Source organism: Psychromonas ossibalaenae ATCC BAA-1528, assembly GCF_000381745.1.
Taxonomy (GTDB): domain Bacteria; phylum Pseudomonadota; class Gammaproteobacteria; order Enterobacterales; family Psychromonadaceae; genus Psychromonas; species Psychromonas ossibalaenae.
Map to the genome: position 1 here is coordinate 1 of NZ_KB906969.1, position 57,671 is coordinate 57,671.

At 41.5% G+C, this 57,671-nt stretch carries 43 protein-coding genes (1 of these 43 running past the window's edge); 9 read left to right on the plus strand and 34 right to left on the minus strand.

What is annotated here, in order from left to right; all coding sequences use genetic code 11:
• Positions 1-635 precede the first annotated feature (635 nt).
• Positions 636-2,450 (minus strand): bifunctional UDP-sugar hydrolase/5'-nucleotidase UshA, encoded by a 1,815-nt coding sequence (ushA, locus tag G327_RS0102185; RefSeq protein WP_019613125.1) that lies wholly within the window; start codon positions 2,448-2,450, stop codon positions 636-638.
• An 812-nt stretch (positions 2,451-3,262) separates the two neighbouring features.
• Between ushA and G327_RS0102190 the strand changes: the two genes are divergently transcribed.
• The 3 genes from G327_RS0102190 (at position 3,263) to G327_RS0102200 (ending at position 8,485) form a co-directional block, all read left to right on the plus strand.
• Positions 3,263-6,355 (plus strand): ExeM/NucH family extracellular endonuclease, encoded by a 3,093-nt coding sequence (locus tag G327_RS0102190; RefSeq protein WP_019613126.1) that lies wholly within the window; start codon positions 3,263-3,265, stop codon positions 6,353-6,355.
• Positions 6,356-6,415: 60 nt separating this feature from the next.
• Positions 6,416-7,291, plus strand: coding sequence for an endonuclease I family protein (locus G327_RS0102195; RefSeq protein WP_019613127.1), 876 nt, complete (start codon positions 6,416-6,418; stop codon positions 7,289-7,291).
• A gap of 213 nt (positions 7,292-7,504) precedes the next feature.
• Positions 7,505-8,485, plus strand: a complete 981-nt coding sequence (locus tag G327_RS0102200) for a sugar-binding transcriptional regulator (RefSeq protein WP_019613128.1) — start codon at positions 7,505-7,507, stop codon at positions 8,483-8,485.
• A 131-nt stretch (positions 8,486-8,616) separates the two neighbouring features.
• Here the strand turns inward: G327_RS0102200 and G327_RS0102205 are convergent, their stop codons facing one another.
• Together G327_RS0102205 and G327_RS0102210 are read right to left on the minus strand one after the other, a co-directional pair.
• Positions 8,617-8,811 (minus strand): hypothetical protein, encoded by a 195-nt coding sequence (locus G327_RS0102205; RefSeq protein ID WP_019613129.1) that lies wholly within the window; start codon positions 8,809-8,811, stop codon positions 8,617-8,619.
• 96 nt (positions 8,812-8,907) lie between these two features.
• Positions 8,908-9,090, minus strand: a complete 183-nt coding sequence (locus G327_RS0102210; RefSeq protein ID WP_019613130.1) for a hypothetical protein — start codon at positions 9,088-9,090, stop codon at positions 8,908-8,910.
• Between the two features lie 202 nt (positions 9,091-9,292).
• Between G327_RS0102210 and tcdA the strand changes: the two genes are divergently transcribed.
• Positions 9,293-10,072, plus strand: coding sequence for a tRNA cyclic N6-threonylcarbamoyladenosine(37) synthase TcdA (tcdA, locus tag G327_RS0102215; RefSeq protein ID WP_019613131.1), 780 nt, complete (start codon positions 9,293-9,295; stop codon positions 10,070-10,072).
• A 196-nt stretch (positions 10,073-10,268) separates the two neighbouring features.
• Here tcdA and G327_RS0102220 read toward each other — a convergent pair whose 3' ends face one another.
• The gene (locus tag G327_RS0102220; protein ID WP_019613132.1) at positions 10,269-15,056 is read right to left on the minus strand and encodes an NAD-glutamate dehydrogenase; all 4,788 of its coding nucleotides are present in this window, start codon (positions 15,054-15,056) and stop codon (positions 10,269-10,271) included.
• A 185-nt stretch (positions 15,057-15,241) separates the two neighbouring features.
• A complete protein-coding gene (locus G327_RS23865; RefSeq protein ID WP_019613133.1) occupies positions 15,242-18,073 on the minus strand; it encodes a glycosyl hydrolase family 18 protein in 2,832 nt (943 codons plus the stop codon).
• Between the two features lie 810 nt (positions 18,074-18,883).
• Here G327_RS23865 and G327_RS0102230 point away from each other — a divergent pair.
• Positions 18,884-20,059 carry an efflux RND transporter periplasmic adaptor subunit gene (locus G327_RS0102230; RefSeq protein ID WP_019613134.1) on the plus strand — a complete coding sequence of 392 codons (1,176 nt, stop codon included), beginning with the start codon at positions 18,884-18,886 and terminating at the stop codon, positions 20,057-20,059.
• On the plus strand, positions 20,059-23,145 hold the full coding sequence (locus G327_RS0102235; protein ID WP_019613135.1) for an efflux RND transporter permease subunit: 3,087 nt from the start codon (positions 20,059-20,061) through the stop codon (positions 23,143-23,145). Before G327_RS0102230 ends, G327_RS0102235 begins: the two co-directional genes overlap by 1 nt.
• A gap of 224 nt (positions 23,146-23,369) precedes the next feature.
• Here the strand turns inward: G327_RS0102235 and G327_RS27630 are convergent, their stop codons facing one another.
• A complete protein-coding gene (locus tag G327_RS27630; protein WP_169337217.1) occupies positions 23,370-23,504 on the minus strand; it encodes a hypothetical protein in 135 nt (44 codons plus the stop codon).
• Positions 23,505-24,204: 700 nt separating this feature from the next.
• Between G327_RS27630 and G327_RS0102240 the strand changes: the two genes are divergently transcribed.
• Positions 24,205-24,705, plus strand: coding sequence for a helix-turn-helix transcriptional regulator (locus G327_RS0102240; protein ID WP_019613136.1), 501 nt, complete (start codon positions 24,205-24,207; stop codon positions 24,703-24,705).
• Between the two features lie 79 nt (positions 24,706-24,784).
• Here the strand turns inward: G327_RS0102240 and G327_RS0102245 are convergent, their stop codons facing one another.
• The 12 genes from G327_RS0102245 to G327_RS0102300 form a co-directional block, all read right to left on the minus strand.
• Entirely contained in the window at positions 24,785-26,050 is a 1,266-nt protein-coding gene (locus tag G327_RS0102245; protein WP_019613137.1) for an FAD-dependent oxidoreductase, read from the minus strand.
• Positions 26,051-26,053: 3 nt separating this feature from the next.
• Positions 26,054-27,082 carry a c-type cytochrome gene (locus tag G327_RS25890; protein ID WP_019613138.1) on the minus strand — a complete coding sequence of 343 codons (1,029 nt, stop codon included), beginning with the start codon at positions 27,080-27,082 and terminating at the stop codon, positions 26,054-26,056.
• 293 nt (positions 27,083-27,375) lie between these two features.
• On the minus strand, positions 27,376-27,669 hold the full coding sequence (locus G327_RS0102255) for a hypothetical protein (RefSeq protein ID WP_211217202.1): 294 nt from the start codon (positions 27,667-27,669) through the stop codon (positions 27,376-27,378).
• A gap of 164 nt (positions 27,670-27,833) precedes the next feature.
• On the minus strand, positions 27,834-29,474 hold the full coding sequence (gene groL / locus G327_RS0102260) for a chaperonin GroEL (RefSeq protein WP_019613140.1): 1,641 nt from the start codon (positions 29,472-29,474) through the stop codon (positions 27,834-27,836).
• Positions 29,475-29,543: 69 nt separating this feature from the next.
• Complete coding sequence (locus tag G327_RS0102265) at positions 29,544-29,834, minus strand: co-chaperone GroES (protein WP_019613141.1); 291 nt, start codon at positions 29,832-29,834, stop codon at positions 29,544-29,546.
• Between the two features lie 158 nt (positions 29,835-29,992).
• On the minus strand, positions 29,993-30,238 hold the full coding sequence (locus G327_RS0102270) for a DUF1107 domain-containing protein (RefSeq protein WP_019613142.1): 246 nt from the start codon (positions 30,236-30,238) through the stop codon (positions 29,993-29,995).
• Positions 30,239-30,457: 219 nt separating this feature from the next.
• Positions 30,458-30,934: an FxsA family protein gene (locus G327_RS0102275; protein ID WP_019613143.1), complete on the minus strand. Its 477-nt coding sequence runs from the start codon at positions 30,932-30,934 to the stop codon at positions 30,458-30,460.
• A 367-nt stretch (positions 30,935-31,301) separates the two neighbouring features.
• The gene (locus tag G327_RS0102280) at positions 31,302-32,444 is read right to left on the minus strand and encodes a 3-phenylpropionate MFS transporter (RefSeq protein ID WP_019613144.1); all 1,143 of its coding nucleotides are present in this window, start codon (positions 32,442-32,444) and stop codon (positions 31,302-31,304) included.
• 72 nt (positions 32,445-32,516) lie between these two features.
• Positions 32,517-34,949, minus strand: coding sequence for a beta-mannosidase (locus tag G327_RS0102285; protein ID WP_019613145.1), 2,433 nt, complete (start codon positions 34,947-34,949; stop codon positions 32,517-32,519).
• Positions 34,950-35,112: 163 nt separating this feature from the next.
• Entirely contained in the window at positions 35,113-35,721 is a 609-nt protein-coding gene (locus G327_RS0102290) for a prepilin-type N-terminal cleavage/methylation domain-containing protein (RefSeq protein ID WP_019613146.1), read from the minus strand.
• Positions 35,715-36,251, minus strand: coding sequence for a GspH/FimT family pseudopilin (locus tag G327_RS0102295; RefSeq protein ID WP_019613147.1), 537 nt, complete (start codon positions 36,249-36,251; stop codon positions 35,715-35,717). Before G327_RS0102295 ends, G327_RS0102290 begins: the two co-directional genes overlap by 7 nt.
• 33 nt (positions 36,252-36,284) lie before the next feature.
• Positions 36,285-37,904 carry a response regulator gene (locus G327_RS0102300; protein ID WP_019613148.1) on the minus strand — a complete coding sequence of 540 codons (1,620 nt, stop codon included), beginning with the start codon at positions 37,902-37,904 and terminating at the stop codon, positions 36,285-36,287.
• Between the two features lie 352 nt (positions 37,905-38,256).
• Between G327_RS0102300 and G327_RS23875 the strand changes: the two genes are divergently transcribed.
• Positions 38,257-38,448 carry a DUF3545 family protein gene (locus tag G327_RS23875; protein ID WP_019613149.1) on the plus strand — a complete coding sequence of 64 codons (192 nt, stop codon included), beginning with the start codon at positions 38,257-38,259 and terminating at the stop codon, positions 38,446-38,448.
• Between the two features lie 114 nt (positions 38,449-38,562).
• Here the strand turns inward: G327_RS23875 and rpoS are convergent, their stop codons facing one another.
• From rpoS to guaB, 9 genes are all read right to left on the minus strand, one after another.
• Entirely contained in the window at positions 38,563-39,576 is a 1,014-nt protein-coding gene (gene rpoS / locus G327_RS0102310) for an RNA polymerase sigma factor RpoS (protein WP_019613150.1), read from the minus strand.
• Positions 39,577-39,707: 131 nt separating this feature from the next.
• The gene (locus G327_RS0102315; RefSeq protein WP_245542666.1) at positions 39,708-40,499 is read right to left on the minus strand and encodes a peptidoglycan DD-metalloendopeptidase family protein; all 792 of its coding nucleotides are present in this window, start codon (positions 40,497-40,499) and stop codon (positions 39,708-39,710) included.
• 81 nt (positions 40,500-40,580) lie between these two features.
• Complete coding sequence (locus G327_RS0102320; protein WP_026339144.1) at positions 40,581-41,162, minus strand: YqaA family protein; 582 nt, start codon at positions 41,160-41,162, stop codon at positions 40,581-40,583.
• 142 nt (positions 41,163-41,304) lie between these two features.
• Complete coding sequence (gene truD / locus G327_RS0102325) at positions 41,305-42,372, minus strand: tRNA pseudouridine(13) synthase TruD (RefSeq protein WP_019613153.1); 1,068 nt, start codon at positions 42,370-42,372, stop codon at positions 41,305-41,307.
• Entirely contained in the window at positions 42,369-42,851 is a 483-nt protein-coding gene (gene ispF / locus G327_RS0102330) for a 2-C-methyl-D-erythritol 2,4-cyclodiphosphate synthase (protein WP_019613154.1), read from the minus strand. The genes truD and ispF overlap by 4 nt, the downstream gene beginning before the upstream one ends.
• Before the next feature lie 32 nt (positions 42,852-42,883).
• Positions 42,884-43,561 (minus strand): 2-C-methyl-D-erythritol 4-phosphate cytidylyltransferase, encoded by a 678-nt coding sequence (gene ispD, locus G327_RS0102335; RefSeq protein ID WP_019613155.1) that lies wholly within the window; start codon positions 43,559-43,561, stop codon positions 42,884-42,886.
• 4 nt (positions 43,562-43,565) lie between these two features.
• Entirely contained in the window at positions 43,566-43,844 is a 279-nt protein-coding gene (gene ftsB / locus G327_RS0102340) for a cell division protein FtsB (protein ID WP_019613156.1), read from the minus strand.
• Positions 43,845-44,120: 276 nt separating this feature from the next.
• Positions 44,121-45,701 (minus strand): glutamine-hydrolyzing GMP synthase, encoded by a 1,581-nt coding sequence (guaA, locus tag G327_RS0102345; protein ID WP_019613157.1) that lies wholly within the window; start codon positions 45,699-45,701, stop codon positions 44,121-44,123.
• A gap of 186 nt (positions 45,702-45,887) precedes the next feature.
• Positions 45,888-47,354 (minus strand): IMP dehydrogenase, encoded by a 1,467-nt coding sequence (gene guaB, locus G327_RS0102350; RefSeq protein WP_019613158.1) that lies wholly within the window; start codon positions 47,352-47,354, stop codon positions 45,888-45,890.
• Positions 47,355-47,813: 459 nt separating this feature from the next.
• On the opposite strand from guaB, the gene xseA reads away from it, so the two are divergent.
• A complete protein-coding gene (gene xseA / locus G327_RS0102355; RefSeq protein WP_019613159.1) occupies positions 47,814-49,142 on the plus strand; it encodes an exodeoxyribonuclease VII large subunit in 1,329 nt (442 codons plus the stop codon).
• A gap of 326 nt (positions 49,143-49,468) precedes the next feature.
• On the opposite strand, the gene G327_RS0102360 is transcribed toward xseA, so the two are convergent.
• The 7 genes from G327_RS0102360 to G327_RS0102390 all read right to left on the minus strand — a co-directional run.
• Positions 49,469-53,200, minus strand: a complete 3,732-nt coding sequence (locus tag G327_RS0102360) for a DUF6701 domain-containing protein (protein WP_019613160.1) — start codon at positions 53,198-53,200, stop codon at positions 49,469-49,471.
• Complete coding sequence (locus G327_RS0102365) at positions 53,197-53,676, minus strand: MSHA biogenesis protein MshP (RefSeq protein ID WP_157600965.1); 480 nt, start codon at positions 53,674-53,676, stop codon at positions 53,197-53,199. The genes G327_RS0102360 and G327_RS0102365 overlap by 4 nt, the downstream gene beginning before the upstream one ends.
• Complete coding sequence (locus G327_RS23880) at positions 53,642-54,397, minus strand: prepilin-type N-terminal cleavage/methylation domain-containing protein (RefSeq protein WP_019613162.1); 756 nt, start codon at positions 54,395-54,397, stop codon at positions 53,642-53,644. Before G327_RS23880 ends, G327_RS0102365 begins: the two co-directional genes overlap by 35 nt.
• Positions 54,397-55,020, minus strand: coding sequence for a type IV pilus modification PilV family protein (locus G327_RS0102375; RefSeq protein WP_019613163.1), 624 nt, complete (start codon positions 55,018-55,020; stop codon positions 54,397-54,399). The genes G327_RS23880 and G327_RS0102375 overlap by 1 nt, the downstream gene beginning before the upstream one ends.
• Positions 55,013-55,540: a prepilin-type N-terminal cleavage/methylation domain-containing protein gene (locus tag G327_RS27505; protein WP_019613164.1), complete on the minus strand. Its 528-nt coding sequence runs from the start codon at positions 55,538-55,540 to the stop codon at positions 55,013-55,015. The genes G327_RS0102375 and G327_RS27505 overlap by 8 nt, the downstream gene beginning before the upstream one ends.
• Before the next feature lie 288 nt (positions 55,541-55,828).
• Entirely contained in the window at positions 55,829-56,296 is a 468-nt protein-coding gene (locus tag G327_RS0102385; protein ID WP_019613165.1) for a prepilin-type N-terminal cleavage/methylation domain-containing protein, read from the minus strand.
• Positions 56,297-56,555: 259 nt separating this feature from the next.
• On the minus strand, positions 56,556-57,671 hold the 3' portion of the coding sequence (locus tag G327_RS0102390; protein ID WP_019613166.1) for a glutamate-5-semialdehyde dehydrogenase. It continues 132 nt past the right edge of the window; 1,116 of the gene's 1,248 nt are visible here — the last part of the coding sequence; its start codon lies off the right edge, out of view; it ends in the stop codon at positions 56,556-56,558.

Below are 57,671 nucleotides of genomic sequence, written 5' to 3' on the forward strand. Positions count from 1 at the left end.
TAACGTTAAAAAACTACGTCTATGTTTACAATCCGTACCGACATAAAAACGATTGTAGAAGCTTCTTAAAACCAGCTAACTCAATTTTAAGTCAAGCTACTTAGCTTGGCTTTTTTGTATCCATAATTGCCAAATAAAACTACGTTTGTCGGATCACCGCTATAAAAGACCTATGTAAATATTTTTATATAAAAACAAGGCTAACGACAGCCTGCTTTGCCCTGCCTGAAACATTGCAATAACGACTCGTTACTTAATGTTTCTGCATTACTGAATTGTGTACTTTCAACAGCATAAGCCGAAGCACTAAAAAGTGACGCAGCCAATAGAGCACTGGCAAATAAACTTATTTATTTACTTATATTCATCTCTCCTTTACGGGTTTGTTAATAAGAAAATCTGCATCTGAGAATTAACTCTTTTTATTCCCCGGGCTTACCTAATAAGCGTGATTTCTACACAACTCGATTTTCCTAATACACTGTATAAGACAGATTTAGATCACAAAAAAATTCACTGTATGAGGATGTTTTTAAAAACACCTTAATAAACAAATATATTTTTCTTCAGCCATAAAAAAAGGTAACCCGAAGGTTACCTTTTAAGTCTAAAGCTTATTTAAGTATCAATAGTGCTTATTCAGCAGCTGCTGGACAAGCTTTAAGAGACAGACCGCCAGATATATAATCAATATCGCCATCTACTGGGTTAAAATCAGCAACTAAAATTGACTCTTGTTTTTCGATGAAATCACGCAGTACCAAAGCATCTGCAATTTCTATAGAAGTTGATTCAATAGCCGGGTAACCGTCACCGCCAGCGGCAAGGTATGTTGATAAAGAGAACTTATACTCTTTTGCTGCATCAAAAGCTTCACCACCAATTTCATTAATGGTAACTTCTTGAGCGTCACAATCTACAGATAGCTTAATACCATCTAATTGAGCATACGAGCCAGCACCACCAGTTTTAGTTGCAACCTGGTTAAGGTACGCAATAAGATCTGTACCAGTCATAGTGGCATAAGCAACCATATTGCCGAATGGCTGTACGGTTAACACGTCACGATAAGTAATATTCCCTTCAGTGATAGAAGCACGTACACCACCCGAATTCATAATACCAAAATCAGCATTAACTAGTTCATATTTGCTTTGTGCTCTAGCAAGCAGATGACCTAAATTAGTCTGCTCAGAACGAACGGTAGCTTTAACACCAATCAGCTCACCATCAGTAGAACCGATAACAACATCTAACAGTTCCTGTCCTTTTTCTTTGTATGAGCGTAATGCTTCCAGCACACCAGTGTTTTCTTCAATTGCAGTAGTACCTGGAATAAGTGTTGTATTACCGTCCGCATCTTTATCAGGAGAACCATACTTATTAAGTACCATCAGATTAACCGGTACTAAGTCATAGCTTGCAAGATGCAGTTCACCATTAAAGTACTCGAAATCAGCACGGCCGACATATTTACCCCATTCATGGGCCTGCATTATGTAAGTGCCGTTCTGCTGATCTGGTGTACAGTCATCGCCACGATTAAAGTCCGCGTAGTTGTTAGTACCAGGTTCCATACAAACAGGGTCTTGAGAGTGGCCGCCGATAACAGCCTGCAGATCACCTTTCGTTACAGCACGTGCCAGTGCAACATCACCAGGCGCGTTACTTCCGCTAGTCTCATCGGCATAATGGCCCATATGAGTTGTTGCAAAGATCAGATCCGCTGTTTTAGCAGCTTTAATTTCTGCAATAACTTTTTTGATCTCTACTTTTGGATCCGTGAAATCAAGGCCGCTGATATATTCAGCATTACCAATTTTAACTGTATCTTCAGTTGTTAAACCAATAACAGCTACACGCAGACCGTTTACGTCAAATATTTTATAAGGGTCAAAGTAGCGTTCGCCAGTTGCTTTATCGTAGATATTAGCTGCCAGCATCGGGAAATCAGCCAATTTACGCTGCATTTCCACTACATCTAAGGAATTATCAAACTCATGGTTACCAACAGCCATAGCATCATAACCAATTAAGTTCATACCGATAAAGTCCGGCACGGCATCCTGCATATCAGATTCAGGCACACCTGTGTTGATATCACCACCAGAAAGCAGCAGTACTTCACCACCTTCAGATTCAACTTCGGCACGAATCTGATCAATCAGTGTCTTACGAGCGGCCATACCATATTCGCCGTCATCACTCTGCCAGAAACGACCATGGTTATCATTAGTGTGCAACACTGTGAATGTAGTACATGCATCACCGGCTAAGGCACATGTCGATACTTCTGTCGTTGTAGTTGTAGTTTCCGTTGTTGTTGCAGTTGTCGTTACCGTATCTACCGTTGTTACTGCCGAGGTAGTTACTGTCTCATCATCATTACAGCCTGCTAAAGCAGCTAGAACAGCAGTTGCGACTAAACCTTTCATTAGCTTGTTTTTCATTTCAATCAATCCTTAGATTATCTTCACTAGTTATTTTCATATGTTCCACTCAAGAACAAAAGAACGCCATTTACAGACATCCTAACAAAGAATAATCGCAAGATATGTCAGTTTTATGAATAAACGTGAGCTGCGCATCTATTTTTTTTTACAGCAGTCGCTAAGCCTATATAAAATATAAAAATGTTTTTATTCGTATGTGTTACTGATAAAAATTTGTGAACAAAGCGTTCGTAAAACATGTAATATCATTGCAGCAAACAATAACTAGATTGTCATTTTGACAGTGCCAGCACTACCCCAGAAAGTCATCAATAAAAACAAATCAAATTAACAACAAAAACACAAGTGACTGATAAAGAACGGTTTAAATTAAATTTCGGGTCTAGTTCACATTCCTTGAAAGAGAATTTAAAAGCCCTACCTGGATCACAATAATTTATTGTAACAAAGTGTAATGTTCCATCCCTCGAAAATATACAGCAGTCTATTTTTGAAGAAAGATCGATGAAACATTGATAAATAGATGCCTTATAAAATTCTATTTTAGAATGTTTTTTCAATACAGCTGTTCAATAAATAGTGTGAAAAATACAATCACTACTAAGTTTCGGCAAATAAAAACTGTGTGAGCATATGTTTATCCGTAACACATATGATAAAACTAACTACGTTAATAAAAATGTATTGAATAGATAGAAACAGGTTCATCAATCACCTAAAAATTTTTTATTAATCATGCACTATTACTAATCAGTAACTGCAGTGAAGCCCTGTTACTAATGGGCTGGTTTTATATATAAGGACATAAAATGAAAAAGAACTTTCTAGCTCTATCAATTGGTGCAGCACTATCATTCGGTGCTCAGGCTGACATTCTCATCTCTGAATACGTTGAAGGCGGCGGTTACAATAAAGCCATTGAAATTGCTAACACAGGATCCGAAGCTGTCACATTAACAGGTTACGAGCTGGCTAAATCAACCAATGGTAACGGCGAGTGGGGCACTAAAATGGCACTTGACGGCATTACTATTGAAGCTAATAGTGTCTATGTGATCATGACTTCCGACTCAAGAGTAAGTGATGATATTAAGGCTGTTGCAGATACGAGTAATGATGTTGTCGGGCATAACGGTGATGATCCGATGGCTCTGCTGAAAGACGGTGCTGTGCATGATCTGTTTGGTGAAATGGGTGATGTTGATTTCGCTAAAGACAAAACTTTTGTCCGTCGCGTTTATACACCGTCTGCAGTTTACAATAAAGCAATGTGGGAAGAATTTGCAAAAGACAATATTGATAACCTAGGTAAATTAGATGCAGGTCAGGAACTGCCTGAACCGGTTGTTGGAGAACCAGCAACGATTATGGCGCTGCAGGGTGACTCATGGGAGTCGCCTAAAACAGACGTAGCTAACGGCAAATATGTATCAGATGAGACCTTCATCGTTGAAGGTATTGTTACTACGCTTGATTATGCCGGCGGTTTCTTTATTCAAGATGAAGCAGGTGACGATAACCCTCTAACATCCGACGGTATCTTTGTTATCGGTTCAACTACCGGCCTGAGCGTTGGTGATAAAGTTGCAGTAACGGGTAAAATCAAAGAAGACTACGGCTGGACTAAATTAGATTCAACACTGGTAGAAGGGATCAGCACAGGCAACAGCATAGCGGCAACCCCTCTGCGTACCCTTGAAACAGACGAAGATTTTGATTTCACGTTAGAGCGCCATGAAGGCATGTTAGTTGCGTTTGATAAAGCTGCTGATATGCGTATTACTCGTTCATTTAGTTACGATTATGCAGGAAGCCGTAATAACATGGTGGTTGCTAATGAACGTATTAACATGCACCCTAACCAGTTAAATGCACCGGCGGCTCATGAAGGTGAACTAGACAGTGCCGCTGAAATACAAACAGACTGCAACCAGGACAAACGTGTTGTTGTTGAATCATTTGCTAAAGCTGCTAATGGTGTCGTGCCGTGGTATCCTGATTTTGGTAAAGAAAGTGCTGAGCAGAATGGCAGTACCGATGATTACCTGCGCATCGGTGACATCATTGACGGCCTAGAAGGGGTACTAACCTATTCTTATAATGACTACCGTTTCTATGTAACTAACGAAGCAACTAAAGAAACCTTTGTCCGTGAAGGTACTGACCGTACAGCGGCTCCTGTTCTTAAAGAAGGTGACCTACGTGTTGCGACCTTTAACGTACTGAACTACTTCAACTCTCCATTCGGCGGTGATGCAAATCCAACAGGTCAAAACCGCGGCGCAACAACTGCAGAAGACTTTGAAAAACAGGCAACTAAAATTGTAAGTGCGATGCTGGCAATTGATGCTGATATCCTGGGCTTAATGGAAATTGAAAATAACGGTTTTGGTGACAACTCAGCTGTTGTAGATCTGGTTAAACGTCTTAACGCAGAACTTGATGCTGCAAACCAGTATTCAATTACTGAGCCACAAGCTGAAGAACTGACAGAAGGCTTTATCGGTACAGATGCGATTACTACCCAAGTGATTTTTAAAGCATCAAAAGTAGGCCTTGATACAGTACGTATTATTGAGATGCCGGAGCAGCATGCACCTGAAATCACCATCGAAATCGGCGGCAAAGATAAAACAGAAAGCGGTGATAACTACATGCGTAATGCAATTACGCCGACCTTCTCTATTGCCGGTTCAGATGAAAAGCTAACTATTTCAGTTAACCACTTTAAATCAAAAGGTTCAGCTTGTTGGGAAGATTACGCTCTGCAGGCCGGCGGTGATCCGGATAAACAGGGACAGTGTGAAAACTTCCGTGTTTCAGCAGCTTACCAGTTAGGCAAAGTAATGGCTGAGATTGAAGGTCATAAACTGATTGTGGGGGATTTAAACGCTTACGCTAATGAAGATCCTATTATGGTGTTAACTAACCGTGATAACGCACCGGAAGATTACGTATTGAAAGCTGCTCGTAATACGTCTGTTGGTGGTGTGGAGCTTCATGGAGATGACGGTGCAGTCATTACTGAATCTTACGGTTATGCCAATGTAATCCGAGATATGCACCCTGAATCTCATAGTTACTCTTACAATGATGAAGTGGGTACGCTGGATTACATCTTAGCTTCTGCATCACTTAAGGATAAGATTGTTGACAGCATGGACTGGAATATCAATTCATCGGAAACAACTTTATTTGAGTATCCGTCAAAATACACAGGTGACCTGCCTAAATATGATGATGCCTACAGCTCATCGGACCACGATCCGGCAATTGTTATCCTGAACTTTGATGACTCAGTTGACCCAGTTGACCCAGTTGACCCAGTTGACCCGGTTGATCCGGTTGTAACACCTGAATTACCTGAAGAAATTGAACTGCCGGCTGAAGTAAAAGAAATACCGACTGCAGTCGTACAGGATGATGAATTCAAGGTAGCATTCAACCTGATTGAAGCCAATAAGGCGGCGCAAGCGGCTGGTAATGAAGCACTTGTTGTTGGTGATGTCGCAACATTAATCATCACTGACGGTACTGAGCAGATAGCAGTAAAAATGTCCAAAACTGTGAAAGAAGTACTAGATGCTGAAGACTTTACAGCGGGTTATGTTGAGTTTGAAGTTCCAGCTTTAGACGCCGGTGATTACACAATGACAAAAGTTATTCAGGATGCTGAAGGTACTCAGAAATTTGCCTCAGAAGCCGTATCTTTTTCTGCTGCTGCCAAGGCAGTTCCAGTTGAAACTGCAACAACAACAGCAACAACAGATACAGATACAGATACAGATACAGCAACTACTGTAACAACAACTACAACGGACAAAGAGGGTGGTTCAACGGGATTATTCAGCCTGATTGCTCTACTTGGACTTGGTTTCCTTCGCCGCAGAACAGCGAAATAATCATTACCTGATTTAATTATAAGGGGGCTGAACAGCCTCCTTTTTTATGGAAGAAAAGAAATGAAAAAAACAATTATCGCACTGCTGGCAGTGACCTCTTTTGGTGCGCAGGCTGCTAATATTCAAGCTCATGATCCGCATGTCGTTGCGCCGTTTTCAGTACTATGTAAAAAAGTAGAGCCGGTTGACCCGACGGACCCAACAGATCCTAATGACTATTATGCGGGAACTGAAAATCTGCAGGGTGCTGAACTTAAAGCCAAACTGAATCAGATTATCTCAACGGGTGTAACCAAACTGCCCTACTCTTCATCTGAATTCGATGTCTGGGATGCTCTGGCCGTGACCGATCAGGATCCGGATAACGAGAATAATGTTATTTTAATGTACACAGGACGTTCACAGTTAATAACCTTTTCATCCAGCGGCAATAATGATCCGGATGCATGGAACCGTGAGCATACTTATCCGAAATCCAACGGCGGATTTAATGATAAAAGTGCATCAGGCTACACAGATATTCACCATCTTCGCCCGACCGATGCATCAATCAATAATGAGCGCGGCAACCTGGAGTTTGATAACGGCGGCTCAGCAACCAGCGAATCGCCAGATGCCGGTAATAAAAAGACCAGCACCACATTTGAACCGCGTGATGCTGTAAAAGGTGATGTGGCACGCATGATGTTCTATATGGCAACACGTTATGAAGGACATGATCTGAAAACCCCGGATCTAGAACTGGTCAGCAGTGTGACTGATAACAGCACCGCAATGGGTAATGTCTGTACCCTGCTCGACTGGAACATACAGGATCCGGTTGATACATTCGAATCAGATCGTAATGATAAGATCCAAAAAATCCAGGGCAACCGTAACCCGTATGTTGACAACCCTCAGTGGGCAAATGAAATTTTTGCTAAAGATTGTCAGTAACAGTAATAAAAAACTATCAATAAAAACCACAGATAACAGCCTTTTTAATCAAAGAGGCTGTTATATCCCCCCCGGCCAGCATATTAAGTTTTACTGCCAGCATCTTCAAAACATCATGAGGTGATGGAAAGTTCAGTATAATTAATGTTTAATAGTATGAGCAAAAAGTAGTTCGCCTTTAATCTTTTCTAATTATTCGATGAGTAACATTACATGTCTCAAATTAATACTAGCTTTAACGAACTCACCACTAACGATCAGGATCTGCTTACTGAAATTGCGGTTTTATATTATCAGGAAGGAGCAACTCAGGAAGAGATCTCAAAAAAGTTTTCTATTTCTCGTGTTAAAATCGGCCGTCTTCTACGCAGAGCAAGAGAAGAAGGCATTGTTGAAATTAATGTCAGGTACCATCCAGTATACAGCGCACAGCTTGAACGCCGCTTAGTTGATAAGTTTAAGTTAAAACGTGCTCTGATCGCACTGGACCAGACAGATGTTAATGAGCAGCGTAAACAAGTCGCAATACTGGTATCAGGATTTCTCGCTAATAACCTTACCGAAAACAGTACCGTGGCCGTGGGTAAAGGCAGAAATGTCGCAGCCGTTGCCGATCATGCCGGTATAGTTACCCAACGCAACGCCCGCTTTGTCTGCGCACTTGGCGGTACACACCGCAGCGGAGACAGCACAAATGCGGACCATATCTGCCGACGCCTGGCAAAAAAATTCGGTGGTACAAGTGAAACATTATATGCCCCTGCATATGTTGATAATCCGGAAGTACGACAAACTTTTTTTGAACATGCTACCGTTGCAGAAACCTTAAATCAGGCAAGAATTGCAGAGTTTGCTCTGGTTGGTGTAGGTGATATGAATGAAAACAGTCACATGGTACAACTCGGCTGGTTTACTCCGCAGGAATTTGTGGAAGCCCGTATCAATCAAGGGGTTGTCGGCGATATAGGCGGTTTTGATTTCTTTAAACTCAACGGTGAAAATGCCAATACAACCTTAAGAAGTCGTGTTATTGGTTTAGGCACAGACGATCTGCAGCGCATTCCAAATGTTATCGCAATTGCGACAGAAGATAGAAAAGTATTAGCTATGCTTGGCGCCCTGCGCACCGGCAGTATTGATATACTTGCCACCAGCGCCAGCTGTGCAATGGCATTGCTGAGCATGGATGATTAGTCTTTATTAGTCACAACATTTGCCTGTTGAAATAATTGCAAGTAATAGAATATAAAAAGCCAATCCATATAAGAATTGGCTTAACAAAGCATCATTGCCGTTCGATAAGGCAAATAGTCCTTATGGTCGTATTACATGCTGCTGCCGCCGCGTCCGCTTTGCAGACATTTTATTAATTCAGGGCCATTTGCCTGATCAACATGTCTGCACGAACCATATAACATTTGTTCGCTGCTAAATTGATTACTTTGCAGCGCGCTTACGGGAGCCACAAAAAGTGAAACACTCATTAACACAGCTGCAAATAAAGCAGTTATTTTTTTCATAGCAATCTCTCCTGTAAAATTGCATCGGCAGTTAAAAGTTCTGCGCCAGCTATGCGGCTTTAAAAATGCAAAGCTTAAACTGCCTGAGACAGGATCCTAGCGGTCGCTTCCATCCATTCTACGCAGACAGACTAACTGTGCAGATCCGCTCAATTTCATACAATCGGTATAAACAACATCCTCATCGAGCATCTGGGTTGTAGACGCAGCTGAGGCCGGTACAGTGAAAAGCGCTGTAGTCATGATCACAACAGCATACAAACTCATTAACTTACTCATAATCATCTCTCCTTTTCGACTAAAAAAACACTTAAGCACATATACATAAGAACGAGCTACATCACATAAAATTTCAATTAAATGAATTTATTTTCGATTGAATTTTAAGCACCATAATTGACAGTATAAATATTTAACTGATTAAAGGCATTCACAACAACCACCTTCAGGGTATAATGCCCGGCTAAATTCGGGAGTAACAATGTCAAATTATGAAAACCGCTTTGGTGGTATTAAACGCCTGTACGGCAGCAAAGCACTCAATAAATTTCAAAAAAGTCATGTCTGTGTGGTCGGCATTGGCGGTGTCGGATCATGGGTTGCTGAATCATTAGCACGCTCAGGTATTGGTAAAATCACCCTGATTGATATGGATGATATTTGTGTTACTAATACCAATCGTCAGGTACATGCATTAAGCGATACCATTGGTCAGACAAAAATTGAGGCGATGGCGGCACGCTGTAAACAAATTAACCCAGAGATTGAAGTGACCTGTATTGATGATTTTATTGATAAACAGAACTGTTTTGATTACCTGTCCAGCGAATTTGACTATATCTTTGACGGCATTGACAGCATCCATGCCAAAGTCGCATTAGTTGCTCATTGTAAACGTAATAAATTTCCACTGCTGACCTGCGGCGGCGCCGGCGGTCAATTAGATCCGACACAAATTCAGGTGACTGATTTAGCACGTACCATACAGGATCCTCTGGCTGCTAAAGTAAGATCGGAACTACGCCGCCATTTCAACTTTACCACCAACCCTAAACGTAAATTTAGAGTTAACTGTGTTTTTTCCACGGAGCAGTTAAGCTACCCGGATATGAACGGTGAAGTCTGCAAAGAAAAAGCTCAGTCAGACGGGTCAATGAAGATGGACTGCGCCAGTGGTTTCGGTGCATCAACCATGGTAACAGCAAGTTTCGCTTTTGTGGGTGTCGCATTTATATTGAAGAAGCTGGCGAAACAAGCATAAGGGCCTGCGGCTGAAAGTTAAACCAATTAGCCAAACTAACTGGTCTATTTTTATTTGGAAGTACAGTTTTAACCGCGCAACACAAGAGGCGAGGCAGAAGCCTCACTTCCTAAAACAGAATATAATATTAAGCGGATTGGTATTATTCTATACAAGCATAAAAAACACGCGGCTGAGGCGTGTTTTCTGTAAATACTTAAGCCTGAGAAAGATCCAGCAGCTCGCGCAGCGCCACCTGACACATACTAAATTCGGGTTTAGTGACCGCCAGCAGCGCATCAGTCATTTTCTTCCAGCGCTCAGAGAGAATATGGTGTGATGTATGCCATTCAACAAAGGCCTGCGAAATATCGCAGCCTTCGGTAGTCATCTCTAAAATACGTTTAGTAATACGCAGCTGCTGCCATTCAAGATCATCACGCATCGACTCCCTGGCAAGTGACTGCCAGTGATTATCAACGGGTAACTGGTTAAGCTGCTTAGCAATATCAAACAGTCTTAAATTTTCGCCACTGTGGAAATAGACCTGTACAGCCAGCTGCGGTTCAATTTCTAACTTGGATGCAACTGACAGTACACCTAACATGGCATAAACCTGATCCACACTAGCAAGAGAATGTGCAAGGGTTAAAGGTACACCGTCTTTTGTTAACAACTCTATTTCCTGTTGACGATGGGTAACAGAAGCGCCCATTAGAATATCATCAAACTGAGCAGCTAACTTTTTAAGCGGCTGCTGATACTGCTTAACCAATGCCCCGGTATCAATATCTCCGCGGTTACTGCGCACTAACCATCGGGTAGCATGACGTACCATACGTTTTAGCTTAGCTGTCAGGTCACTCTGCAGCTGTGATGATACTTTATGATCTAAACCTTCAATCTCCTCTAACACAGCTGTAAAAGAGAAAATATCCCGTGCGGCTACCCAGGCTTTACAAACATCTAAAAATGAACAGCCTGCGCTCACCATCAGACGGTGCACAAAGGTCGGCCCCATACAGTTAAAGATATCGTTGCTTATTTGAGTGGCAACAATTTCAGTCACCAGCGGGTGCTGATGAACCTCTTTGCGGTACTTCTTAACCAGTGAAGCCGGGAAGATTTTCTCCGCTTCCAGGAGCAGATACGGATCATCTGCGACATTTTCATTCGCTAATGCTTCTTTCATTTCATTTTTGGCATAGGAAAGCATCACTGCAATGCTCGGACGGGTTAAGCCCTGCTGACTGCTTTTACGTTCAAGAAGCACGTCATCCGTAGGAATAAACTCAAGGGCACGGTTAAGTTTGCCTTTCTCTTCTAAATCACCAATTAACCGGCGATACTCTTCCAGGCGTTTGTATCCTTCCAGATAGGAAAGGCTGATGCACTGTGCCTGACGGTAATTATTCTTAAGCACTATTTTAGCCACTTCATCGGTCATATTAACTAACCAGAGATTACGCTGCTTGACCGTTAAATCACCTTTTGAAACCAGTCTATCCAGCAGTATTTTGATATTAACTTCCAAGTCAGAACAGTTCACACCAGCAGCATTATCAATGGCATCAGTAAAACATAAACCGCCGTTTACCGCATACTCAATGCGCGCGCTTTGCGTCATGCCTAAATTACCGCCTTCGCCGATTGCAGCACAGCGTAATTCAAAGCCGTTAACACGTAAAATATCATTCGCCTTATCACCGACATCGGCATGACTTTCCATACTTCCTTTAACATAAGTACCTATGCCGCCGTTCCATAACAGATCTACCTGAGCTTTCAGTAAAATAGTAATAAGCTCCGTCGGTGTTATTTTTTTCTGATAAATATCAAAACGTTTTGCCATTTCAGGCGTTACCAGAATTGATTTTGCACTGCGCTCAAAGACACCGCCGCCCGCTGAGATTAAATCCCGGTTATAATCGTTCCACCCGGTTCTAGGAGTATCAAACAGGCGCTGACGTTCGCTGAAATTAGCTTCCAGATCCACTGGGGTCGGGTCAATAAATATATGCAGATGGTTAAATGCGCCCAGTAATGCAATAAACGGCGAACACAACATGCCGTTACCAAATACATCACCAGCCATATCACCAATACCGATCACACTCAGCGACTGTTTCTGTACATCTTTACCTAACTCACGGAAATGGCGCTGCACACTGATCCAGGCACCTTTTGCGGTAATACCCATTTTCTTATGGTCATAACCATTACTGCCGCCGGAAGCAAAAGCATCATCCAGCCAGAAATCTCTTTCTACAGCCAGTTCATTTGCAATATCCGAAAAAGTCGCCGTGCCTTTATCAGCAGCCACAACCAGGTAAGGATCGTCACCATCGTAACGCACCACATCACGAGGAGGTAATATCTCGCCTTTATTCAAGTTATCAGTAATATCCAGTAATGCACTGATAAACACTTTATAACAGCTGATACCTTCTGCCATAAACGTTTCCCGATCCATCGCAGGATTGAGCCTTTTGGCAACAAAACCACCCTTTGCTCCAACCGGCACAATGACAGAGTTTTTAACCTGCTGCGCTTTTACTAAACCTAATACTTCAGTTCGGAAATCTTCACGGCGATCTGACCAGCGTAATCCGCCGCGAGCCACTTTGCCACCGCGCAGATGCACCCCTTCGACACGCGGAGAATAAACAAAAACTTCATAATTTAAGCGGGGCAGCGGTATATCGCATATTTTGTCATGATCAAATTTAAAACTGATATAGGGTTTATTTGCTCCCTCGCTTTTTTGAAAGTAATTGGTACGCAGCGTTGCCATAATCAGTTCGACATATTTACGTATCACCCGGTCTTCATTAAGGTTAGTGACATCATTAAGCGCGGTTAAAATCTTATCTTCCAATTTCTGCTGTTTTTCTAAATCGGCGGCTTTGCTCGGATCAAAACGCAGCTTAAACAGCTTCACCAGCTCTTTAACCAGTTTGCTGTGATCTAATAGTGTTTTTGCAATGCTGCCGTGACTGAAACCAAAACATAACTGCTTTAAATATTTTGCGTAGGCACGCAGCATAGCAATATCACGCCACGCCAGGCCGGCACCGAGAATAAGTTTGTTAAAGGGATCATTCTCCGTTTTTCCATACCATATCGATAAAAAGGCATCCGCAAAGACAACACCATAAGCATTCGGGTCAAAATTATTCACCTGCGAGTAAATCAGGGTAAAATCATATAACCAGAAGTTCTTTTCACCGCAGGGAGTAACTTTGTAGGGGTATTCTTCGGCAACTTTTAAACCCAGGTTTTCTAAAATAGGAATCAGCTCCGAGAGCAGTAAAGCACCGTCCTGATGAAAAAGTTTTAGTTTCAGTTCACTGCTGTTCGGTTCAATTGAGCGGTAAAAACGCAGCGTCATAGCACGTTTCTGATCCTTATATAAAGATTCGATACGTTCAATATCAGCCACCGCAACCCGAGAACTGAAAGTGTCCTGATAACTGCCGGCAAAAGCATTTGTATATTTTTTGTTTAATTTAGTACCTAATTCTTCACCAAAATGCTCAATTAAAGACTCATGCAGTTCATCACTCCACAGTTTCGTTAACTGCTTCATACGATCCTGAATAGCCTGCACTTCCAGCACTTCATTAAGCGGACTTTTAAGACGTAAAACCAGGCGTAAACGCGCTAAGTTTGACTCGCTTAAATAGGTCTGAAAATCACTGTCGGTAACTTCCAGGGTGCGCCTGATAAGCTCTTCAAACTTAAGTCTGACCTCAGTATTGTAAACATCACGAGGCACATACAAAATAGCGATAACAAACTGATTATGTCCTTCTGTACGCAGAAACAGTTTTAAATCTTTACGCTCCTGAGCATGCAGTACTTCCGTTACATTCTGCAGCAGTTCACTTTCATTGCATAACAGCAGATCTTCTACGGGATAAGTATAAAGGATCTGCGCAAGCTCTTTATAATAATGCCCGCCTTGACTATAACCAGACTGCTGCAGCACATTGCTTAATTTATTACGCACAACCGGAATATCAACCGGCGTACCGCTGTAAACCGTAGAGGTATACAAACCAATAAAACGGTAAGCGCTGATGCATTCTCCATTTTCATTAAACTGCTTAAGATAAATAATATCCGGATAAGCCGGACGATGCACCATAGCGCGTTTTGAGGCTTTAGTGAAAAACACCAGTGTATTTTCATTAAGCACTTCTACAGACTGCAGCTGGCTTGTTTCTCTTTTGAAATCAACACGTTTCAATAAGCCTAACTGACTTCCTTCGACAGACACAACCTGATCATCCTTAACAATCAGCTTTTCACCGGCAATAAAAGTGAAGTGATCTTTGAGCATCCAGGTTAGAAAAGTCTGCTGCTCCTGCAGATCAATAATATTCTTATTACATTTAGCGACTTTACTGCATTTTATAGCCTCTTTAACATAATTTTTAACCGCTTCAAAATCATCCACAACCAGAGCAACATCCTGCAGAGCAAGCTGCAGGCTGGCGCTTATTTCATCCCGTTCCGCCTCTGCACTGGTCTGATCAATTTCAAAATAAAGCAGCAGCTCATTTAAATTTTCACCCTCAAGTGATTTCAATTTTCCGGTTTTACTACGCTCTACGGCTATTTCACTGTGAAAAACACGGTGAATCTTAATATTCTTCTCATTAATAATGAGTTTTAAGGTATCAATAACAAAAGGAATATTACGGCACAATACACTGATCACCGTATGTGCTGACTGCCATTCATCCTGTTCGACATCGGGATTAAATACCCGCAGTTTAGCTTCGTCACACTTCCACTGCTGTGCTTCACGCCACAATGAAACAGTCAGACCGCATAAATCCGTTTGTGACATTTGTGTTAAATCTATGGTGGCAACATCACGATAAACATTGCCGATAAACTGCTTTAAGATCTTCTGTTCTCGTTCGGAAAAGTGTCGTTTTAGCCGGGAAAATACCTGCTCTAAAATATCTGATTTTTGATTGAGTCTTGAATTCATCTGAGATACCTATGCTTTGCCATGACTGGGGTGGAGTGAAGTGGAAATAATACCCTAAGGCTAGGTCAGAAAGTTTTTTAAACAAAGCAGAAGCGTGATGCAGATATAAATTTTAAATAATAATTTCAGGTATTAAAAAAGGGAGTGCTGTTAACACTCCCTTAACATTGCTTTTTTACAAAAAACTACTTTTCAGCAGTCCGTCCGTAAGTTTTACCAGCAATTTCAAATGTGAAGTTAGTCGGTACCGGCATCGGCATATATAGACGAATTGCAATAGAAATTGTTTCACCCGGCAGCCATTTAACAGATCCCCAGCCGTCAGCTTTCAACTGCGCACCGAAACGGTGGAAATCATTGGATAAACCGCCGACATTACCCATAGATAGTCCCGTTTCTGCTAGATTATCAACAGACCAGGTAACGCCTGAATACATATCGACCAGATTTACAATACCATTACCAGATGGAACAGCGTATGGCTTAAGCGTATCAGAGATCTGCGCATTCATCGGCACAGCAGGCGAAACATTAAACGCAATTTTAGCCCCGGACAGGTCAACCTCGGAGTTATTAGTTAACTTAAGCGCCACCTGAATCGGGTAGTTATCTTCACCTTTTGGTAAATAACCAACTAGATCAACATCTACATCCACGGTTTCCTGCGCAACAATAAAGTTCTCATCACCCGCTTTCACACCGTAAGGTGCGGCAGTTTTGATCATATTGTAAGCAGTATCAGTTAATGTGCTGCCGAAGTAGTAATAACCTTTACCATTTTGCTCCGGCGTTGAATAGTCACCCGCCATTTCCCAGAACATAATACCGCCTGCTCCCTGGTCAATTGCATATTGGACTTTAGCTTTGTAAGACTTCATGTTTTCAGTAGAAAGGAATACTTTTTTCTCTTCATTCCATAACCAGGAAGCTTGTGCCAGCTCGTCGTAATGCTCAACGTAATCACCCGTATATTGAGCAGCTGCAGTCGTTGTATCGTGACCGTAAATGTTTACGTAAGGTGTAGGTAAGTTATCACGCAGGTTATTAACGTGCCAGATAGGACTTGCACCAGCAAACATTTCGTTACCGTTGTTATCTGCATCAAACCACAAGTTATCAATACCTTGTGCGCCGTAACCACATGGAGCGCCCGCTTTAGGACTTAACGCATCAGGACCTAAATTACCGCCGGTACCTAGGTAACACTCGCTCTGATTCGGTAACGCAGCTAAACCGTTAAGACCGTTTGTACCGCCTTGAACCTGCTGGAAACCACGCGTGTAATATGGAAGGCCTATATTAATACGACCGCCCTGCAGAGCTGTGCGGAAATATTTGTAAGACCAGTCAATATTTAAATATCCCTGACCGTTGTAGTACTTCGCATCGTTACCCGAGTAGATACCCGCATCAGCAATTTCGTTATCTACACCGTTGTCATACAGTGCTGCATTGTGACCCGCAAAGTGGTTCCATGCGCCGTGCAGATCGTAAGACATAATATTAACGTAATCTAAGTACTGCAGAGCCTGGAAACCACGGAAACCACGCAGCAGGTAACCAGATGAAGGAGAAGCAATGGTCAGCATATAATGCTGCTGATCGGCGGCTCCCTGTTGATCAAGTTCACGACGTAATGCTTCCATCAGCGCCATATAACCGTCAAATAATTTTCCACGATGTTTGTTTGAAATAGCCCAGTCTTCAGGGTGGCCCGCATCAGACATAGATGACGGATACTCATAATCGATATCAATACCATCGAAGCCATACTGATTAACAAACACAGCCGCCGATTTTGCAAATTTATCAATGGCAGCGTAGTTAACCTCCCCCGTCGCTTCTTTGATTGTTAAGCTGTAGAAGCCGCCATCCATATAACGACCGGCATCATCAAAATGAGCACCGGTTTCAGCCCAGCCGCCAACAGATAATAATAACTTAACGTCATGCTTCTTCGCGTACTGGTTTAATAAATTAAAGTGACCTTTATACGGCAGCGACGGATCCATTGCATTTTCTGCACCTTCCCATGTCATACCTGTTGCAGGGTTTTTCGGATCTGTTGTATCACCAATAGAAACTTCACCGCTTTTATTAATATGCGCAAATGCATAGTTAATATGCGTAATACTGTCCCATGGAATATCCGAGGCTAAGAAAGAAGGCTGACCGTTTGCTCCGTTTCTCCATGAAGTAAAGTAACCGATAATACGGCGCGGGTGGTCTGCCCCCATGATTTCACGACCATCAGCATCGTAAACACTACAATAAGGCACATCAACACCAGGTGTTGCGTATAAACCTGCCGGACGACACGCTTCATCTGTACCAGGAATAACCGCATCAACAACACATAGACCGTCAACTAATGATGAGCCTTCTTCACAGACAGGATCAACCACATCAACAACACATTGGCCGTCAACTAAAGACGAACCTTCTTCACAAGCAGGGTCAACCACATCAACAACACACTCACCATTAACTAGCGATGAGCCTTCTTCACAAACAGGGTCAACCACATCAACAACACATTGACCGTCAACTAAGGACGAACCTTCTTCACAGACAGGACCAACTGGACCAGAGGGGCAGTCTACCGCCTCCCAGAACCAGGAGCCGGCTTTAGGCGCTTCCCAGATACCGGGATTATTTTTCGCCTGAAAACATTCATTATTATAAGAATAAATATCACCGTTTGAGGCGTTAGTCGTACCGGCAATAAATTCAGGAACATCACCCGGCACTGGTGTCGGGTCAACTGGGTCAACCGGAGTATCACCGCAAGAAGCGGCATCCCAGAACCAGGAAGCCGTGCTTGGCGTTTCCCATAGGCCCGGGCTGTTTTTCGCCTGAAAACAGTCACCGTTATAGGAAACGATATCACCATTCGCGACAGTTGTTTCACCTGCAATATAAGGTGTGACTGTTTCAGCGGCATTTGCAAATAGCGAAATTGTTGAAGACAATAAAGCAATGGATACTGCTTTTTTGGCTGGACTAAATGTAAACATTTGTATCATCCTTAATTAAAATAAAAACATTGATACCCGTTATCAGTCAAAATACATTTATGCACCTTGAATGATCACGGCTATAAACCAAGCATCAGGAGAGTAAAGCAGAAGAGGGAAAAAAGATTAAAGGCAGTTTTATCTGGATAACTAAACAGAACTATCCCTGATAATACGCATCCGGCCACATCCTTGGTCCCAATAGTTTTACAACTTGCTAATACTAATAAGCTTTTTATCGACACAACTAATTTCTCTGCGCGACATAACTAACAATCTTTTAGCTAATACTTATAAAACAAGCCTTCTAACGCTCAGTAAAATGACTGATTCGAGCGATTTAAAGGGTACTAGCAGTTGTTTTTTTAATCAAGACATGACCTTATTTTGGATCTCGAATTATTTACCAACAAACAAAGTAAAATCAATGTATTAGTGTTATTTTCGAGTGAATTTAGGTGTAAAGAAAACAATTTAAGTTGCTTTTTTGTGATCGAATTAACTAATAATTATCACGACTTACTTGGGTGATTGATGTTATTTACACCATTCCAGCCATAAATGAATAAAACTCATGCCTTCAGCAGCTCAATAAAATTATCAATATAAATCCCCCTAATAACACTCTGTACTATCGATTAATATTGGTAACAGTACAGATAAGCTAAATAGTGCAGACATCAGCAAAAAACCAAGATAAAAAATCATGCACATTTCGTTCAGCTAAATTAATAATTACATTATGCTCCTCAGAAACAAAGTGGGGGCAGCTCCAATTTAGGTTTAATAAAGTAGTTAAAAAGAGGTATTATGCAGTTCATAATTCTGATTGTACCAATTATTGGAACAGCACATTTTCTGCGGATACTCATTATGATAAAAAATAGAAAAACGTTAACCTCTGCTGCCTTAGCTATAACTGCTTTAGTACTGTTGGGATGCGGAGACAAACAAGATAATCCGGATCAAGAATTACTACGCCCTGTACGTACAGCATTAGCAACAGAAGCTCCGCAAGGACTGGAGCTGCGTTTCGCAGGAACGATAGATTCAGCGTCTACAACCGCACTTAGTTTTCGTGTCGGCGGCACTATTCATCATTTTCCTGTAACAGTAGGGGCAAAGTTAAAACATGGGGATCTTATCGCTCAGCTTGATACAGCAGACCTAAACTTAAACTTAGAAAGAAGCAAAGCAGAACTTGCAGAATCCCATACTATTTTAGCCGCCAATCAGAGTCGTTTTAACCGCTTTTCCGATTTACATGCTCGACAGGCTCTTTCAGCAATGGACTATGATCTGGTAAAAGCCGAATATGAAGCTAGTTTAGCCCAGGTATCCCAAGCCGAAAAAGCCGTTGATTTAAGCCTGCGGCAAGTGAGCTATGCCAAACTAGCTGCTCCTGCAGATGGCTGTTATCTGTCTTCTACTAATGCTTCCGTAAATGAGAATATCAGTGCCGGCCACCGTATTGCCACATTAAACTGCGGCAATACAATGGAAATCACCTCAATTGTTTCAGGCGCAGTAGCAAACTTAATCACACTCGGGCAAAAAGTTGAAGCTATTATCAAGACGACTAAGGAGACCAGAGTAAATGCCACCATTACAGAAATAGGCCTAAGTTCAACGACAAGCGGTTTATACTTTGTCACCGCACAACTCGACCAGTCACAAGCGAATATCCGACCAAGTATGGCAGCTGAACTGCTGCTCAACAAAAGCTTCAATGATATAGAAAGCAGTGTGTGGGTACCTATGGTAAGTATTAATGAAGATCAAGGCGCACATTATGTGATGACCTTTGAAAGCGAAGACGGCATAAATGGAATTGTACATAAAACCCCTGTTGAGGTCGGAAAATTCTCTCAAGGTTTTTTCCAAGTTAATAGCGGACTAGAAGTAGGGCAACATGTAATAACAGCAGGGTTAAGCCATATTTATGACGGGCTAAAAGTTAAGTTGTTAGTCGAGGATAATAAATAATGAATATCACGACTCTGGCCTTACGAAAGCAGCAGCTGATGATACTGTTGATTTTCGCATCACTTGTCGCGGGCGTCTTTGCGTTTTTAAATATTCCTCAAGCGCAGGATCCTGGTTTTCCTATTCGAACAGCACAAGTCGTTACTACGTTTAACGGTGCATCACCACAACGAGTCGAAGAACTGGTAACTGACAAAATTGAAACAGCGATTCAGGAAATGCCTGAATTGGAAGGTATCAGCAGCCAGTCTAAAAATGGTGTTTCAATTATTAGTGTTGATATTCAAGATCAATATAAAGATCTTCGCCCAATTTGGGACAGCTTGCGCCGTAAAGTTGATGCGGTTCAAAACGAGCTGCCTGAAGGTGCCGGACGCTCCGTTGTCAATGATGAATATGGTGATGTCTTCGGTATCGTTATCTCAATTGTGGCTGATGATTATGAATACAAAGATAAACAAGAGATTGCCGACCAGGTTCGTGATAAATTTCTGAGAGTTCCGCAAGTTGGTAAAGTAGATATTTATGGAGAACAGGCTGAAAAAATCTATATCGAATATGATAACAGCCGACTAAAAGCACTTAACATTACGCCAACTTACATCGCTCAGTTTCTACAAAATAAAAATGTAATCCTATCAGGTGGTCAGTGGGAAACGCCCAGCGAAGTGGTTAATATAGAACCAAGCGGCAACTTAGAATCTGTAGATGCACTCAAAAAAACCTACATCCCATTACCAAATTCAAGCGAGGTACTGCCGCTTGAAAATATTGCTCATGTATATCGAGGCTACGAGAATCCAGCACGCAGCTTAGTACATACCAATGGCTCACCAAGCCTCACCATTGCTATCTCAATGGTTGACGGCGGTAATATCATCAAACTGGGTGAAGATATTCAAGCGCAGCTCGATGAGTTTTTAGGCGTATATCCGTGGGGGGTAGACTTCGAAGTCATCTCTTTTCAACCTAAACTCGTTGCTGATACAGTAGACAGTTTTATGAGTAATCTGCTGCAGGCAGTCATTGTGGTTTCTGCCGTCATGCTCATAACACTCGGCTATCGAACCGGCATGATTGTCTCGAGTCTTATTCCGGTAACGATCGCGGCAACTGTCGCTATTATGTACTGGGCAGGGATCGGTCTTGATCAGGTCTCACTTGCGGCGTTGATGATTGCGCTTGGTATGCTTGTCGATAACTCTATCGTGATGTCTGAAGGCATTATGACGCGGATGGAGCAAGGTGAAAAACCCTTTGATGCCTCCGTTAATACTGCAAATGAACTTAAAATTTCACTTCTCACTTCGTCATTAACGACTTCAGCAGCTTTCTTACCTATTTTTTTAGCAGAGTCTACGACAGGGGAATATACTGCACCATTATTCACAGTGGTAACAATCACACTACTCGCATCTTGGTTCTTCGCTGTAACAATGATCCCTATGTTATGTATGCTGTTCCTAAAAGTGAAGCTTAAGAAAAAAAATAAATCCAATACTGAGACGGAAAAAACAACATTGGATAAAGTGGAAAATATTTATGCCTCTCTGCTGCAGAAAGTGCTTAACTGGCGCTGGACCTCGCTGGCGAGTATCGGGCTGGTATTTATACTCGCGTTATATAGCTTTCGGTTTGTACCGGTTATTTTCTTTCCTCCTTCAGAAGCACCTACGTTTAAGCTAGAGCTCGAGCTGCCGACAGGATCCCCCATTGCACGAACTCAAGAGGTGGTAAGCAGTATAGAGAGCTACCTTAGTTCCCTGACTGATGATGGTGAAAATTCAATGGGCTTAGTCAATTGGTCAGCGTTCATCGGTAATGGCGGCCCTCGTTATGTGCTGTCACATTCTACCAAGCCGGCTAGCCCAAACTATTCTGTATTTATCTTAAATACGAAAACAGGTGACGATGTCGAGCCCTTAATGAAGGCACTTGATCAACACATTTTTAGAAACTATCCCGATGTCAGCTATATGACGCGTAAAATTGAAAATGGTGCGGCTATCAAAAACCCAATCGAAGTTCGTATCATGGGAGATGACAGTGAAACACTTTTGGGGATAGCCGGGACAGTAAAACAACAATTAAACTCAATAAAAGGTGTTAAAGGCATCAGCGACGACTGGGGTCTAAAAGCTAAGACTTATGCGGTACAAATTAATGAGGCAGAAGCACAGCGGTTAGGCATCACAAATAGTGATATTGCGGTGAATCTTCAAGCAAGCAGCAGCGGCTTAAAAGTTTCTGATTACCGTGAAGGTGAGGATATTATTCCTATCGTCATGCAGGCTAAGTCGAGAACCTCAAATTATATTGAGCGCCCTACCAGCGTTAATATGATGATTCACGATGGCAGCTTTGTACCGATGGGGGCAGTAGTCACGCCTGATATAAAATGGGAACCGGCAGTCATTCCACGCCGCGATCGACAAAAAGCGATCAGCGTGGCAGCAGGAATAGATTTTGATATGACTGCTGCTCAAGTAAACCGCAAGCTCGTGCCATGGTTAACTGAGCAGGCAAAAACATGGCCTACAGGTTATCGTTGGGAACTCGGGGGCGTTGCGGAATCATCAGGTCAAGCAAATAAGTCTATCTTCGAAAAACTCCCAATCGGGTTTATCATTATTCTTATATTACTTATGGCTCAATTTAATTGTGTACGTAAATCTGCCATTATCTTAATGACTATTCCATTAGGCTTGATTGGAGTCTCATTCGGCTTAAATGTGATGGGATCGTATATTGGTTTCATGACCATTTTAGGTATCATTTCACTTGCTGGTATTGTTATTAATAACGCAATCGTATTAATAGATCGTATTGATTATGAGAAAAATGAAAATGGTTACTCGCCTTATTATGCCATTGTTGAAGCAGCAAAAAGACGGATGAGACCAATATTACTCACCACGGCGACAACTGTTGTGGGAATGATTCCACTGTACTTAGGTGGAGGAGTCATGTGGGAACCAATGGCTGTTGCCATTATCTTTGGTCTTCTTGGCGCGACAGTATTAACACTGGGCGTTGTCCCGCTGTTATATTCAATCTTATTCCGTGTAAACACGAAAACCGCATAACGTCTTAAAATATTTACTCAAGGTCGTTAATAAAAAATCCCGTAAAGTAGTAGTACTTTACGGGCTTAATCAAACCTTGTTAGCTACTATGAAATAATCAGAGCCTGATTTTACACCATACCTGCCAGAAAATGCCAATCAATTGATTTTAAACAAAAATACAGACAGAATGGTTAAGTATGAGGCTAAACTCCAAGCTTTGTATCCCTATACGCCTTGTAAAACTACAAATTGGAAGCCAAATTCGCTATATCACTACATTTTAATAATCGTTTAAATAAACGTACGGCAGCCCCTTTACCCTTGTGTTTTTGCACTAAAATATCAATTTTATCGCCACCTGAATCTACTGCTGGCAAAAGATAATGTAAAACGTCATTTATTTTTATAAAACTTTATCCAGATACTATGTATCACTAAGCTAACCACGGTTCTTTTTATTTGGCAGCCGTAAATAGCACCGTATTTTTATACCACTAACGAACCGTTTCATAAATGACAACAACTTCCCTGCTACAAGCAATTCTTTAATATCACGCAAGCTAAGTATAAAGCGGTGATAAAGCCAAACTGCATGGTTGATAATTTGAATTGGGCAACGACAACCTGCATTTTCCATGCTGTTTGGGTATATCATCAATACAATTAAAAATTGATAACCGCTCAGCAGAAGGGACTCCCACAGTCTTTATCATCAACGGTAGGCAGATCTTATTTTCTTGACCAAAAACAAAAACTATGCAAAACCATAAGACTCTAGCTCATACCTGTAGGGTATTTATCCCTCAAAAACTCAAAAGTTGGTATCTGTCTCCTTCAGAAAATACTTAGGTAAATATCCCATTAATTAGCCAAAAGAAAAAATTTAAAACTTCAGGGCTAGAGGCTATTTTGCTTCAACAGTTGGCTTATATGAAGAATGGTTCTAGATTATATTAGAAACCAAGGCCAATAGAATGAACACAGAGAATAGCTAAAGTATAACTTTAGTCCTTTGAGAGCAGAATCAATAAACCTCCGGCTTTACCGACAGTAAGTTAACTAAGAGGATCATCTAAGATGAATCAAGTTAAATTCAGTCTTTTTGTTTACTGCCTCATATTTTTAGTCTCCTTCTTCGATATTGTTATGGATTGGAAAACAATGGGAGGATTAAATTCACATATTCTCGTTGAAGTATTATCAGGAGTAATTGCTTTAGCGGCGTTTACCATTTTGTTTATATGGGATTTAAAAAAGAATAAACAGATGATTGTGCTCAAAAGTAGTTTAACCAATACCGAAAAGCAGTTAAGTGCTTCCCAGCTCCAAACCAAGAAATTAATAGGGGAATTATCTAAAATAATTCAAATTCAGTTTGATGAATGGAAGTTAACTAAAAGTGAAAAAGAGGTCGCTTTGCTGTTATTAAAAGGCTTAACATTGGATGAAATTGCAGGGATGCGCGAGACACGTGAAAAAACGGTACGCCAACAAGCGTCTAATCTATACAAAAAAGCCAGCATCGCTGGCCGGTATGAATTAGTCGCTTATTTTTTTGAAGATCTACTGATTACTTAATCTAAATGGAATCTCCCCTGCAGGGGGAATATACCAAATAGTTTGAATATAAAGAAAGGTTCAAAATTAATTGCCGATATCACCCAAAGGTATCGTCAAACAAATTGCCTGCCCAATTAAACATCTCATTGTAATTATCTGCACTCGGTAACCCAGATGCAGGGTAACCAGCCCCAGGAACCAGCTGCATTTGTTTAGTCTCCGTATTGTATTCATATACAGCCGTCAGCCAACTAGCTTGGGTAGATGACACAGGGCTATAACAAGCCGAGTTTGTTTTGGGCTCTGGATCTATTTGCAAGCCTTGCAATGAACGTAATATTGCATCTGCACACACTTTCGCTTCCGAGTTCCCCATATGACCGGCTTTTGGTTGAGCAGTTCCTTGTGAGTCACCAATAATATGAATGTTACTTGCAAGGGTTGATTCATAATTCAATGGATTGACTGGCGCCCAATTTCCTATGTTTAAAGATGCATCAAAAATAATTTTTCCCGCTTTATGATTTGGAATGACATTCAATACTTTTGGGTTTAACGTATTTATTCCATTTATGGGATCATCATTTTCAATAAAAGTAACACTGCGAGTATTTGAATCGACACTTTGCACCACGGCATTAGGTCGATAAATAATTCCATAACCTTCAAACTGGGCATGGAACATCTCAGTTTCTACCGTTATATTTGCGTTAGCATCCAAAACAGTAACCACACAATTTGAAAAACCTTTGCTGTTTTTTAAATAATCAGCCACTACACAGGCGCGTTCATATGGTCCTGGAGGGCAACGATAAGGCGATGCAGGTATCGTCATTACAAAGTGGTCACCATCAACCAATTCATCTACTTGAGTTTTTAATAGATTCGTTTGCACACCCGCTTTCCAAGCATGTGGAACTTTGCTTGAATCTAAACCAGGGATGTCAATAAAATCGATGCCCGGTGCTAAAATCAATCGATCATAACTTAGTGTACGACCATTACCGAGTGTCACAACTTGACCTGTTTTATCAATGGAATCAACAGTAGTGTGAATCATATTGATTGCATATTTAGCACTGTGGCTGACATAGTTAAACTCTAAATTTTGGGTTGTTTTTTGGCCATTCAACACCAGGCTACTCAAGATGGGTGATATATAGGTTGGGTTTGGCTCAATCAATGTGACTTCAACAGCTAAACCTCCCCATATTTTTAAATATTTGGCAGCGGCTGCTCCAGAAAACCCACCACCAACAACAACCACATGTGGGATCGCTGCAGCTCTAACCATTTGAGGAATCAATAACGCAGCCGTTCCAAAACCCATTGCCTTTAATAATATTCTACGTGAAATAATCATCTGTTAATCCTCCTCTTCAGAACTTGGCTGGGTTGCTAACCACTCGGCTAATACTATTATTTCTGCATTACTGTAACCGTGTGCTTGCGCTTCCATAATCGGTTCATCTTCTTCACCCGACTTAAACTCCTGCATCTCTTCTACGGTTTCAGAAACTGATTCACCTGTTATGCTGTCCCAGTCATTGGTTGAGTTTCCGTTCGTACCATGGCACTGGAAGCACTGTGAAGCGAGTAAACGACCAACTTTTGGTGTATATTCGCTAACAGGCGAGTAATATGGTATTTCCTCATCGTCATTATCTTCGATTTCATCCACATCTTTGATTCCATCGTTATCGTCATCGGTATCGTATTGATCATCTACACCATCATCGTCATGGTCGTTATCGTCGATGTCATCAATATCTTTGATACCATCGTTATCATCATCTAAGTCTTCACGGTTAAACTCACCATCGTTGTCATCATCTTCGTAGACATTCGGAATACCGTCATTATCACTGTCTAACACATCCAGCGTGACGATGACTGTCTGAGCACCGGCAGGGAAATCCACAGAAATCACAAGTGGTGTATCCACCACACTATCTCCATTAGCATCGATAATGCCTGTTGAATCTATCTCGAGTGGTACGTAACCTAAATTCAAGTTAACGGATGTATTGAAAAGAGAACTAGTAACACCATATGACTCAATAACAATTGGTGTAATTATTTGATTTTCTTCGCCTTTATTGGTAGTCATTACTAAATGACAGTTCAAGCGAGAGGGAATGGTCAAACTAAATGAATGCTCAGTGGAACCGTCATCTATAGAATTAGCTGAAGAGTAACTGCCATCACTACAAAAGCCTTCAATAAAGGTGCCGGGTACTGTCCCGCTAACAATAGAGGTTGAAGATGCAGTACCTCCCACTGGATTAGAATCACCACCACCACCACCACCACCACCACCATCACCACCACCACAGCCTGCTAACAACAATGCAGCAGATAAGCTAGTGAACATAAAAAATCGATGAGTTATCATTAATGACTCCTACTGATTTGTTTATTGATTGTAGGTTCCAGTTAGGCTCAAAACCTGCAGCCCCCTGAATCTATTTTGCGACATAAATATTAAAATATAAGTGAACTCTCTTCACTAGAACAGAGGACATATGTCTTGTTTTTAGTTTCTAATGAGATTTTTTTGGGGAAGGAGCTTCCTATACCAGAAATGGGGATATATGAATGTATTCAGGTCAAGTTCATCGGGCTTAACTATTGCTGCCCTATGTTTAACTTTTGGCAATGGCTTTAATATATCGCTCAACGGCCCCCTTAGGCTGGGTTACTTAGCGTTAACCTATGCACCAGCAAATAACCAGACACTCGATTTATTACCGCTAATATATTAGGTGCCTTTTTAGGCGCACCAACCGCTTCAATGGCTAACATTAATTCCGAAATATGCCCTGCATTTATCTCTTCAATATGTAGATTACTTATACATTTAGAGCCAAGTTGTAACCATCGTTTAACTCTACGGCATGATCTTCTGAGCAAGAGTCTTTTTTGTTGTTCCCACCTGAACGTTTTACCATCAGGAGCGGATATATTTTTAACTTCTTGCACGGTTAAAACCATACCTCCAGATAAAAAATCAATCGATTAGGCAAAATGGTATAAGTCGGCACACAACAATTATGAAATGCTTTAGGAAGTGAAGTCAATAAAAAAGCCCGTAAACTATAAGCTTACGGGCCTTTCTAGGAAGTGCTACTATTTAGGCAATACGTTTACATCATACCGCCCATCCCACCCATACCGCCCATATCCGGCATTGGCGCAGCAGCTGCTTCTACAGGACGGTCTGTGATCATACATTCAGTAGTGATCATCAGCCCGGCAACTGATGCCGCAAATTGTAATGCACTGCGTGTTACTTTAGTCGGGTCGAGAATACCCATTTCCAGCATATCGCCGTATTCAGCAGTTGTCGCATTGTAACCAAAGTTTGCTTCACCTTTCTGTACATTGTTAGCAACCACAGAAGCTTCTTCACCACAGTTTGAGACGATCTGGCGAAGCGGTGCTTCCATTGCGCGAAGCGCAACACGGATACCAACATTCTGTTCGTCGTTTTCGCCTTTAAGGTCTTTTAATAAACCGGCAACACGTACCAGTGCAACACCACCGCCGGCAACAACACCTTCTTCAACCGCTGCGCGTGTCGCATGCAGTGCATCGTCAACACGGTCTTTTTTCTCTTTCATCTCAACTTCAGTTGATGCACCGACTTTAATTACCGCTACACCGCCGGCAAGTTTTGCAGAACGTTCCTGGAGCTTCTCTTTATCGTAATCAGATGAAGAAGCTTCAATCTGCTGTTTAATCTGAGCAACACGTGCAGTAATAGCAGCTTCGTCGCCAATACCGTCAATAATCGTTGTTTCATCTTTACTGATTACAATACGTTTAGCCTGACCTAAGTCTTCAAGCTGGATCTTCTCAAGATCTAAACCAATCTCTTCAGAGATAACCGTACCGGCAGTCAGAATAGCGATATCCTGCAGCATAGCTTTACGACGGTCACCAAAACCTGGTGCTTTAACAGCACATACTTTAACGATACCGCGCATGTTGTTTACAACTAATGTCGCTAATGCTTCGCCTTCAACATCTTCAGCAATAATTAATAAAGGTTTTGATGCTTTAGCAACTGCTTCAAGTGTTGGTAATAATTCACGAATATTACCAATTTTTTTATCAACTAATAAGATAAACGGGCTTTCCAGTTCAACGGTACCGGCTTCCTGATTAGTCATAAAGTACGGAGACAGGTAACCGCGGTCAAACTGCATACCTTCCACTACGTCTAACTCTGTTTCCAGCCCCTGGCCTTCTTCAACGGTAATAACACCTTCGTTGCCCACTTTGTGCATAGCTGAAGCGATGATTTCACCGATTTCAGTATCAGAGTTAGCAGAGATAGTACCTACCTGTGTAATAGCTTTTGAATCAGAACAAGGCGTCGATAATGTTTTCAGCTCAGTAACGGCTGCTTTTACAGTTTTATCAATACCGCGTTTCAAATCCATTGGATTCATACCGGCAGCAACGGCTTTTAAACCTTCAGAGATAATTGCCTGTGCTAATACTGTTGCAGTTGTTGTTCCGTCACCGGCTGCATCATTGGTTTGTGATGCCACTTCTTTAACCATCTGTGCGCCCATGTTTTCAAACTTGTCTTCCAGTTCGATCTCTTTTGCAACAGTCACACCGTCTTTGGTGATCTGCGGAGCCCCAAAGCTTTTATCAATAACAACATTACGGCCTTTAGGACCTAAAGTTACTTTAACGGCATCAGCTAAGACATTTACGCCGTCTAACATTTTAATACGTGAATCATTTCCAAATTTAACTTCTTTTGCAGACATTTTGTTTTCCTTTAATTCAATAATTTTAAGACGAACGCTTTTCTATTAAGAAAGCGTGCTGCAGTATTCTTATTCAACAACCGCCAGGATGTCGCTTTCACTTAAGATAAGCACTTCCTGACCTTCAATTTTTTCTGTTTTTAAACCGTAACCTTCACTGAAAATAACGATGTCTCCCACTTTTACGTCAAGTGGCTTTACTTCACCATTATCTAAAAGACGACCGTTACCCACGGCAAGAATTTCACCACGCGTTGATTTTTCAGCCGCACTTCCAGTTAATACAATACCGCCGGCCGAAGTTGTTTCCTGCTCAGTACGTTTTAAAATAACACGATCATGTAATGGACGAATAGTCATGGTTTTTCCTTAAAAATGTTTGTCTTTGGATGTACAAAACAGATGGGGATTAAAAAATAGTTTATCAAGTGACAGAGTTAAAATTTTTTCATTAAGACCAAAAAAAACCTGTATTAACTATACAGGTTTTTTAAAAAGGCTATTTATAGAGAGTTAACTTAAACGGCAGCGGGTCTCGGCTGCGATAATTCATTTATTATCTGATTAATCTCACTAACAGCTATCAGAATATTTTTTTCCGTCTTCTGATGCTGGTAAGCAACAACCTTACCTTCAACCACCCTTAAGCGGCCTAAACCAACAATAAAAATACGACCGTTAAAAAAACCTTTTACAAACTTTGCAATTTGACGAGGATGATACTTTTTGAAACTTCTTAGCGTTATCGAATTTTTAATATTCACATTTATCCCTTATTATTTTTTGGACAATAAATCACATAACTAAAACACTAAATACTTTGAACTCAATGAGTGTATTACCAATAGAATGCGCTAACTTATTATTATTTTTTGACAAAATAATGAAATTTAAACCGATTTCAACCCTTCTTTAGCAATACCTCCTCTACAAGACATCTTTTCCGTAATAATTACCCATTTCTGTGATATTCATCGAAAAAACTATTTTTTATCATCCTTACGCTCAAACTCACCTTCAATAACATCTTCTTCAACATGGCGGCTGCTAAAAGGAGAGCCGCTATGTGGTTGAGAAAATCCCCCTGACATAGCGCCGTGGGGGGCGAATTTAACATTCGCCAGCAGCAGCTGTGCTATTGCGCCTCGAATAGACGGCTGTAAAAGTAATAAACCACAAAAATCTGTCACAAATCCCGGGGTCACTAATAACACACCGGTAATAATTAACATAATACCTTCAATCAACTGCTGTCCGGGCATTTCACCGCGTGCTATACGTTCCTGCAGCTGCTGTAACAGTTGTAATCCCTGGCTGCGTACTAATGCCGACCCGACTAACGCGGTGACAACCACTAAAGCAACTGTCGGCCATGCACCTAAAAAACCACCTACTTTAACCAGAACAAAAATCTCTAATAATGAAACGCTGGTAAAAACTAAAAATAATCTTGCAAACATGCTTACTCCTGATAAGGATTTAAAAAACTTTAATCTATCTTAATAATTAAATATGGACACATTATGACAAATTCAAGGCCTTAGATTATATTTTGACCTGACAAGTCCAACTTATTGCTAAAAAATTCTTATTTTCATCACCTTATTAATCGACTCATTAGAACTAAAAAACTTCCCTGAAACTTGAAAACAGCTTTGCTTTACTTTCAGGACAGTTCTCAGCAGCGTGATTCACACGCTAAGCTTCAGTTATGTTAGTCAGCAAAATATAAGAAAAGTTCAATATTTACCCGTTACCAGTCAAAATATACTTTGAATGATAACGGCTATAACAACACAAAGTGAACATTTGCTGTTAGCCAGCAGATCAGGCCGTTTTCCATATTTTAAGGCACCATAAAACGGGTATTAACAATAGTGACATAATCAAAAATACCTGCCCTTGAAGCTGTTCATAGAAAATACCGGAGACATAGGTAAACAACGCCATCAACAGTCCCAGCGCCACTCCTGAATAAAGAGTCTGATAAGGCACCATATCGATATTTTTCTGCTGACTGATATAACGAATAGCCGCTAAATGGGTCACAGCAAAAGTAAATGCGTGAAATGTCTGAACAACTGCCAGCAGATAAACATTATCTGTAAATGAGATCACCCACCAGCGGGCAATTCCTGCACACAAGCCTAACAGAATCATCTGCTTGATCGACCAGTTAGTGAACAGTTTTTTATTGAAACGCATCAATAGGACTTCAGCAGCAACCGCAATCGCCCATAACCAGGCAATATTTGACTCGGAAATGCCGATACCTTTCCAGTAAATGGAGCTGAACGCATAATAAGCACCGTGACTGCCTTGAATTGAACCGACAACAATTAAAAACAGCAGAACATTGCGCTGCTTCAGCAATGAGAGAAGAGACTGTTTAACACCCTGCTCCTGCGTTTGTCCGTCATCTAACTGCGGTGTTAACTTTAATAAACTGACTGTCCACATAACCGCCGATGCACCGACAATCAGCCATAATATTGACGGCTGACCATACTCAACTATTAACCAGCCGATACAACTGGAGCCGGCAATAAAACTTAATGAGCCCCATAAACGAACCCGCCCGTAATCTAACTGAATCTGATTCACTAAGCGGGTACCAATAATATCCCCCAAGGGAACCAGCGGCCCGATCACAAAGTTAATCGTCAAAGTAATGACGGACAACCACAGGTACCCCTGCAGATAAAACAGAACCGCAAATGCAAGCAGGGTCAGAAAACTTAATACACGTAATAAACGCAAAATAGAAGAACCGCTGCTGACCAGCGGCAGTAATCCCATACTACTGACAAAACGCAGTACCAGCCCGACAGAAAACAGCAAACCAATATCTTCAGCGGATATTCCCTGCCCGGACAGCCACACGCCCCAGAAAGGTAAAAACACTCCCCATACAAAATAGAAAGCAACAAAATAAAGGGTTAACCAGGATTTAGCAGCAACAGTAAACAACAGATACCTCTATGAATTAATGAGAGTTACAAATAAACAAGGCTGATAGTACATCAGCCTTGTTCAAAAGTGTTAAGAATAACTATGATACAAATCGTAAACCCTTAAGCCCTCTTTTAACTCTTCGAGTTCAGCCTCTCCAATATAAGCAATTGTTTGCGGTTCGCCAGGCAGTAAAGTAAAACTTGAATCAGTAAACCGCCCTGTTCCCTGATACTCTAGATGCACAAAAAATGCAGGGTTTTCTGCACTTATTACAACTTCAAGTCCCGCTTGTGTTTCAATAATCTCATAGCTTATTTTAGGATCGGCAAATTCACACTGTTTCGGCTTAGCCGGAAAATAAGTATTATTGAAACTGACCTTGTTATTATTCAGATTCACATAAAAGAAACCTTCTGCCTCAAACCCGCTGATTTTCTCTAACGGCCAGGACCACAACTCAACATTTCCATCAGCCTCAACGTATCCTGATATCAGCTCTCGAGACAAAACTTCGCCGTTCCAGCTCTGCCAGAACAGCTCACCATCTAACTCAACGGCAGTTTTCGCATCATTCACGACCCGCAGGGTTAAATGTGTTTCAGACTTCACAAATACCGCTAATAACGGTGCAAAAAAACGTTTCGCCTGATAATGAAGCTGTTTCCAGCGGCCGTCATACTCAATTGACGACCATGAACTCACCGGCCAGCAGTCGTTTAACTGCCAGTATAAAATACCGCGGTTAATCGGCTTACGTGAACGCCAATATTCACTGGCTGTTTTAATAGCCACCGACTGCTGTACCTGACTGAGATAGAGCATATTTTCAAAACCATTGGGAAAACGATAATAACGGGTAAACATTTCGGTAATAATGGAATTACCTTTGGCATTTTTCTGATGGCTTTCAAAGGACGGCGAAGTCACATTCCAGTCATTCTGCGGCGCAAATTTTTTCACCGTTGGTAAAGAGGGCCAGGATTGAAAACCAAATTCAGAGCAGAAACGCGGATTAACTTCGGTATAAGCATCAATAGATTTCCCTGAGTGCCAGACATCCCAGTAATGCATATCACCGCGGTTATCATCGTGCCAGGCATCACCAAAATCCAGTTCGCCGTTACAGGGGGAACTTGCCCAGAAACGTCGCCCGGGATCGGCTTGAGTAACACTTTGTTCAAGCACTCGATTTAATCGGTCATAATTAACCACATATTTTTCGCGGTTAGCACGGGACTCCGGATACCAGCCGATTGCACCAATCACTTCGTTATCACCGCACCATAAAGCAATACAGGCATGATTTCGTAAACGCTTAACCTGATAGTCAACCTCAGCACTGACCTGCTTAATAAAATCAGGTGTTGAAGGATATAACGCACAGGCGAACATGAGATCCTGCCAGACTAACAGACCTAATTCGTCACATAACTCATAAAAAATATCATGCTCATAAATTCCGCCTCCCCAGACCCGAAGCATATTCATATTAGCGGCGGCAGCATCACTGAGCATCTGACGATAGCGCTGTTCACTATTGCGTCCAGGCATTGCATCTAAGGGGATCCAGTTAGCCCCCTTCGCACTGACCGGAAAACCATTAACCTTAAAGTACATGCTGGATCCGGTTTCATCCTCTTCAGTAATTAACTGCAGTTCCCGCAGGCCGATTTTTTTAGCAATGACTTGTCCGTCGAGTGTCACTTTTAACGGATAAAGATACTGCTCTCCATAACCTGCCGGCCACCATCGCTTTGCCTCTGTGACAGTAAATGACACTACTGTTTTATTAGTCTGAATATCAACCGGGACTTCTATAATCTGCTCATTAAATTCAATAACAGCTGAACAGGTTGAGTTGCGCAGTGCTTTATAATCAATACTGACATTAACAGTACAGTTTTCTGCACACCATACCTGCTCTGTCTGCACTGCCAATAATGCTGTGCTCTCTACCGCCTGCAGAGTAATATCACCATACACACCCGCGACCGATAAACAGATGCCCCAGTCCCATCCAGCGTGGCACTGTGCCTTACGTAATGTATTCATATGCGGAATTTTATTATTACCAACAGCCCAGGGAATTGGAAAGGGTAATTTTTCCGCCTGAGCACGGGCGGCAAGATCCGCACGTTTTAATAATATTTCAATGCTGTTTTTGCCGGGCACAGCAAAAGGAAGAATATCTATATTTAATGCCAGAAACATATTGGAGCTGTCAGTCACAGCCTGTCCGTTAATTTTAATTTCAGCGATGGTATCTAAATATTCAAGACTAAGTTCCAGTGAAGCAGCATTAAACACCGACTCAGCAAGCTCAAAAGAACGCTTCAGCCGCCATTCACACTGCCCGACCCACTGCACTTTTTTTTCATTATCTGCCCAGTAAGGGTCGACAATTTCACCGGCATCGAGCAGCGCACAATGCACATCGCCAGGTAACTGAATTGCGATATTTTTAATTTCAGGCTGATCAATGCAGTCAAGCAGCCATTCACCATTAAGGGAAAACATCATTAAGAGACTCCTAAATAATAACAGGTGTCTGATTCTATGATCATAAAAGAGAAAATGAGCAGCGCTGGGAAGTGAAACTGAGAGCTTGCTAGGTATCTACAAATTATTGATATTCAGTGCTATAAAAATATTAGGCACAAGAAAAATTGATGCTAGCAGGGCATTAGTTGAACTCTAAGTTGCGTACCTGTACCGTGGTGCTGATTGAATGGGTGAAACTGCTGTCAGAAACCAGCTCTCCGGTTAAATTAATTGATACACTGCGGATCGTAGAGGCGGCATTAGAAACAATGCTTTCAGAAAATTTCAGACCGGTAATCTTAATAAACTGTTTATCAGAAAGTGCAGTCCAGGTTCCAGATGAGTAACAATTACCCGCAAGCGGATCGACACCAGTGCCGAACTGAATTTCATTTTCAGGAGCTTCAAATCGAATCCCCATTTTATTGCTGTCAGAAATTTCAGAGGCGACATTATGATTATAATAATAAACAATACAGTTCTCGTCCGCGCTGTTGATTGAATCAACCGTTTTACTGCCGCCGCTGGCAACCATAAACTCAGAACCACCAAAACCGGCGCGCCTGATATCCGTTTCCATAATAGACATAATTGACTGCAGATCAGTACGTAAACGTGAGTATTTGAGGCTTTTGCTTCCGCTAGAAATCCCGGTCACATATAAACCGATCACCATAGCTAATAATACAGACCCCAGCAGCAGTGCGATTAACAGCTCAACTAATGAAAACCCATGATGCTTAGTTAACATTTTCCATAACCTAACTGAGCTTTATCAGGCGAACAAATCCTCAAGCGCATGGTTGACTGAATAACTTTCAGTTTCTGCCCCTGGGAGTTTGTAAGTCTCACACTGCCGGCATTAACACTGAATCTCATTGGACTATAGGAGGCCTGTTTGCCGCTGAAGGTAATATCGGAAGCTGAAGCTACCAACACTTTTCCGTCAGTAAGCTCTTGTATTTTTTCAGTTCCGTTTAACAGGCACGAGTCAGCAGTAAAGCAGTCGCAGGCAGGGAAAGTTGTCATCGCCATATCCCATTTTGTACTGTTTTCAAACTGACAAAAATGCACATAAACCTTTTCGTTCAATTTAACGGACTCGGTCTTAGCTAACTGTAAAAAGTAAAATAGTCGCTCGCTATTATCCTGCAGTGCCTGCCGGGCAACTATTCCGCGATAAGAGCTAGTAGTAATGGCGACTAATATAGCGACAATTAAAACAGAAACGAGTAATTCAATTAAAGTGAAACCGGTATTTTTGCATCTCTCTATTTTCATAAAAAAAACTCAGCAGATACTTAAAAGGGCAACTTATATAGCCTTTAACTCCTGTTCAAAAGAACTGTAACGTTTCTTCGACATATCATCGAGAGACTGCGATTCGATAACATTAATACACAGCTTGGCAATACGTTTTTTCTTCGAAAATTCAACACTGACAGGCCAGCCTTTAGTCATTGACTGTGCTAGATTCAGTGACAACTGACTATTATTCGGCATAATCTCGAAGGCTTCAAGAAACACACTGGTTGACGCAGGATATAAACCACTGCGGTAGAGTTTTATACCTTGTTCATTAAGGCTGAGAAGTTTAGCTATCTGTTCTTTATTACTCTGTTTAACTTTATTAATAAGCAGCAGATCACTCATAACTTCAATACTATTGTCATCTTCCGGAAAAGAGATCAGTGCTAGAATTTCCTCATATTTATCTGAGTTGCCTAATTCCAGCCAGGCTTTCGCTAAAACTAATGCGCTGTCCCGGCCGCATTCAATCACCATATCGATATTACAATCTGTTAAATTTTCTGAAGCAGGTTTTAACGCCCCGCGCATAATTGCCATCCGCGCTGAGACTATCTTTTCCAGCTCATAAAACTGCTCTTTATTAAAACGCAGCGAAGCACTTTTCAAGGTCGCCTGAACCTGTGAAAAAACTTTAGCCTGCTGCAGCTCGCTGCCGCCTTTGGCACGATCTAATAAACAGTGAATATAATTAAAATGATGATTAATATTCTCGTGTACCGAATGACGAGTATTATCCAGTACGGTTTTAAAACATCGCTGCGCGATTTCCCAATCCCCCTCCAGTAAAGAAAGATTTGCTAAAGCACGCTGCCTGGGGATATTTTTAGGAGATAGTTTTACCGATTCAACTAATATATCTTTTGCCTGCGAATAACATTCACGCTGGGCATAGATACTTGATAACCAGTTGAGCGCTTCAATGCGGGTTTCTCTCAACTCGCAAAGTTCAGTTAACAGGGTCGCAGATTCGGTGTAATCTTCAAGGTGATAAAATGCAATCGCCTTACCCAGCTTTGCCCAGGAAAAATCTCGGTGACCTAAAATAGAGTTGTATAAATCCAGGGCCATTTTAGGCTGCTTAAGATTTAATAAAACTTCTCCTTTGAGGCGCATAATAGGCAGTGCATATTTTTGATGGAGCTTGCTGGCTCTGCCGCATTCAGCCAGCGCTTTTTTGTAATCACGTACAGCAAGTGCATCATAAATACCGCCGAGCACTTTACGTTTTTCTAACGACCTCACTAAACGCGCTTCTAGTGTTTTATAAGAAAAAGGTTTTAATAAATAATCATCCGGCTGCAGTTCGACAATACCATGAATCACCTGTAACGCCGTTTCTGCGCTTATTAGAATAAATACAGTATTGGTTTTTAACAGATCTCTTAGTTTTAATTCTTCAAATAGCTGATAACCGTCTTTACCTTTTCCTAAGTTAAAATCACATAAAATAAAATCAAATTTTATTTCTTCACACAATTCAACGGCTCGGTCACCATTACTTGCGACTGAAATTTCTTTACAGCCCAACATCTGCAGCATGCCTTTTATAGCGCTTCTAATGGTATCGATATCATCAACAACAAGAACAGCCTGTGTAGAAAAGAAGTTACTGGGTAGTGCCATAGTTTGTTAATACCTAAAATTATTGGGAGCTTTCAAAGTTTAGCTGAACAGAGTATTTTCGCTATTAAATTAAGCGATTAAAGCAGATAACCTGCAGAGTATCACTGTTATTCTACCCTCCTGATAAATGTAATTTAAGCCCAGATCTTAGTTATAAGCAAACGGATCTACAATTCAGGAATAAACGCAGGCAGCGGCCTGGTATAAAGCTGGCAGTTACATTCTGACGGCTTAGCTCACGTTCTCTCTCATCGGTGAGCGGATGCGTATAAAAATGAATAAAAGAATGTCATAAAACTGCAATGATTAATGCTTATTGTCACCTTACTAACTGTGAAAATAAGGAGATAATATGCAATACAACAATACTGACACTGATATTCAATTCATTACTGATGAAGCACTATTTTTCATTCCTAAAAAAAGAACAGCTAAAACGAGAAAATGGCGCGAAATTGAAGCCGTAAAAGCCCGCCAGAAACTATCAAGAGAACTGCGCGATATAGATCAGGATTTTGATTACTGCAGAAATGACTTAGTATAAGATTTAATACACTTAAAATAAAAAACGCATCTTGTTAGATGCGTTTTTTTATTTTTAATAAGCAGACACCTCAAAGTACAGCTTGTGCATCATGAGGCACATCTTTATTTCAGATCAGATTTGAAATAAAGACTCTATCGATAATCCCTGCTCAGAAAGTACATCCCGCAGGCTTTTTAACGCTTCAACCTGAATCTGGCGAACACGTTCCCGTGTTAAACCGATCTCTTTACCTACATTTTCTAATGTTGCGGCTTCATAACCTAACAAACCAAAACGTCTTGCTAATACTTCACGCTGTTTGGGGTTTAAGTCTTCCAGCCAGTCAACGATACGCAGTTTCATATCATCACTCTGCAGTTCATTTTCCGGTGTTGCTTCCTTACGATCTGGAATAATATCCAGAAGCTCTTTATCTGAGTTGTTACCGATAGGAATATCAACGGAGCTGATCCGCTCATTAAGCTTTAATATCTTTGCCACTTCTTTTGCAGAGACATCTAATTCTTTAGCGATATCTTCTGCTGTTGGTTCATGAGTTAGTTTATGGGCGAGTTCGCGCGCAGTTCTTAAATACACGTTAAGTTTTTTAACAATATGAATAGGCAGGCGAATAGTGCGGGTTTGATTCATGATTGCACGTTCAATAGTCTGACGTATCCACCATGTTGCATAGGTTGAAAAACGGAAACCTTTTTCAGGGTCAAATTTTTCAACGGCCCGGATCAGGCCCAAATTTCCCTCTTCGACTAAATCTAATAGTGATAAGCCGCGGTTATTGTAGCGCCGGGAAATTTTAACCACCAGCCGTAAGTTACTTTCAATCATACGCTTACGTGAAACTTCATCTCCACGTAAAGAGCGCCGGGCATAATAAACCTCTTCAGGAGCGGTTAATAATGGAGAAAAGCCAATCTCGCCTAAATAAAGCTGAGTGGCATCCATTACCTTTAATTCGCTGTGTGTGGTGGCTTTTTTAGCGGCGTCCTCTTTTTTACTGTCATCGACAGCATTCTCATCGATAAATGCTTCATCAACAAACTGTTCTCCGTTCAGTTTGTCATTATTATTTTCAAATTTCTTTTCGTTTTCATCTACTTCTAAATTATTCTCGTTTGCCTTAACCATAGTTAAGCCCCCTTATAACGACCAAATTTTTATTAGTTGATAAACTAGTTATTCTGCTATGAACCCTATAACTTCCTGGTAACTTATAAAATTATATTTATTTCACACTAGGGTGTATCACGGTCAATTAATTACCTCTTAGGTAAATAACGTAATGGATCAACCGATTTACCTCGATAACGAATCTCAAAGTGCAGCTGTACACGATCAGTTCCGCTGTCTCCCATTAATGCAATTTTCTGGCCCATTTTTATTGATTCGTTCTCACGAACTAATAATTTTTCATTGTGTGCATAAGCACTCAAATAATCAGAATTATGTTTAATAATGATTAGATTCCCATAACCACGTAAACCATTCCCAGCATAAACAACTTTCCCTGATGCAGCAGCCTGTACAAATGTCCCTCTTTGATGTGAAAGGCTGATGCCTTTCATTCCAGCCTGTGATGACGAAAATGTTTTAGTCAGCCTGCCCTTTACCGGCCAAGACCAACCACTTACTTTTTTATTGGTGATTTGATTATTCTTTACTTCTTTTTTATCACTCTGATTATCAGAATATGCTTTTGTATTTTTCTTCACAAGTGTCTGTGAACTGTTTTTAGCACAGCTTTGACCTGTGCAGCCTGTTTGTACTTTTTTGCTGCTTGTTTGTGAAGATAGATCACTGTTTACACTTACTTTTTTAACAGCAGTTGATTTACTTCTCGTGCTGCCGATTAGACTTAATACCTGCCCTTCGTAAATAGTATAAGGAGCGGCTAAATTATTACGGGCGGCAATAGTATTCACATCCATACCAGAGCGCCATGAAATCGCATATAAGGTATCACCCGCTTTTACTTTATAGCTTTTTTGCCCGGTTATTTTGCCGGCGCTTTTATAATTAACACTTTTTTTACCCTGGGTGATATCCGCCACAGGTGCGCGCCCCCCCGGTGAAGAGCACCCGCTTAAGCTATAAATAGTAATCAATAAAAACAACAGTCTGTTCATAACGAATTAATGTTTAAGGAAAAAATATAAAACGACAGCAGCTAGAATGGTTATCCAGCCTAAAATATCAATGTACTGTTTAAGCTTGGCTTCCATTTTCTCGCCGCCGAGCACCATTAAACCAGCCACCAAAAAGAAACGCAGACCTCGCCCAACCAGTGCCGTCAGCATAAAGGGTAAAAAGACCATAGCCATTATACCGGCAGTAATGGTAAAAACTTTAAAGGGAATCGGTGTAAAACTGGCAATAAAAATAACCATCACTCCCCAGTCAGCAAACCATGCCTGAGCAGTCTGCATCTTATTTTGATATCCCATAAACTCAACAAAAGGCAACACTACCGGGTCATATAATGCATGGCCGATGTAATAACCCGCAGCTCCGCCCAATACAGAAAAAACAGTTGCTCCAAGCGCATAACGCCAGGCTAAGCTGCGTTTAGCAAGCGCCATCGGAGCAAGCATAATATCAACAGGAATAGGCCAGAAAACAGACTCAACAAAAGCGGTTAAATACAGATAAAAAGGCGCATATTTATGTTTTGACCAGATCATTACTTTTGCATATAGAGGGGAAAAAATTTTCAACGTTTTTCTCTTTTATTTAATCGTTAACCGTTTTTTATATCCAAATACACGACTGCCGAAGCGGCGCAGATAATTATCCACCTAACCTGGCAGTCAAAGAATTTATAAGCCGCGTGATTGAAATACAGCCGTTTATCATTCTCTATTTTGTATTGATTAATTCACGTATCACACTGGTTGCATAACAGCCCGACGGTAAATAGAAATCGATTTTTACCACACTGTCATCAAGCCAGGAGCTTGAAAACTGTTCTGGAATCAGCAGTAAAGGACGGCGTTCCTGTTTTAAACCGTTTTTTGCCAGACCAGCCTGCAGTTCTTGATAAGGGCTTAGTAAATCCGTCTCATAGGCTCGAGCATCTGACTCTGAGGTTAGTTCGCCAGCGCCCCATAAAGGAGCCGTTAAACAAATTTCACGCTCCAGAAGACGCTGCATACTACTGTCATTAAGCTCTGTCAGCGGAAAAAACGAACGGTTTCCGACAAACTGTACACAGTCTCCCAGTAACGGCTGCTTGTATAAGTCATCTTTAATACGTGCTGATATCACCTGATTAAAAAGGTAGCTGCGTGCGGCACTTAAATACATACCGCGTTTAAAACGATCTTTAATTTTACGGCCCTGAAACATAGTTAATGCAGCGCTGATATTATGACCGTCAAAACCGAAACGCTGTTCACCAAAATAATTAGGCACGCCCTTCTCTACTTGATAGATAGCTTTTTCCAGTGCTTCTCTGTCACTAATTTCACGTAATACAATGGAAAAATAATTACCGGCCAGCGCACCGGTTTTAATTTTTTTATTGTGGCGTACTACCTTTAAAATCGTCACTCCCTCGGACTCAAACAAAGAGAAGTCAGGCGTTATTTTTCCGGGTATATGCAGCGAAAACCACTGTTTAGTATCACCCTGACGATCTTTAAGACCCGCATAACTGACATTGCGCGCAGGGATCCCGGCAAACTTAGCCAGTTGACGTGCTAAATACTGGGTATTTTCACCCACTTTCTGCACCCACAGACAAACATGCTCACCTTCCCCGCTCAACTCAAACCCCAGGTGTTCCTGGACATTAAAATCTGCACATGATTGTTTAAATACACCGCGGCTTTGCGGCTCACCGTATAGATAATTAAAATCTAAGCTGAAGACAGGTTTATTATTTTCTGCAGCCGGGTGTTCTTGGTCATTACTTACTTGATTCATTTTGTATTCTTAATTAATAAAACCACAGCGTGTGTTGCAATACCTTCACTTCTGCCGATACTGCCCAGCTTTTCTGTGGTTGTTGCTTTTACATTTATATTACCGATTTCAGTCTCCAGCAAAGATGCTATTTCCAGGCGCATCTCTTCAATAAACGGCGCCATTTTCGGCGTTTCAGCCACAATAGTCAGATCCACATTACCAATTCGATAACCTTTAGTCTGTGCATGGTGAAAAACTTCTTTAAGCAGTGTGCGACTGTCAATCCCCGCATACTTCTCATCATTATCAGGAAAATGGTGGCCGATATCTCCAAGAGCTAACGCCCCCAGCACAGCATCACATAAAGCATGCAGAGTTACATCACCATCAGAATGAGCAATCAAGCCCTGCATATAAGGAATTTTAATACCGCCTATCGTAATCGGCCCCTGTCCGCCAAATTTATGCACATCAAAACCATGTCCGATACGAATCATGTTGATTTCCTTTTTTGTTTATAAGTTTTCATTTACTGAGACAGATACAGCTCAGCCAGAATCAAATCTTCTTCCCGAGTTACTTTTAAATTATCACTGCGCCCTTCAACAATATTAACCGTCATTCCTGACATTTCCATTGCAGAGGCTTCATCGGTGATACTTTTCGGATGACTTGCCGTTTGTATCGCAGTTATTAACTCATTATTAAGAAACATTTGCGGTGTCAGCGCATGCCATAAATTTTCGCGGTCAACGGTTTCAATAATAAGCCCGCAGTCTGAACTGCGCTTCATTGTATCGCGTACCTTCGATGCCAGAATTGCGCCTTGTTTTGAAAGCTGTACAGAACTAATCAGTTTATTGATATCAGAACTGCGAATACAAGGCCGGGCAGCATCATGGACTAATACATAATCGTCTGTATTAACAACCTGCAGTGCGGCTAATACTGAATCAACACGCTCTTTACCGCCGGTTACAATCTCTACTTTAGGATGCTTCGCAACAGCTAACTTTCTAAACCAGCAGTCATTATCAGCAATTGAAACAATCACTTTATTGATTTCCGGGTGACAGATAAAAGGCTCAAGACTATGCTCGATAATCGTTTTTCCCAGCAGTTGTAAATATTGTTTAGGAATATCGGCACCGACCCGCTTACCAATACCCGCGGCAGGGATCACTGCCGTTAAATTAAATAAACTCATCAGCTTAATCCTCTTTCGGGACAATACGAAAAAAAGTCTCCCCCTCTTTCACTAATCCTAATTCATTGCGTGCTCGCTCTTCAATAGCCTCAGAGCCCTGTTTTAAATCATAAATTTCTGAAAACATCAGCTGATTGCGCTGCCTCAACTCTTCGTTACCAGCAGCCGCAAGCTCTACCTCTTTCTGCAGAACATGATTTTCCTGTAAGCCGTTTTTGCCAAACCACAAATGATACTGCTGCAGAGCCAGCAAAAAAATGAGCACAAGCATTAATAAACGCATATATGAATTGGTCCTGATGAAAAACAAGCGACAGTGAAAAGAAACTATTCTCACACATTAGCCTATAAATTCCTATGTGAAATAGGTATGTATCAGAGGATAGCCGATGTATTTAAGACTATTTAAACGAAGGCAGGAAACAGACACAGGTAAGCAGTAAAACCTTTTTCAAAAAGACAATATTTTGACGGATGGCGGAAAACCGTCAGGACTCATTAAAATTAAGCAATAAAAAAGGCGCTAAAAGCGCCTTTTATTAGGATAACTCAAAAGAGTTTATTCCCACTCGATAGTTGCAGGCGGTTTACCTGAAACATCATATACCACCCGTGAAATACCATCGATTTCATTGATAATACGGTTTGATACATGACCGATTAAATCGTATGGAAGGTGCGACCAGCGTGCTGTCATAAAGTCGATAGTTTCAACACAACGCAGTGATACAACCCAGTCATATTTACGACAGTCACCCATTACACCAACAGAGCGTACTGGAAGGAAGACCACAAACGCCTGACTTACTTTGTGGTAAAGATCCGCTTTATGCAGCTCTTCAATAAAGATAGCATCAGCACGGCGCAGTAAATCACAGTACTCTTTCTTAACTTCACCAAGAACACGCACACCTAAGCCAGGTCCAGGGAACGGGTGACGGTAAAGCATATCGTACGGTAAACCTAACTCTAAACCGATTTTACGTACTTCATCTTTAAACAGTTCACGCAGCGGCTCAACTAAGCCCATTTCCATATCGTCGGGTAATCCGCCAACATTATGATGAGATTTGATAACATGCGCTTTACCTGTTTTAGAAGCGGCTGACTCGATAACGTCAGGATATATAGTGCCCTGTGCTAACCATTTTGCATTAGTTAGTTTTTTCGATTCTTCATCGAAAATTTCAACAAAAACATGACCAATCGTTTTACGCTTCACTTCCGGATCGCTTTGCCCCGCCATTCTTTCTAAGAAACGGTTTTCGGCATTAACATGCACAATGTTTAACCCGAAATGGTCACCAAACATGTCCATAACCTGCTGGCCTTCGTTTAAACGAAGTAAACCGTTATCTACAAATACACAGGTAAGTTTATCGCCAATGGCACGCTGCAGCAGCATAGCAACAACTGATGAATCAACACCGCCGGAAAGGCCCAGGATCACTTCGTCGTCACCAATCTGCTCTTTCATGCGCGCAACCGCATCTTCAATAATTGAAGCAGAAGTCCAAAGTGTTTCACAGCCGCAGATTTCAACTACGAAATTACGCAGCATACGCTCGCCTTGGCGAGTATGGGTTACTTCAGGGTGGAACTGTACGCCGTAAAAACGTTTTTCTTCATTAGCAATAGCGGCAAACTGGCAGGTTGCTGTATTAGCAGCTGTAACAAAACCTTCAGGAATTGCAGACACTTTATCACCGTGGCTCATCCACACATCTAATAATGCATTACCGTCGGCCGCAACTGCATCTTCAATAGACTTAAACAACTCACAAGGAGCCTGAACTTCTACTTGTGCGTAACCAAACTCGCCTTCACCTTCGCCTTTAATAACCGCACCGCCAAGCTGGTGAGACATTGTCTGCATGCCGTAACAGATACCTAAAACCGGTACGCCGGCATTAAATACATATTCAGGAGCACGTGGGGACCCTGCAGCAGTTACACTCTCAGGGCCACCCGCTAAAATAATACCGTTGGCATTAAAATCTTTAATATCCTGCTCATCAACATCCCAGCTCCAAAGCTCACAGTAAACACCGATTTCACGGATACGACGCGCGATTAATTGTGTGTATTGAGAACCGAAATCTAAAATAAGAATTCGCTGTTCGTGAATGTTTTTGCTCATTGGGTGATCCTTTTTTATAAAGAATAGAAGACGGTAAAACCGTCTTAGTAATATTATTCAGCTGTCTGATTAACAGCAGCTGTTAACAATTCAAAAGCGCAGAAATTAGTTTAAGTCTGCTAACAGGCCGCATTGCCGCGCAAAGCGTAAACAACGAAACCTGTATCAGGATTGTTATTAAGGTGACTAACTGCCAGAACGGTAGTTAGGTGCTTCCTTCGTGATTGCAACATCATGCACGTGACTTTCGCCCATACCTGCACTGGTAATTTTCACAAACATTGCTTTGGTGTTCATCTCGTGAATTGTTGCACAACCCGTCAAACCCATTGATGAACGCACGCCGCCCATCTGCTGATGAACAATCTCTTTCACTTTACCTTTGTAAGCAACGCGGCCTTCAATACCTTCAGGTACTAATTTATCGGCGGCATTATCAGACTGGAAGTAACGATCCGATGAACCCGACGACATAGCGGCAAGAGAACCCATTCCACGGTAGGATTTGTATGAACGGCCCTGGTATAAAATGATTTCACCAGGAGATTCTTCAGTACCGGCAAACATGCTGCCCATCATGACACATGATGCGCCGGCAGCTAATGCTTTTGCGATATCACCGGAGAAGCGAATACCGCCGTCAGCAATAACCGGAATACCAGTGCCTTCAAGGGCTGCAACAGCATCAGAAATAGCTGTAATCTGCGGTACACCGACACCGGTAACGATACGGGTAGTACAGATAGAACCCGGGCCGATGCCGACTTTAACAGCACTACAACCGGCAGCGGCTAACGCTTTAGCACCTTCACCAGTTGCAACATTACCACCAACAATCTGCAGATCCGGGTAAGTCGCACGCGTTGCTTTAATACGATCTAATACACCTTGAGAATGACCGTGAGAAGAGTCGATCAGCAGCACATCAACACCCGCTTCAACTAATGCGTCGATACGCTCTTCGTTACCTGCACCAGCGCCGACAGCAGCACCTACACGTAAGCGGCCTAATTCGTCTTTACATGCATTTGGTTTACGCTCTGCTTTACGGAAATCCTTAACTGTGATCATGCCTTTTAATTTATAGTTATCATCCGTTAATAATACTTTTTCAATGCGGTGTTTGTGCATTAAAGTTTCAACTTCATCACGAGGCGTATCTGATTTAGCGGTCACAAGGTCTGCTTTGCCGGTCATAACAGCTGAGACTGGTTTTTCCAAATCGGTTTCAAATAAAACGTCACGACCTGTGATAATACCCACTAATTCGCCAGATGCTTCAACAACCGGGTAACCAGCAAAACCGTGCTGTTCTGTCAGTTGGCGTATCTGACCTAAGGTTGTTTGTGGAGATACTGTAACGGGATCTGCAACAACACCACTTTCATGGATTTTAACTAAACGTACTTGTTCAGCCTGCATTTCAATTGACATGTTTTTATGAATAAAACCGACGCCGCCTTCCTGTGCTAAAGCGATAGCAAAACGTGCTTCAGTAACAGTGTCCATAGCTGCAGAAACAACTGGAATATTTAATGATATTGTTGGAGTTAGTTGGGTTTTTAAGTCCGCAGTATTTGGAAGTACAGTCGAATGACTTGGTACTAATAATACATCATCAAATGTTAATGCATCTTTGGCAATTCGTAGCATTGCAATATCTCACTTATAGTTGGGAGGATTTTCAATATACCCAAATTACTTGGGTATGATATTGCGGAGGGATTTTAATCCTTATGTGAGCTAACTACAATTAAAAATTCATCTGTTAAGCATATCTTTTTATCAATATATAAATAATGCTAAGATTAATACCCAAGCTACCCCAAGAGACAAGAGTCAGCAAGTCGATAAATGATGAGATTCTAGGCAGAAGGTTGACGATCTAGCCCGCTAAATCAAAACCTTCTAACAACGAAGGTTATCGTTTATCGCCTTGTCCTTCGGAAGTTTAGCCCGAAAGCTAGCACTGCGCTGCAGCATTTGAAAAGGGAATTACCATTCTCATCATGTTGCGCCTTGTTCTAGCATCCGGGCTAAACTCTGAATTTGCATCTTGAGGTAGTTTGGATATAACTCAATTTCCCTGCTAATAAATTGCGATAAACGATAATGATCTCACAAAATAAGAATATCTATAGCGTCAGCAGCCTTAACCGCGCAGCTAAATCACTGTTAGAAACGGGTCTTGGCGTAATCTGGTTATCAGGGGAAATTTCCAATTTAACCATCGCGGTATCCGGGCACTGGTATTTCACCCTTAAAGATCACAGCGCTCAGGTACGCTGCGCTATGTTTAAAGGTAATAACCGCCGCAGTGGTTTTACCCCGAAACATGGTCAGCAGGTTTTAGTACGCGCAAAACTAAGCCTTTATGAAGCACGTGGTGATTATCAGCTGATTGTGGAAAGTATGGCTCCAGAGGGTGACGGTTTATTAAAGCAGCAGTTTGAAGCATTAAAGTGCCAGCTGGCTGCTGAAGGGCTGTTTTCTGAAAGCAGCAAAAAACCATTACCGCAGATTATCAAACGCATCGGTATTATCACTTCGTCAACCGGCGCTGCTCTGCACGATATTTTAAGTGTCTTAAAACGCCGCGATCCGCGCTTACAGGTTATTATCTATCCGAGTCAGGTTCAAGGTGCCGGCAGTGCCGAGTCCGTAGCGGCGCAGATCCAGTTAGCTAATGCACGTAATGAGTGTGATTTACTGATTGTCGGACGCGGCGGCGGTTCATTAGAAGATCTATGGTGCTTTAATGAAGCAGTGGTTGCTTATGCTGTTTTTAACAGCCAGCTGCCCGTTATCAGCGCGGTAGGCCATGAAATTGATGTCACTATCAGTGACTTTGTAGCCGATATTCGCGCAGCCACCCCTTCTGCAGCGGCAGAACTGGTCAGTCAGAATAAGACTTTCGTGGAAACACAGTTACAAACATTATCAAACCGGCTTAAACAGGCAATATCTGCAGATCTGCAGCTAAAAGCACATCAGCAGAATTTATTAAAACAAAAACTACTGCAGCACGATCCTAAGCATAAACTGCAGCAGCAGAGTCTACAGCTGGATGAGTTATCACTGCGTCTGCAGCATGCGATGACTCGTAAACTCAATCAGCAGAATAATTATACTCAGCAGCTTCACGGCAGTTTAATGCAGCATAGCCCTGAGCAGACCATTAACATCGACCTGCAGAAACAAACTCAGCTTAAAAGCCGTTTACAAACCGCAATGTTAAACAAACTTAAGCAGAGCGAAACAGATCTGCACAATAACATCACTCAGTTAAATACAGTCAGTCCCCTGGCAACCCTGGCGCGCGGCTATGCTATTGTTAAAGATAAAAAAGGTAAGGTAATCACAGATGCTTCACTATTGAATAGTGGTGATAATCTTAATATTCGCTTAGATAAGGGAGAGGTTAAAGCGCAGGTGCTATAGCTATTCGGCATGTAGGGCGAGCAGACATTTAAACCGTCATTGTAGGGGATTTCGTCCTGACGGCGACTTACTTTTTCTCAACAGCAATAAAAAAGTAAGTAAAAAAGTGCCGTTCTGAACATTTTTTATTCTTACCCGCCCAACAACTTCTTAACGTACCGCCTTTGAATGCACATCCCTGTGCATGCAAAGGCTAATTAAATCATCCATGATTTCTCTTGCTAAAGTTTTTGTACGTATAAGAAAAACGTAAACGGAAATTTTCGCAGCCACATTGGCTAGGAAATTATTAAATGACTAAGAGCCTCCAATTCAAGTTGTAATAACTAATCGAAGGTCTGCAAACGGTAGATAATGCGGTCATTTCCTCGGAACAGTCCAAATGAAACTTCTCCTGAAATACATTCAGTTTCAGTAGGCGAACAAGCAACTGCATTGCCGTTGTCTAATAACCACGGAGCAACAGTACTTAAATCAATAAAATAATTTAAGTTTCCACGATCCTTTGGTGCAGAGAAATCAAAATAACTTACACCGCCAATCAGCGGGCTGTTTAATATTTTTAATTTCGTTGTACCTGTTTCAATCGTGATTTCATCTGCTCCATTTTTAATCGGACTGGCACTCACTTGCGGCATAGTTACCGTTGTACAACTGTCCTCTGTAAGCGGCACAAAGTGACTACCGTCATAATAAGTGGCTTGGATAGTGGTGCGAATCGGCTGAAATTCACTGCCGTAACCATTGCCGGCTTGCAGACGGCCATACATTAAATCGCTTAACTCCCCTATAGAACATCTATCCTCGTTACAGGTGTCAGAAGAATTTGTCTGTAATTTTTCTTCATCAGTCCCTGTTAGCTCTATGCGATAACGAACTTTATTTGAATTTTCAAAAGGTCCATCAGGTACTATGTTATTGTCAGCATCAACGGTTTTTCTTAACCCCAAATTAAACTGGACTGTCGTATTAACATTATATTCTCCTTTCACCCAAAGTGCTTTATCATAAGCTTTGGACGAAAAGATACGATTAAGAGTACTGTTATCTTTATAGCCGGTCAGTTCCGTTCCGTCTACGGCATAAGCAAAATGCTTAAAGTCGCTTGCTACAGAGTAACCTAAGCCATGATCATAATTACTGGTTACTTGCGGTGTTTCATCTGTACTAACTTGAGAATAAGCTTTCATTGAATAACTCAGCGCTAATGCATCTGGCTCTCCGATATAGGTAAAGTCATTATCGCTGCAAACTGGGGCACTGCTAAAACTTCCCACAGTAAATGCTAAATAATCAGGATAAAAGCGTCCGACTAACGTATCGCTTTCCAAATCAATTTTGTTACCCAAAATTAAATAATTTTCACTTTCTGCGCGCAAATTGATACTACCTACTTCACTAAATGCCATTTTAGGCGATACAGCAGAAGTTAATGTCACTTTAAATGGTTTATTACTTGGAGTATGCAATGTACCTTGCGCACCTGAAACTGGAAAAGCAATTTGATGACTAAACTTGATAATATCATTCTCGTTACTTCCATTAGCAAAACTAGGCGCAGTGACATAAATAGTATCATCAATTTTACCACCACAATTTGCAGCAGCAGCCGAAGTTTTATCATTGCCTGTATTTGTTTTACAATCAATAAACCCTTGCACCTCCACTGTAAACGTATCTACAGCATCAGGAATACCACTCTCATTATAAACGGGGTTACTGGCTCGAATAAAACCATCGCCAGAGCCTTCCACCAGAGGGATTTTTATACTGTTTTTTTGACCTAATACTTTGTTTATTTTCAAAAAAATCGGATTAACAATGGTTTCAACTGCCCCCTTTATTGTTGGGATATCAACATCTTTTACATTTATTTTAACCTTTCCTGCATCGGGGTAATTAGCAGTAACCGTTGCCACGCCAGCAGAAAAAGCAACAGGCAACGCCACAGCATCTAACTCCGTCTTGCCAATAGGCGTTGAGTTAATTTCAACCTGTTTACCTTCCCCTTTTACATCCGTTATATATTCAGACCAAAACGCTATATTTTCAGGTGAGTATAATTCACATACTTTTGTTTCTTGGTTTTCTTTAACGGCAGTTAAAATAAGTTCAAAAGGTAGATTTGCCGTATTAATACACGTGCCAAGCTCCCCATTTACACAAGATGAATCCATTTTTAATAAAGAAGAACGAAAATTAATAGTCGTATCACTAGCCGCATCGCCGTTTTCAACCGTTATTTTTACACTTCCCACATCTGTGTGCAGTAAGCCGAACTCAACTTGACCAGTGTCATTTACATGAAACTGATAGGTCGCCTGCCCGTCATTTGAAGTGCCGGTATTTGTTAGCGTTCCTCGCCCGTTTAATAAACTCCACTGCCCCTTATTTGAGTCAGTTGAAAGGTTAACGGTCCCCGGGTAGCTGCCATCGATATTCTCACCCAAAAATACTTTTAAACCTATCGACTGCGCCTCACAGGTCAGCGCCTCAGGTGATGTAGTTATAACAAAATCATATTCAGAAGGCGTCACACCACATATAAATTTGTTTTCAATTATTGCATCATCTGACATTTTTAAATTAGCAGATGCTATACGCCCTTCAATGTAAGTATCACCATTTAATTCAACATTACCATCAGCATAGAGCGAACCGCTAAAGCGAGCATTACCGTTAAAAGTTATCGTTTCCCCTGCTGCAAAAACAAACTGTCCAGGCAGAGCCGTATTACTCCTTTCAATACTGCCCTGAATGCTATCGCTCTTACTAACAAACAAGTAAACATCCCCCTCTTCTACCTCTATCCGCGAGGTTTCACTAGTCACTCCTAAGCCGCCTATCGCATAAATCCCTTCATTTAAATAGACAGCGGCACCGCCAAAAACATTAAGCCTGTTAATACGGTATACCTGCTCAGGTGTTTGTGAAGAAAACGTTAATGTACCACCGGCATATACGGTAATATCGCCAAAAGCAGTGCCCTTAAATTTATCCGTTGCAGAACCGGAGTCACCAAGTGTAATATCTAAACCATCTCCCCATAAGGCAACATCAATGTTAGGTGCTTCAATTGTGGGGATAGTAAAAGAAGAAAGCTCAGAAGATTGATCCCCTGTACTCGTACACTGCACACCTTCCCCGCAACCATTGACATTGCCGTATAGCTCATGAGAGTAAAAATCAAATTTATCTGTGTCATCAATAATTTTCGAATTCCCCCACATGGTTAAATGACCACTGCTGCTGTAGCTCTGTGCAGCATCTTGAAAAATAGGACTACACTGTTCGCTTAATTCATCTACGGGTAAATAAATTGGAGCTAATGGAGGGGGAACAGGGGATCCATTTTCACAAGTTTCACCGCTTATATCACTATTAACATTCCGCAAAACAATCCCGTCTTGGCTATAAACATCGCCATTTATTACTGCATTATTATTAAGGTAAACATCTCCTACCGCATAAATATTGCCGTTATATCGAGCATTAACATCTAAATAAACCGCACCTGTTACATATAAATTTTCAATGCGTCCTTCCACTGGTAGTGTTTTATTTTTAGCAACATAAAAATCACCTTCATGAAGTCTGTAATCACTGACATCTGGCGGATTTAAACAGTATGAATCACGCGGTTCAACCCAAGGACAAGCTTCCGCATGCCCATTCCAATTAACCGTAGAGTTATACTCAACTTGCTCTTCTGAATAAATATGACTGTTTTTTATCTGAGTCCGATTTTTAATCGTGGCCTTTTTAACGCTATAAAAAAGGCTGTTTATTATTTCAACATGATGCCTTACTATCAGTGTTCCAGTAATGTAAAAAGTAACATTTTCAATTTCTGCATACTTTCTTATTTCTAAATCCCCATCAATATAATATTTTTTATTGGTTAATATGCTATAAGAATCTACATATGCGCTTGAATTAACCACATCCACACCGGGTTGGTTTTTAAAATCATCAAACATTGAAGGCACAGTGCAGTTTGCCCATGCTTGTGGAGTGACAAAAATAAATAGTAAGCACATCTGATAAATCAGTTTCATAAATTAGTCGCCTCGACGGTTATTTGACGGCGTGTGATGATTTGTGAATTTTTACACTCAGCAGTGCTGACCACATTATAACGCGTGCTAATTCCCGCTGACGCTGCCAGCGTATTACAAACATATGTCACGGTACAGTTATGGAAACCAGCACTACTAGGTAGAGCTGGCGTAATCACTGATCCCGTACACTGCGTCGCATCTGCTGTAGAAGCTCCAAGCGGGAAAATATTAACCAATGCTCTTTCACTGCCAGAATAGGCCGACAGATAAGCACGAGCTGCATACACTTCATAGCTTGCCCCCTCTGCGCTGTCGCGCTGCAGTGACATTAAACTTGCTCCTAACAATGAGATCACAACAATCACAAAAACAGCCACCACAATTGCACTGCCGGACTGTTTTTTTAGCGCACCGGCACTTTGTTTACGGGACCTTGTTTTATGGTACATTGCTGATATGCAGAGTTTGTTCAACGGGCACCTCCTGTCCATCAAAATCTAAGGTAAAGGAGACTTTCACTAAGCTGTTTCGCTGCAGGGAGGCTTCACTTGCCGAAAACCTGCCTTTCATATTTTCGCCCATCAGGTGTTTCTCTTTTCCATCACAATTTTCAGCACGAAACAGATCATTAGTACCTGTAAAATAATAACTTACGCTGTCACGAATGATATAAAGCCGCTTAGCAGGGGATCCCAAAGAGAAACCAGCATCATCGTTAAATGTTAAACGGCTATTGGTTGTATCGGATGTTAGCGGCTTAGCAACTTTTGTACTATCAAGATCAATAGCAGTAAGCAGGTAAACAACCGCTTTATCACCCTCTGCAAACCTATAATCCGCAACGGGGATAGTCGCGATTGTACCTGTTGCACTACTAATAGGATTGATAGGGAAATCCGCCGCGTAGATAGAGCTGGCAACAATCGGGGTAAAAGTCAGACACTGTCCGCCGGCTGTTACAACAGCACTATTAGGCAAAGCACCTGATACTTCGCGGCGCAGGCGTTCCATCACAAAACGCACACTGTTTAATGATTTATCACGTTCTGCAATATCAGTATAAATATCTACTCCACTGACAATATAATTACTGGTTGCAATACCTAATACCGATAAAATGATGATCACAATCACCAGCTCGATTAAAGTAAACCCTTTCTGTACAACTGATGTAACAGGCTTAAGAGAATTCATTAATAATTCCCCTTAAATGCAGAAAATAATATCTGTTCATCACTTGGCGTTCGAACTGTTACATCAATACGTTTCATCTGCTCGCCCGCATCCACCGTATCAACTGCCAGCATAGAGTCATCAGCAACAACTGCAATTTGTATCCAGTAGTTCTGATACTGACCCGCTAAATTATTACCCAGCGCATCACCATAAGTAACCGCATTAACAAAGCCGCTGGTGATAAAATCATCCACATCATTAAAGTCCTGATGCTGCCCGGCGGTTTCACCTGCATCAATGCCGTAAACCGTTGAACAGGCGATCGGCACAGGCGTGCCGCTTGTCTGCCAGACGCTGCCGTCATACCACAAAGCGGCATCTCCCCATATTTCACCGCAACGGTAACGACCGCCATTATGATCCGAGTTTTGATCATAACTGTGCGCTAGGATATTCTGCAGAATACTCTGTCCAAGCTGTGAAGCACGTAAACGGTAAAGCGGCTCGAGAGAGTCTTTACTTTGTGAAATCAGCATGGTATTCATCACCATCATAGCGATCGCCAGCACCACAATACCCACCACCAGCTCAACCAGCGTAAAACCTTTTATTTTTTGGGGAGAGTATTTGTGGTTATTCATGAATATAGCCCTCGCTCTCAATATTAACGCTCAGACCATTATCGCCATCAAGCTTAATCTCAAAAGGGGTGGTTATCAGATTATTATTAATAATTAACCGGCCCTGCAGGTCAAATCGATAATTGGCAGAACTGAGCATGTTATTAGGGTAGCGAACAACATTATACTGATTATATTCGTCACTAGCACAAACATCAGTCCCTGAAGACGGTAGACTACAAGACTCGTTATTTCGATAGGTATGCAGATGGTAGAAACACTTTTCTTTCACCACCAGCCAGTAACAGGCATTATCTACAGCACCCGCAGTAGGATCTGCGTTCATGCCCTGCAGCTGTACCAGGCGTAACCGTGCAATGAGCTGATCCTGCACGGTATAATCTTCAAAACCTGATTTACTGACAAACTTAGGTACGGCAACCACAGCTAATACGCCAAGCACAATAATCACGATCACCAGTTCAATCAGGGTAAACCCTTGTTCTTTAAATATGGAATCAGCTGCAGAAATGCGTGACATTAAATATCCATCTATTTGTATTGTAAGTCTTAAATTATAACCCGATTTTCTAACTTAACCGCTTTTTATCCTCGTTACTGTTCTTTCTACCGGCAAGTAAATAATAAGCGACTAAACAGCTGAAATATTAAACTCTGCAAAGCTGATTGGTGGTTTTGATTATTATTAAGGGAATCATTATGCAGGTAAAAAAATCCCGCGATATACGCGGGATTTAGAAACTCTGTATCAGTCATAAATACTTAACTACTCGTTACCACGCGGAGCGTGGGAATGAGGTGTTAGTGATTAACAACCCTCATCATGAACAGTAATTGTAGGTCGGGCAATACTCGTTGCTTCTAGATAAGTAACACGACACTCTGCATCGTTACCGCTTTCATCAGCCCCTGAAGGAGCTCCCTCTGCAACAATGACTGCAGCAGTTGCGTCACCACCATCAGTAATAGTCCAATCTGTACCCGCTAAACCTGCAGCGGTTCCCAACGCAGCACTTGTAGCTGATGGGTAACCAAACGTTGTAGCAACACCGTTAACTACTTGTTCCGTATTTAATTTTTCAAAACCATCAATAGCAGCCTTAGAATAAGTTAAAGTTGCAGCACCTTCTAGCGCACCTTTAAGGCCTTTCATAGCGGCTTGACGGGCATCGCCCTGCAGATCGACAAATTTAGGCACAGCAGTAGCAGCTAAAATACCTAAGATGATAATTACGATCACTAACTCAATGAGTGTAAAACCAGATTGTTTTTTCATGATAAAAAGCCTTATATTTTTAAAAATTTATTTTCATATTAAGCACATAGTAATATTTATGCTTTCATAAAAATATCACTGCCGAATAAAAATTTTAGCGGCAGCATGTAATAGATTTATAGCGCATTGCTAATTTAGTGATCAAGCAGCAAACACATCAACTACTGATAACTTTAGCATCAACCCAAAAGAAAAAAAAAGACCCGCAACATATATCATAAATATTTGATTTACAGTTAAGGTCTAATTATCTTTCCGCTTAAGAACGAATCAGATTGTCACCAATGCCAACCCATTTATAGGTAGTTAACTCCTGCAGCCCCATGGGACCACGTGCATGCAGCTTCTGAGTAGAAACGGCAACTTCAGCACCTAAACCAAATTGACTGCCGTCGGTAAAGCGGGTGCTGGCATTAACGTAAACAGCAGCAGAGTTCACCGCATTAATAAATTTATTTGCAATGCTGAAGTCATTAGTCAAAATTCCGTCGGAATGCTCAGAGCTGTGCTCACGAATATGCCCTAATGCTTCATGCAAATCCTGCACCACTTTTACGCCTAAATTAAGCGATAACCATTCACGAGAGAAATCACCCGGCTCAGCAGCCTGCGCTTTATCACCTAAAATCGCTTTGGCTTTCGGCTCAGCAACCAGGGTTACACCTAACGGCTGCAGATGCTCGGCTAATTTTTCTAAAAATTCAGGGGCAATGCTTTCATCCACCAGCAGGGTATCCAATGCATTACACACCGACGGGCGCTGTACTTTGGCATTTTCGATAATCGCAATTGCTTTATCAAAATCAGCTGTTTTTTCAGCATACAGGTGGCAGATACCGATACCGCCGATAATAACAGGGATGGTACTGTTTTCTTTACAGAACTGCTGCAGACCAGAATTACCGCGCGGAATAATCATATCCACGTATTGATCCATTTTCAGGAGCTGACCAACCAAAGCGCGATCCGTATTTTCGATATACTGCACCGCAGTTTTGGGTAAGCCTGAGGCTTCAAGCGCATCTTGAATTATTTTGACTAATACCAAGTTAGAATGAATCGTTTCTTTGCCGCCGCGTAAGATACTGGCATTACCTGTTTTAAGGCAAAGTGCAGCGATATCAATGGTGACATTCGGACGCGCTTCATAAATAACCCCAATAACACCAACCGGTACACGACGTTTACACAGCTTTAAGCCATTTTCTAGAAGCTTGCCGTCAAATTCTTGACCAACCGGATCGGCTAAGCTGACAACACTGCGCAGATCGCCGATAATAGCACCTAAACGACTCTCATCAAGTAATAAGCGGTCTAATAATGCATCCGTTAATCCGGACTCGATACCAGCCTGGATATCCAGTTTATTCGCTTC

Bases quoted from the DNA above. Each gene is read 5' to 3' on its own strand.
- ushA (WP_019613125.1), bottom strand. From the start codon at position 2,450: ATGAAAAACAAGCTAATGAAAGGTTTAGTCGCAACTGCTGTTCTAGCT.
- G327_RS0102190 (WP_019613126.1), top strand. From the start codon at position 3,263: ATGAAAAAGAACTTTCTAGCTCTATCAATTGGTGCAGCACTATCATTC.
- G327_RS0102195 (WP_019613127.1), top strand. From the start codon at position 6,416: ATGAAAAAAACAATTATCGCACTGCTGGCAGTGACCTCTTTTGGTGCG.
- G327_RS0102200 (WP_019613128.1), top strand. From the start codon at position 7,505: ATGTCTCAAATTAATACTAGCTTTAACGAACTCACCACTAACGATCAG.
- G327_RS0102205 (WP_019613129.1), bottom strand. From the start codon at position 8,811: ATGAAAAAAATAACTGCTTTATTTGCAGCTGTGTTAATGAGTGTTTCA.
- G327_RS0102210 (WP_019613130.1), bottom strand. From the start codon at position 9,090: ATGAGTAAGTTAATGAGTTTGTATGCTGTTGTGATCATGACTACAGCG.
- tcdA (WP_019613131.1), top strand. From the start codon at position 9,293: ATGTCAAATTATGAAAACCGCTTTGGTGGTATTAAACGCCTGTACGGC.
- G327_RS0102220 (WP_019613132.1), bottom strand. From the start codon at position 15,056: ATGAATTCAAGACTCAATCAAAAATCAGATATTTTAGAGCAGGTATTT.
- G327_RS23865 (WP_019613133.1), bottom strand. From the start codon at position 18,073: ATGTTTACATTTAGTCCAGCCAAAAAAGCAGTATCCATTGCTTTATTG.
- G327_RS0102230 (WP_019613134.1), top strand. From the start codon at position 18,884: ATGCAGTTCATAATTCTGATTGTACCAATTATTGGAACAGCACATTTT.
- G327_RS0102235 (WP_019613135.1), top strand. From the start codon at position 20,059: ATGAATATCACGACTCTGGCCTTACGAAAGCAGCAGCTGATGATACTG.
- G327_RS0102240 (WP_019613136.1), top strand. From the start codon at position 24,205: ATGAATCAAGTTAAATTCAGTCTTTTTGTTTACTGCCTCATATTTTTA.
- G327_RS0102245 (WP_019613137.1), bottom strand. From the start codon at position 26,050: ATGATTATTTCACGTAGAATATTATTAAAGGCAATGGGTTTTGGAACG.
- G327_RS25890 (WP_019613138.1), bottom strand. From the start codon at position 27,082: ATGATAACTCATCGATTTTTTATGTTCACTAGCTTATCTGCTGCATTG.
- groL (WP_019613140.1), bottom strand. From the start codon at position 29,474: ATGTCTGCAAAAGAAGTTAAATTTGGAAATGATTCACGTATTAAAATG.
- G327_RS0102265 (WP_019613141.1), bottom strand. From the start codon at position 29,834: ATGACTATTCGTCCATTACATGATCGTGTTATTTTAAAACGTACTGAG.
- G327_RS0102275 (WP_019613143.1), bottom strand. From the start codon at position 30,934: ATGTTTGCAAGATTATTTTTAGTTTTTACCAGCGTTTCATTATTAGAG.
- G327_RS0102285 (WP_019613145.1), bottom strand. From the start codon at position 34,949: ATGATGTTTTCCCTTAATGGTGAATGGCTGCTTGACTGCATTGATCAG.
- G327_RS0102290 (WP_019613146.1), bottom strand. From the start codon at position 35,721: ATGTTAACTAAGCATCATGGGTTTTCATTAGTTGAGCTGTTAATCGCA.
- G327_RS0102295 (WP_019613147.1), bottom strand. From the start codon at position 36,251: ATGAAAATAGAGAGATGCAAAAATACCGGTTTCACTTTAATTGAATTA.
- G327_RS0102300 (WP_019613148.1), bottom strand. From the start codon at position 37,904: ATGGCACTACCCAGTAACTTCTTTTCTACACAGGCTGTTCTTGTTGTT.
- G327_RS23875 (WP_019613149.1), top strand. From the start codon at position 38,257: ATGCAATACAACAATACTGACACTGATATTCAATTCATTACTGATGAA.
- rpoS (WP_019613150.1), bottom strand. From the start codon at position 39,576: ATGGTTAAGGCAAACGAGAATAATTTAGAAGTAGATGAAAACGAAAAG.
- truD (WP_019613153.1), bottom strand. From the start codon at position 42,372: ATGAATCAAGTAAGTAATGACCAAGAACACCCGGCTGCAGAAAATAAT.
- ispF (WP_019613154.1), bottom strand. From the start codon at position 42,851: ATGATTCGTATCGGACATGGTTTTGATGTGCATAAATTTGGCGGACAG.
- ispD (WP_019613155.1), bottom strand. From the start codon at position 43,561: ATGAGTTTATTTAATTTAACGGCAGTGATCCCTGCCGCGGGTATTGGT.
- ftsB (WP_019613156.1), bottom strand. From the start codon at position 43,844: ATGCGTTTATTAATGCTTGTGCTCATTTTTTTGCTGGCTCTGCAGCAG.
- guaA (WP_019613157.1), bottom strand. From the start codon at position 45,701: ATGAGCAAAAACATTCACGAACAGCGAATTCTTATTTTAGATTTCGGT.
- guaB (WP_019613158.1), bottom strand. From the start codon at position 47,354: ATGCTACGAATTGCCAAAGATGCATTAACATTTGATGATGTATTATTA.
- xseA (WP_019613159.1), top strand. From the start codon at position 47,814: ATGATCTCACAAAATAAGAATATCTATAGCGTCAGCAGCCTTAACCGC.
- G327_RS0102360 (WP_019613160.1), bottom strand. From the start codon at position 53,200: ATGAAACTGATTTATCAGATGTGCTTACTATTTATTTTTGTCACTCCA.
- G327_RS23880 (WP_019613162.1), bottom strand. From the start codon at position 54,397: ATGAATTCTCTTAAGCCTGTTACATCAGTTGTACAGAAAGGGTTTACT.
- G327_RS0102375 (WP_019613163.1), bottom strand. From the start codon at position 55,020: ATGAATAACCACAAATACTCTCCCCAAAAAATAAAAGGTTTTACGCTG.
- G327_RS27505 (WP_019613164.1), bottom strand. From the start codon at position 55,540: ATGTCACGCATTTCTGCAGCTGATTCCATATTTAAAGAACAAGGGTTT.
- G327_RS0102385 (WP_019613165.1), bottom strand. From the start codon at position 56,296: ATGAAAAAACAATCTGGTTTTACACTCATTGAGTTAGTGATCGTAATT.